Annotated in this window: 61 protein-coding genes and 2 pseudogenes (1 of these 63 running past the window's edge); 37 read left to right on the forward strand and 26 right to left on the reverse strand. The window is 70.5% G+C overall.

The window, feature by feature from the left end:
* The 4 genes from HHL10_RS24600 to HHL10_RS24615 all read left to right on the forward strand — a co-directional run.
* Window positions 1–1,513: glycine cleavage T C-terminal barrel domain-containing protein (locus tag HHL10_RS24600; protein WP_310734670.1), on the forward strand; the 1,513-nt coding region annotated here is incomplete at its 5' end.
* On the forward strand, window positions 1,506–2,189 hold the full coding sequence (locus HHL10_RS24605; protein ID WP_169163054.1) for a sarcosine oxidase subunit gamma: 684 nt from the start codon (window positions 1,506–1,508) through the stop codon (window positions 2,187–2,189). The genes HHL10_RS24600 and HHL10_RS24605, both read left to right, overlap by 8 nt.
* 194 nt (window positions 2,190–2,383) lie before the next feature.
* Window positions 2,384–2,800 (forward strand): dihydroneopterin aldolase, encoded by a 417-nt coding sequence (gene folB / locus HHL10_RS24610; RefSeq protein WP_169163055.1) that lies wholly within the window; start codon window positions 2,384–2,386, stop codon window positions 2,798–2,800.
* Window positions 2,801–3,052: 252 nt separating this feature from the next.
* Window positions 3,053–3,523: a hypothetical protein gene (locus HHL10_RS24615; RefSeq protein ID WP_169163056.1), complete on the forward strand. Its 471-nt coding sequence runs from the start codon at window positions 3,053–3,055 to the stop codon at window positions 3,521–3,523.
* 31 nt (window positions 3,524–3,554) lie between these two features.
* On the opposite strand, the gene HHL10_RS24620 is transcribed toward HHL10_RS24615, so the two are convergent.
* Complete coding sequence (locus tag HHL10_RS24620) at window positions 3,555–4,610, reverse strand: GlxA family transcriptional regulator (protein ID WP_169163057.1); 1,056 nt, start codon at window positions 4,608–4,610, stop codon at window positions 3,555–3,557.
* A 371-nt stretch (window positions 4,611–4,981) separates the two neighbouring features.
* On the reverse strand, window positions 4,982–6,421 hold the full coding sequence (locus HHL10_RS24625) for an NAD-dependent succinate-semialdehyde dehydrogenase (RefSeq protein WP_169163058.1): 1,440 nt from the start codon (window positions 6,419–6,421) through the stop codon (window positions 4,982–4,984).
* A gap of 197 nt (window positions 6,422–6,618) precedes the next feature.
* Between HHL10_RS24625 and HHL10_RS24630 the strand changes: the two genes are divergently transcribed.
* From HHL10_RS24630 to HHL10_RS24640, 3 genes are all read left to right on the forward strand, one after another.
* The gene (locus HHL10_RS24630; protein ID WP_310734671.1) at window positions 6,619–7,257 is read left to right on the forward strand and encodes a MarR family winged helix-turn-helix transcriptional regulator; all 639 of its coding nucleotides are present in this window, start codon (window positions 6,619–6,621) and stop codon (window positions 7,255–7,257) included.
* Between the two features lie 78 nt (window positions 7,258–7,335).
* Window positions 7,336–8,520, forward strand: a complete 1,185-nt coding sequence (locus HHL10_RS24635) for a multidrug effflux MFS transporter (protein WP_169163059.1) — start codon at window positions 7,336–7,338, stop codon at window positions 8,518–8,520.
* 41 nt (window positions 8,521–8,561) lie between these two features.
* Window positions 8,562–9,617: an MBL fold metallo-hydrolase gene (locus HHL10_RS24640; RefSeq protein ID WP_169163060.1), complete on the forward strand. Its 1,056-nt coding sequence runs from the start codon at window positions 8,562–8,564 to the stop codon at window positions 9,615–9,617.
* A 203-nt stretch (window positions 9,618–9,820) separates the two neighbouring features.
* Here HHL10_RS24640 and HHL10_RS31415 read toward each other — a convergent pair whose 3' ends face one another.
* On the reverse strand, window positions 9,821–9,991 hold the full coding sequence (locus HHL10_RS31415) for an ISAzo13-like element transposase-related protein (protein WP_169163061.1): 171 nt from the start codon (window positions 9,989–9,991) through the stop codon (window positions 9,821–9,823).
* Window positions 9,988–10,497, reverse strand: coding sequence for a MarR family winged helix-turn-helix transcriptional regulator (locus HHL10_RS30295; protein ID WP_205833199.1), 510 nt, complete (start codon window positions 10,495–10,497; stop codon window positions 9,988–9,990). The genes HHL10_RS31415 and HHL10_RS30295 overlap by 4 nt, the downstream gene beginning before the upstream one ends.
* Window positions 10,498–10,683: 186 nt before the next feature.
* Here HHL10_RS30295 and HHL10_RS30300 point away from each other — a divergent pair.
* A pseudogene (locus tag HHL10_RS30300) lies at window positions 10,684–10,899 on the forward strand (hypothetical protein); the annotation flags it as partial.
* 197 nt (window positions 10,900–11,096) lie between these two features.
* Here the strand turns inward: HHL10_RS30300 and HHL10_RS24655 are convergent.
* The 5 genes from HHL10_RS24655 to HHL10_RS24675 form a co-directional block, all read right to left on the reverse strand.
* A complete protein-coding gene (locus tag HHL10_RS24655; protein WP_169163062.1) occupies window positions 11,097–11,429 on the reverse strand; it encodes a four-helix bundle copper-binding protein in 333 nt (110 codons plus the stop codon).
* A 92-nt stretch (window positions 11,430–11,521) separates the two neighbouring features.
* Window positions 11,522–11,902, reverse strand: a complete 381-nt coding sequence (locus HHL10_RS24660; RefSeq protein ID WP_169163063.1) for a hypothetical protein — start codon at window positions 11,900–11,902, stop codon at window positions 11,522–11,524.
* Between the two features lie 501 nt (window positions 11,903–12,403).
* The gene (locus tag HHL10_RS30735) at window positions 12,404–13,261 is read right to left on the reverse strand and encodes a DUF1840 domain-containing protein (protein ID WP_235971781.1); all 858 of its coding nucleotides are present in this window, start codon (window positions 13,259–13,261) and stop codon (window positions 12,404–12,406) included.
* Window positions 13,258–14,613: a DUF2254 domain-containing protein gene (locus HHL10_RS24670; RefSeq protein ID WP_169163064.1), complete on the reverse strand. Its 1,356-nt coding sequence runs from the start codon at window positions 14,611–14,613 to the stop codon at window positions 13,258–13,260. The genes HHL10_RS30735 and HHL10_RS24670 overlap by 4 nt, the downstream gene beginning before the upstream one ends.
* 140 nt (window positions 14,614–14,753) lie before the next feature.
* Window positions 14,754–15,023: a hypothetical protein gene (locus tag HHL10_RS24675; protein WP_169163065.1), complete on the reverse strand. Its 270-nt coding sequence runs from the start codon at window positions 15,021–15,023 to the stop codon at window positions 14,754–14,756.
* A 147-nt stretch (window positions 15,024–15,170) separates the two neighbouring features.
* On the opposite strand from HHL10_RS24675, the gene HHL10_RS24680 reads away from it, so the two are divergent.
* On the forward strand, window positions 15,171–15,368 hold the full coding sequence (locus HHL10_RS24680) for a hypothetical protein (protein WP_169163066.1): 198 nt from the start codon (window positions 15,171–15,173) through the stop codon (window positions 15,366–15,368).
* Window positions 15,369–15,419: 51 nt separating this feature from the next.
* Here HHL10_RS24680 and HHL10_RS24685 read toward each other — a convergent pair whose 3' ends face one another.
* From HHL10_RS24685 to HHL10_RS24695, 3 genes are read right to left on the reverse strand one after another with little or no spacing between them, the layout of a single operon-like run.
* A complete protein-coding gene (locus HHL10_RS24685; RefSeq protein WP_169163067.1) occupies window positions 15,420–16,535 on the reverse strand; it encodes a YbdK family carboxylate-amine ligase in 1,116 nt (371 codons plus the stop codon).
* A 1-nt stretch (window position 16,536) separates the two neighbouring features.
* On the reverse strand, window positions 16,537–17,730 hold the full coding sequence (locus HHL10_RS24690; protein ID WP_169163068.1) for a cation:proton antiporter: 1,194 nt from the start codon (window positions 17,728–17,730) through the stop codon (window positions 16,537–16,539).
* A 6-nt stretch (window positions 17,731–17,736) separates the two neighbouring features.
* Window positions 17,737–18,585 (reverse strand): DUF3014 domain-containing protein, encoded by an 849-nt coding sequence (locus tag HHL10_RS24695; RefSeq protein WP_169163069.1) that lies wholly within the window; start codon window positions 18,583–18,585, stop codon window positions 17,737–17,739.
* A 411-nt stretch (window positions 18,586–18,996) separates the two neighbouring features.
* On the opposite strand from HHL10_RS24695, the gene HHL10_RS24700 reads away from it, so the two are divergent.
* The 3 genes from HHL10_RS24700 to HHL10_RS24710 are packed head-to-tail and all read left to right on the forward strand — an operon-like array spanning window position 18,997 to window position 20,785.
* Window positions 18,997–20,259, forward strand: coding sequence for a putative Na+/H+ antiporter (locus tag HHL10_RS24700; RefSeq protein WP_169163070.1), 1,263 nt, complete (start codon window positions 18,997–18,999; stop codon window positions 20,257–20,259).
* Window positions 20,260–20,267: 8 nt separating this feature from the next.
* Window positions 20,268–20,558: a hypothetical protein gene (locus tag HHL10_RS24705; protein ID WP_169163071.1), complete on the forward strand. Its 291-nt coding sequence runs from the start codon at window positions 20,268–20,270 to the stop codon at window positions 20,556–20,558.
* The gene (locus HHL10_RS24710; protein WP_169163072.1) at window positions 20,522–20,785 is read left to right on the forward strand and encodes a cation:proton antiporter domain-containing protein; all 264 of its coding nucleotides are present in this window, start codon (window positions 20,522–20,524) and stop codon (window positions 20,783–20,785) included. Before HHL10_RS24705 ends, HHL10_RS24710 begins: the two co-directional genes overlap by 37 nt.
* Before the next feature lie 69 nt (window positions 20,786–20,854).
* On the opposite strand, the gene HHL10_RS24715 is transcribed toward HHL10_RS24710, so the two are convergent.
* The gene (locus HHL10_RS24715; protein WP_169163073.1) at window positions 20,855–21,604 is read right to left on the reverse strand and encodes a hypothetical protein; all 750 of its coding nucleotides are present in this window, start codon (window positions 21,602–21,604) and stop codon (window positions 20,855–20,857) included.
* 404 nt (window positions 21,605–22,008) lie between these two features.
* On the opposite strand from HHL10_RS24715, the gene HHL10_RS24720 reads away from it, so the two are divergent.
* Window positions 22,009–22,332: a hypothetical protein gene (locus tag HHL10_RS24720; RefSeq protein WP_169163074.1), complete on the forward strand. Its 324-nt coding sequence runs from the start codon at window positions 22,009–22,011 to the stop codon at window positions 22,330–22,332.
* Between the two features lie 95 nt (window positions 22,333–22,427).
* On the opposite strand, the gene HHL10_RS24725 is transcribed toward HHL10_RS24720, so the two are convergent.
* From HHL10_RS24725 to HHL10_RS24750, 6 genes are all read right to left on the reverse strand, one after another.
* A complete protein-coding gene (locus HHL10_RS24725; protein ID WP_169163075.1) occupies window positions 22,428–23,060 on the reverse strand; it encodes a class I SAM-dependent methyltransferase in 633 nt (210 codons plus the stop codon).
* A gap of 41 nt (window positions 23,061–23,101) precedes the next feature.
* Window positions 23,102–23,851, reverse strand: coding sequence for an MBL fold metallo-hydrolase (locus tag HHL10_RS24730; RefSeq protein WP_169163076.1), 750 nt, complete (start codon window positions 23,849–23,851; stop codon window positions 23,102–23,104).
* Between the two features lie 99 nt (window positions 23,852–23,950).
* Entirely contained in the window at window positions 23,951–24,619 is a 669-nt protein-coding gene (locus tag HHL10_RS24735) for a DUF599 domain-containing protein (protein ID WP_169163077.1), read from the reverse strand.
* A gap of 7 nt (window positions 24,620–24,626) precedes the next feature.
* Window positions 24,627–25,064 carry a YeeE/YedE family protein gene (locus tag HHL10_RS24740; RefSeq protein WP_205833200.1) on the reverse strand — a complete coding sequence of 146 codons (438 nt, stop codon included), beginning with the start codon at window positions 25,062–25,064 and terminating at the stop codon, window positions 24,627–24,629.
* Between the two features lie 10 nt (window positions 25,065–25,074).
* Window positions 25,075–25,509, reverse strand: coding sequence for a YeeE/YedE family protein (locus tag HHL10_RS24745; RefSeq protein ID WP_169163079.1), 435 nt, complete (start codon window positions 25,507–25,509; stop codon window positions 25,075–25,077).
* A gap of 3 nt (window positions 25,510–25,512) precedes the next feature.
* The gene (locus HHL10_RS24750; protein WP_169163080.1) at window positions 25,513–25,833 is read right to left on the reverse strand and encodes an ArsR/SmtB family transcription factor; all 321 of its coding nucleotides are present in this window, start codon (window positions 25,831–25,833) and stop codon (window positions 25,513–25,515) included.
* A gap of 78 nt (window positions 25,834–25,911) precedes the next feature.
* Between HHL10_RS24750 and HHL10_RS24755 the strand changes: the two genes are divergently transcribed.
* The 4 genes from HHL10_RS24755 to HHL10_RS24770 all read left to right on the forward strand — a co-directional run bounded on the left by HHL10_RS24755 (window position 25,912) and on the right by HHL10_RS24770 (window position 29,247).
* The gene (locus tag HHL10_RS24755) at window positions 25,912–26,778 is read left to right on the forward strand and encodes an MBL fold metallo-hydrolase (protein ID WP_169163081.1); all 867 of its coding nucleotides are present in this window, start codon (window positions 25,912–25,914) and stop codon (window positions 26,776–26,778) included.
* 58 nt (window positions 26,779–26,836) lie between these two features.
* Window positions 26,837–28,504 (forward strand): bifunctional protein tyrosine phosphatase family protein/NAD(P)/FAD-dependent oxidoreductase, encoded by a 1,668-nt coding sequence (locus HHL10_RS24760; RefSeq protein WP_169163082.1) that lies wholly within the window; start codon window positions 26,837–26,839, stop codon window positions 28,502–28,504.
* A 77-nt stretch (window positions 28,505–28,581) separates the two neighbouring features.
* On the forward strand, window positions 28,582–28,776 hold the full coding sequence (locus tag HHL10_RS24765; protein WP_169163083.1) for a YgaP family membrane protein: 195 nt from the start codon (window positions 28,582–28,584) through the stop codon (window positions 28,774–28,776).
* 12 nt (window positions 28,777–28,788) lie between these two features.
* The gene (locus HHL10_RS24770) at window positions 28,789–29,247 is read left to right on the forward strand and encodes an OsmC family protein (protein ID WP_169163084.1); all 459 of its coding nucleotides are present in this window, start codon (window positions 28,789–28,791) and stop codon (window positions 29,245–29,247) included.
* On the opposite strand, the gene HHL10_RS24775 is transcribed toward HHL10_RS24770, so the two are convergent.
* A complete protein-coding gene (locus tag HHL10_RS24775; protein WP_169163085.1) occupies window positions 29,244–30,599 on the reverse strand; it encodes an ATP-binding protein in 1,356 nt (451 codons plus the stop codon). The two genes, HHL10_RS24770 and HHL10_RS24775, sit on opposite strands and share 4 nt — an antisense overlap.
* Window positions 30,596–31,267, reverse strand: coding sequence for a response regulator (locus HHL10_RS24780; RefSeq protein ID WP_169163086.1), 672 nt, complete (start codon window positions 31,265–31,267; stop codon window positions 30,596–30,598). Before HHL10_RS24780 ends, HHL10_RS24775 begins: the two co-directional genes overlap by 4 nt.
* A 138-nt stretch (window positions 31,268–31,405) precedes the next feature.
* Here HHL10_RS24780 and dsbD point away from each other — a divergent pair, with 138 nt between their 5' ends.
* The 8 genes from dsbD to HHL10_RS24820 all read left to right on the forward strand — a co-directional run bounded on the left by dsbD (window position 31,406) and on the right by HHL10_RS24820 (window position 38,604).
* Window positions 31,406–33,232 (forward strand): protein-disulfide reductase DsbD, encoded by a 1,827-nt coding sequence (dsbD, locus tag HHL10_RS24785; RefSeq protein ID WP_205833201.1) that lies wholly within the window; start codon window positions 31,406–31,408, stop codon window positions 33,230–33,232.
* A gap of 257 nt (window positions 33,233–33,489) precedes the next feature.
* Window positions 33,490–34,059 carry a thiol:disulfide interchange protein DsbG gene (dsbG, locus tag HHL10_RS24790; RefSeq protein WP_235971782.1) on the forward strand — a complete coding sequence of 190 codons (570 nt, stop codon included), beginning with the start codon at window positions 33,490–33,492 and terminating at the stop codon, window positions 34,057–34,059.
* A 57-nt stretch (window positions 34,060–34,116) separates the two neighbouring features.
* A complete protein-coding gene (locus tag HHL10_RS24795) occupies window positions 34,117–34,440 on the forward strand; it encodes a hypothetical protein (RefSeq protein WP_169163088.1) in 324 nt (107 codons plus the stop codon).
* A 106-nt stretch (window positions 34,441–34,546) separates the two neighbouring features.
* Window positions 34,547–35,509, forward strand: a complete 963-nt coding sequence (locus HHL10_RS24800; RefSeq protein ID WP_169163089.1) for a c-type cytochrome — start codon at window positions 34,547–34,549, stop codon at window positions 35,507–35,509.
* A 195-nt stretch (window positions 35,510–35,704) separates the two neighbouring features.
* Entirely contained in the window at window positions 35,705–36,160 is a 456-nt protein-coding gene (locus tag HHL10_RS24805; RefSeq protein ID WP_169163090.1) for a hypothetical protein, read from the forward strand.
* A 179-nt stretch (window positions 36,161–36,339) separates the two neighbouring features.
* A complete protein-coding gene (locus HHL10_RS24810) occupies window positions 36,340–36,483 on the forward strand; it encodes a hypothetical protein (protein WP_169163091.1) in 144 nt (47 codons plus the stop codon).
* Window positions 36,484–36,569: 86 nt separating this feature from the next.
* The gene (locus HHL10_RS24815; protein ID WP_205833202.1) at window positions 36,570–37,544 is read left to right on the forward strand and encodes a hypothetical protein; all 975 of its coding nucleotides are present in this window, start codon (window positions 36,570–36,572) and stop codon (window positions 37,542–37,544) included.
* 103 nt (window positions 37,545–37,647) lie between these two features.
* A complete protein-coding gene (locus HHL10_RS24820) occupies window positions 37,648–38,604 on the forward strand; it encodes a ribose-phosphate diphosphokinase (protein ID WP_169163093.1) in 957 nt (318 codons plus the stop codon).
* On the opposite strand, the gene HHL10_RS24825 is transcribed toward HHL10_RS24820, so the two are convergent.
* A complete protein-coding gene (locus HHL10_RS24825) occupies window positions 38,583–39,623 on the reverse strand; it encodes a hypothetical protein (RefSeq protein WP_169163094.1) in 1,041 nt (346 codons plus the stop codon). The two genes, HHL10_RS24820 and HHL10_RS24825, sit on opposite strands and share 22 nt — an antisense overlap.
* A 101-nt stretch (window positions 39,624–39,724) precedes the next feature.
* Between HHL10_RS24825 and HHL10_RS24830 the strand changes: the two genes are divergently transcribed.
* Both HHL10_RS24830 and HHL10_RS24835 read left to right on the forward strand, forming a co-directional pair.
* On the forward strand, window positions 39,725–40,726 hold the full coding sequence (locus HHL10_RS24830; protein ID WP_169163095.1) for a chemotaxis protein CheB: 1,002 nt from the start codon (window positions 39,725–39,727) through the stop codon (window positions 40,724–40,726).
* A gap of 103 nt (window positions 40,727–40,829) precedes the next feature.
* Entirely contained in the window at window positions 40,830–41,378 is a 549-nt protein-coding gene (locus HHL10_RS24835; RefSeq protein WP_169163096.1) for a CBS domain-containing protein, read from the forward strand.
* A 340-nt stretch (window positions 41,379–41,718) separates the two neighbouring features.
* Here the strand turns inward: HHL10_RS24835 and HHL10_RS24840 are convergent, their stop codons facing one another.
* On the reverse strand, window positions 41,719–44,547 hold the full coding sequence (locus HHL10_RS24840; RefSeq protein ID WP_169163097.1) for an AMP-binding protein: 2,829 nt from the start codon (window positions 44,545–44,547) through the stop codon (window positions 41,719–41,721).
* Window positions 44,548–44,730: 183 nt separating this feature from the next.
* Here HHL10_RS24840 and HHL10_RS24845 point away from each other — a divergent pair, with 183 nt between their 5' ends.
* The 8 genes from HHL10_RS24845 to HHL10_RS24880 are packed head-to-tail and all read left to right on the forward strand — an operon-like array spanning window position 44,731 to window position 50,913.
* Window positions 44,731–44,922 carry a universal stress protein gene (locus tag HHL10_RS24845; RefSeq protein ID WP_169163098.1) on the forward strand — a complete coding sequence of 64 codons (192 nt, stop codon included), beginning with the start codon at window positions 44,731–44,733 and terminating at the stop codon, window positions 44,920–44,922.
* Between the two features lie 43 nt (window positions 44,923–44,965).
* Complete coding sequence (gene acsA, locus HHL10_RS24850) at window positions 44,966–46,720, forward strand: acetate--CoA ligase (RefSeq protein ID WP_310734672.1); 1,755 nt, start codon at window positions 44,966–44,968, stop codon at window positions 46,718–46,720.
* The gene (pdhA, locus tag HHL10_RS24855; RefSeq protein WP_169163100.1) at window positions 46,717–47,706 is read left to right on the forward strand and encodes a pyruvate dehydrogenase (acetyl-transferring) E1 component subunit alpha; all 990 of its coding nucleotides are present in this window, start codon (window positions 46,717–46,719) and stop codon (window positions 47,704–47,706) included. The genes acsA and pdhA overlap by 4 nt, the downstream gene beginning before the upstream one ends.
* A complete protein-coding gene (locus HHL10_RS24860) occupies window positions 47,703–48,209 on the forward strand; it encodes a flavodoxin family protein (RefSeq protein ID WP_169163101.1) in 507 nt (168 codons plus the stop codon). Before pdhA ends, HHL10_RS24860 begins: the two co-directional genes overlap by 4 nt.
* On the forward strand, window positions 48,206–49,186 hold the full coding sequence (locus HHL10_RS24865; RefSeq protein WP_169163102.1) for an alpha-ketoacid dehydrogenase subunit beta: 981 nt from the start codon (window positions 48,206–48,208) through the stop codon (window positions 49,184–49,186). Before HHL10_RS24860 ends, HHL10_RS24865 begins: the two co-directional genes overlap by 4 nt.
* A 7-nt stretch (window positions 49,187–49,193) precedes the next feature.
* Window positions 49,194–50,357 carry a 2-oxo acid dehydrogenase subunit E2 gene (locus HHL10_RS24870; protein WP_205833203.1) on the forward strand — a complete coding sequence of 388 codons (1,164 nt, stop codon included), beginning with the start codon at window positions 49,194–49,196 and terminating at the stop codon, window positions 50,355–50,357.
* Complete coding sequence (locus tag HHL10_RS24875; RefSeq protein ID WP_169163104.1) at window positions 50,354–50,620, forward strand: acyl carrier protein; 267 nt, start codon at window positions 50,354–50,356, stop codon at window positions 50,618–50,620. The genes HHL10_RS24870 and HHL10_RS24875 overlap by 4 nt, the downstream gene beginning before the upstream one ends.
* A gap of 56 nt (window positions 50,621–50,676) precedes the next feature.
* On the forward strand, window positions 50,677–50,913 hold the full coding sequence (locus HHL10_RS24880) for a hypothetical protein (protein WP_169163105.1): 237 nt from the start codon (window positions 50,677–50,679) through the stop codon (window positions 50,911–50,913).
* 48 nt (window positions 50,914–50,961) lie between these two features.
* Here the strand turns inward: HHL10_RS24880 and HHL10_RS24885 are convergent, their stop codons facing one another.
* From HHL10_RS24885 to HHL10_RS24895, 3 genes and pseudogenes are all read right to left on the reverse strand, one after another.
* Window positions 50,962–51,408, reverse strand: coding sequence for a host attachment protein (locus HHL10_RS24885; protein ID WP_169163106.1), 447 nt, complete (start codon window positions 51,406–51,408; stop codon window positions 50,962–50,964).
* 38 nt (window positions 51,409–51,446) lie between these two features.
* A pseudogene (locus tag HHL10_RS24890) lies at window positions 51,447–51,632 on the reverse strand (nitroreductase family protein); the annotation flags it as partial.
* 218 nt (window positions 51,633–51,850) lie between these two features.
* A complete protein-coding gene (locus HHL10_RS24895; RefSeq protein ID WP_169163107.1) occupies window positions 51,851–52,276 on the reverse strand; it encodes an Hsp20/alpha crystallin family protein in 426 nt (141 codons plus the stop codon).
* A 306-nt stretch (window positions 52,277–52,582) separates the two neighbouring features.
* Here HHL10_RS24895 and HHL10_RS24900 point away from each other — a divergent pair, with 306 nt between their 5' ends.
* Together HHL10_RS24900 and HHL10_RS24905 are read left to right on the forward strand one after the other, a co-directional pair.
* Entirely contained in the window at window positions 52,583–53,038 is a 456-nt protein-coding gene (locus HHL10_RS24900) for a universal stress protein (protein WP_169163127.1), read from the forward strand.
* Window positions 53,039–53,134: 96 nt separating this feature from the next.
* Window positions 53,135–53,813, forward strand: partial view of a sugar phosphate nucleotidyltransferase gene (locus tag HHL10_RS24905; RefSeq protein WP_169163108.1) — the 5' portion only. The gene runs 263 nt beyond the window's last position; the window shows 679 of its 942 coding nt (coding positions 1–679); its start codon is at window positions 53,135–53,137; its stop codon lies beyond the right edge, outside the window.

The following is a 53,813-nucleotide window of genomic DNA, read 5'->3' on the forward strand; positions in this document are numbered from 1 at the left end:
GCCGCGCCACATGTTCCGCGTGCCCGACGGCCAGCCCGAGGGCGTGGGCGCCAAGGCCTTCGTGGACTACCAGAACGACGTCACGGCCGCCGACATCGAGCTCTCCATCCGCGAGAACTGGCAGCACATCGAGCACGTCAAGCGCTTCACGGCGCTGGGCTTCGGCACCGACCAGGGCAAGCTCTCCAACGTCAACGGCTTCGTCATCACCGCGCGGGCCCTCAAGCGCCCGGTCTCCGAGGTCAGCACCACCACGTACCGCCCGGCCTACACGCCGGTGTCGCTGGGGGCGCTGGCCGGCACCATGGAGGGCGCCACCTTCGACCCGGTGCGCACCACGGCGATCCACGCCAGCCACGCCGCGCGCGGCGCCGCGCTGGAGCCCGTGGGCCAGTGGATGCGGCCGTGGTACTTCGCCAGGAAGGGCGAGGACCTGCACGCGGCCGTGGCGCGCGAGTGCCGCGCCGCGCGCACCGGCGTGGCGGTGATGGACGCCTCCACGCTGGGCAAGATCCAGATCGACGGGCCCGATGCGCGCGAGTTCCTCAACCGCGTCTACTCCAACGCCTGGAGCCAGCTCGCGCCGGGCAAGTGCCGCTACGGCCTGATGCTGGATGAAAACGGCATGGTCATGGACGACGGCGTGACGGCGTGCATCTCCGACACGCGCTTCTACATGACCACCACCACCGGCGGCGCGGCCAAGGTGCTCAACTGGCTCGAGCGCTGGCACCAGACGGAGTGGCCCGAGCTGCGGGTGTGGATGAGCTCCGTCACCGACCACTGGTCCACCGTGGCGCTGGTGGGCCCGAAGTCGCGCGAGGTGCTCTCGCGCCTGTGCAGCGACATCGACCTCTCGAGCGAAGCCTTCAAGTTCATGGACTGGCGCGAGGGCACGGTGGCCGGGCTCAAGTGCCGGGTGTTTCGCATCAGCTTCTCGGGCGAGCTCAGCTACGAGCTCAACGTCGAGTCGGGCTACGGCCAGGCGCTGTGGGAGGCGGTGATGGCCGCGGGCGCGGACCTCGACATCACGCCCTACGGCACCGAGACCATGCACGTGCTGCGCGCGGAGAAGGGCTTCATCATCGTCGGCCAGGACACCGACGGCTCCATGACGCCCAACGACCTCGGCATGGGCTGGGCGCTGTCCATGAAGAAGCCCTTCAGCTTCCTGGGCAAGCGCTCGCTCTCGCGCAGCGACACCGCGCGCAGCGACCGCAAGCAGCTCGTGGGCCTGCTGCCCGAGGACCCGCAGCAGGTGCTGGCCGAGGGCGCGCAGATCGTCGAGGACCCCAACATCGCCAGCGCCAAGCTGCCCGCGCCGATGCTGGGCCACGTCACCAGCAGCTACCACAGCCCCGAGCTCGGCCGCGCCATCGCCATGGCCGTGGTGCGCGGCGGCGCCCAGCGCGAGGGCCAGCGCCTGTACGCCATGGCGCGCGGGCGGGTCACGCCGGTCAAGGTTGTCTCCACCGTCTTCATCGATCCCAAGGGGGAACGTCAACATGCCTAAGCCTGCCTACACCGTCGCGGCCGACGCGCTGCGCTCGCCGCTGTGCCAGCTGCAACCCACCGCCGGCCGCGGCGACGCGGGGCTGCTGGCCGCGGAGCTGCCCCACCTGGGCTACCTCGTGCTGCGCGGGCGCGCCGACGACGTGGCCTTCATGAGCGCGGTGGCCGGCGTCATCGGCGCGCCGCTGCCGACAAAACCGCGCACGGCGCTGCGCTGCGCCGCCGGCGTGGTGCTGTGGCAGTCGCCCGACGAGTGGTGGCTGCTGTGCGCACGCTCGCAGCGCGACCGCCTGGTGGCGGCGCTCGAAGCAGCGCTGCGGGGCTGCTTCGCGCAGGTGGCCGACAACAGCGGCGGCTTCACGGCGCTGCGCATCAGCGGCAAGCAGCACCTGCGGCTGATGCACCACCTGAGCCCCTACGACTTCGAGAGCCTGGCCGTGGGCCAGTGCGTCTCCACCGTCATGAGCAAGGCCGGCTTCACGCTGCTGCGCAGCGACGCGCAGGGCGTCACCCTGGTGTTCCGACGCAGCTTTGCCGACTACATCTGGCGCCTCGTCGAGCGCACCGCGCGGCCCTACGGGCTGCAGCTCACCGACACCCGCGCCTGCACCGATGCGCTGCTCACGCCGCTGCTGGGCGGCGCGGAAGCGCAGCGCCGGCAGCTGCAGCCGGCTTGACCCGGCTCTCGACAGTTGCTGAAGCAACGCACGTCATGCCCGCGAAGGCGGGCATCCACCAATGCCAAGACCCACCTTGGTTTGCATTGAAGTCGGTTGTTGTTTCAAGTCCGACATGCCAGCGCGTGTCGGCACGGCCGCAAGCGCTGATCTTGCTTCGAAACAGCAGCCGCCCTCCCTCAGTTGGTATTGCCATGAGCGTCCCGTTTCGTAACCGCATCGTCCTGCGCCGCGTGGCCATGGATGCCCGCATTGGCGTGTACGCCTGGGAGAAGGCAGCGCCGCAGCCCATCGTGCTTGACCTGGAGTTCGATCTGCCCCATGACGACGCCTGCTTCAGCGACGACCTGGAGGACACCATCGACTACGCCGCCGTGATCGAGCGCCTGCGCACGATTGCGCTGACGCGGCCGCATCGACTGGTGGAAGCCATGGCGCAGACCATGGCCGACGTGCTGCTGCACGAGTTCCGGCTGCCGCGCGTGCGTTTGGAACTGATGAAGTTGGCGCCCTACCCCGGCGCCGAGGTCGGCATCGTGGTGGAACGCGAGCGGCTGCCGGAGCACGCCGAGCACCGCCGTCGGACAGCAAACCTTCCGGTGCCTGCTTGAGTGTCGGCGTTCGGGACTTTTCAAAATCGGGATCGACCGACGAACTTGCACACCGCGGGGCGTACCGGCCAAGTATTTATTGGCTTCTCACCAAAAGGTCTGCTCTACCGCACCCTCAGTATGTATCCAAGAAATTGAAAGCCGAAATTATGTGCATCTCCGCGCAAGCAGACAGTAATGCACCGGCGACCCTGAAACGCAATGCCAGGAAACGCATCCTTTCATGCCGTTTCCAGCAAACATAGGCTTTTCATGCTTACCAATTGGACTGTCCGTATCGAGCGGCTTGCACTGGATTTGATGCTTGATCAGGGGAAACGCCAGCCCGTGCTGCTCAGCGTGGTGCTCAAAGGTCGTGCAGCGGCAAATCCCATGGCACCTGCAGCTTGCTTCAACCGGGATCAACTCGTGGCATGGTTGCAAGATGACTGGTCAGGACGGCCCCGTGGTCCTTTGCTGGAGAACCATGTCAATGACGTCCTGGCTCGCTGCTTTGAAATGGACGCCTACATCGATTCGGCATGGGTGGGCCTCTACGAAGCAGGTCCGCCTCCTCGGCAGGGACTGATTGGTATCGAGCGTGGCATTGCCCGGCGGGAATACTTGGCTCAATGCCGTCTAAAAAAGGGTTCTGCCCAGGCCCTGCCTGAACGCGCTCGCACAGCTCAAAGCCTGTCGCAAATCATCAACGCGGATTCTGAAATGCTCCTGAAGAAGGTATAGAAACTTCCCTGTTTGGAGCGGGCCACGTCCGTCAATGGGGCCGCTCCTGCGGGCGGTGTTCCGGCACCAACCTGTGCGGTGCGATGTTTTCTCCCGCCAGATGCACGGCGCCCTGCCCTCCGCCTTGCCGCCGATGATCGCTGGGCGAATGGCCAAAAAGGGCACGATAAGCCTTGCAGAAATGCGAAGCCGTCTGGAATCCACAGGCCACTGTCACATGCATGATGGGCGCACTGGTGTGGGCCAGCAGCTCGCGGGCGCGTCGCAAACGCAGGGCCAAATAGTGTTGAGCAGGCGTGACGTTGTAATAACGGTGAAACAGCCGCTCCAATTGGCGCAGTGAAATCCCCGCGGCCGCAGCAATCTCGCAAAGAGAAAGCGGCTCCTCGATATTCGCCGCCATCAGCTCAGCGGCTTCGACCAGATGCTCGTAACCTGGGCCCACGAACTCCGGCTGCGGCAGCTTTTGCTGGTCGGTCTGGTCCCGAACCCGGTCAACGATAAATTGTTCTGAAATCTCCATGGCCAGTTTATTGCCGTGATGACTCCTCACCAGGTTGATCATGAGGTGCAATGGAGCAATACCGCCCGAGGCCGTGATTCGATCTCGATCCACCACATAAACTTCGAGCGCGAAATGCACTCGCGGGTGAGACTCGCGCAGAGCCAGCAGGTTTTCCCAATGCACTGCGCAACGATAGCCATCCAGCACCCCCGCTGCCGCCAACGCATGCGTACCCGTACAAAGTGCGCCCAGCGGTTGCCCCCGGACGACACGGCGGCGCAGGTCCTGCACCAACTCGGCAGTGATGGCCTTTTGCACCTCCACGCCACCACAGACAAATACCACGTCGCACAAATCCAGTTCCGCCAAACCACCGTGTTCGTTGACAGTCAAACCGTTGCTCGCGGCGCTTGTGCTGCCGTCCATCGTCGCTACGGTCCATGAGTACAGAGGCTGATGGCTCAGAAGATTTGCCATTCGCAACACTTCCAGTGCATTAGCGAAGGCAATCATTGAATACTTCTCCAGCAGCAAAAATCCGAAGCGCCGGGTTGGAGAAGGAACAGCCGGGGATTTGGTCATGGTACTGGCACCAAAGTTCAGGGCGACTGCTTGCGCGGCTCCATGCCCTTCAAAAACACATTCCGCATTTGACAACAGTCAAATTAAATCCAAAACAGGGGATTTCTCTTAGCTTCGTCAGCGCAGCCGTCACCACGGGAGGGCCGCGCTGCGTTCAACGGTTCACTGTTCGCTGTGCATGCCCAGCGCTTGAGAGCGTTTTTGTTCAGTGACCCGGGTCGACCGCTTTCCTATCGAACGCCGTGTTTGTTGGCGTGTCTTCGTCGGTGAGCGGGGGTACATGGGGAGCCGCAGCCGGGCCGTACTGATGCAAGGAGGGCCGCCGCTGCGCTACCTGCCCAGCGCAGCGGCGTTGTTTCAGATGCGGGCGCTCAGACGTTCATGACGGCCACCGCGCGCGTGTTCAGGTAGGCATCGAGCGCCTCGGGCCCGCCCTCGGAGCCGTAGCCGGAGTCCTTGATGCCTCCGAAGGGCATTTCCGCGCTGGGCATCGCCGGCATGTTCACCCACAGCATGCCGACTTCCACGCGGCGCGTGAGCAGGTCGGCGCTCTTGAGCGACTTCGTGAAGGCGTAGCCCGCCAGGCCGAAGGACAGGCGGTTGGCTTCCGTGATCGCGTCCTCCAGCCGCTCGAAGGAGCGGATTGCCGCGACGGGGCCGAAGGGCTCGTCGTTGAAGACCTTCGCCTGCAGCGGCACGTCGGCCAGCACGGTCGGCTCCCAGAAGTTGCCGGCCTCGCCGATGCGCTTGCCGCCGGCCAGCACCTGGGCGCCGGCCTGGACCGCGTCCTCGTGGAACTGCGCCATCGCGGCCAGGCGGCGCGGGTTGGCCAGCGGGCCCATCTGCGTGCCTTCGGCCAGGCCGTCGCCCACCTTGAGCCCCTGCGCGTACTTCACCATCTGCTGCGCGAACTCGTCCTTGATGCTCTCGTGCACCAGGAAGCGCGTGGGCGAGATGCAGACCTGGCCGGCATTGCGGAACTTGGCGGCGCCGGCGGACTTGACGGCCAGGGCGATGTCGGCGTCCTCGCAGACGATCACGGGGGCGTGGCCGCCGAGCTCCATCGTCACGCGCTTCATGTGCTGGCCGGCCAGCGCGGCGAGCTGCTTGCCCACCGGCGTGGAGCCGGTGAAGGTGACCTTGCGGATCACCGGGTGCGGGATCAGGTAGCCGGAGATCTCGGCCGGGTCGCCGTAGACCAGCCCCAGCACGCCCGGCGGGATGCCGGCATCAGCGAAGGCGCGGATCAGCGCGGCGGGGCCGGCGGGGGTCTCTTCCGGCGCCTTGACCAGCATGGAGCAGCCCGCGGCCAGCGCGGCGCTGACCTTGCGCACCACCTGGTTGATCGGGAAGTTCCAGGGCGTGAAGGCGGCCACGGGGCCCACCGGGTCCTTGAGCACCATCTGGCGGATCGCCAGGTTGCCGCGCGGCGGCACGATGCGGCCATAGATGCGAAAGCCTTCCTCGGCGAACCACTCGATGATGTCCGCCGCGGCCAGGGTTTCGCCCCTGGCCTCCGCCAGCGGCTTGCCCTGCTCCTGCGTCAGCAGCGGGGCGATCTCGGCGGCACGCTCGCGCATCAGGGCAGCGGCCCTGCGCATGATCTTGCTGCGCTCGGCGGCCGTCATGTCGCGCCAGGTCTCGAAGCCCTTCTGCGCGGCATCGAGCGCCTTGTCCAGGTCGCCCTTGGCCGCATGGGCGACGCGGCCGATCTCCTGCCCGGTGGCCGGGTTGAACACGGCCAGGGTCTTGCCGTCCGCGGCGTCGAGCCACTGGCCGTTGATGAAGAGTTGGGTGTTGGGATAAGTCAAGGGTGTCCCCGTACGGTTTGCTGCACCAGGAAATGCTGGCGGATGCCTGCATGCCGCACTCTAAGCCGCGCGGGCTATGTGCAGCGGCTGCGAATTGGCATGCGCGTGTCCCACGAGCATCTGATGGGCAACCGGGGTCCCAGGACTGGAGCGATTCTCCGCTGCCGGCGTCACCGGCCAAGGCCTGGGCCACGGCGGTGGACCAGGTGGGCACCGGCAAGGTCTTCACCGCCGGAGACCATCGCGACATCCTGACCCTATCGCGCATGCCCGACGCCCTGCCCGGCGGTGGAGCCGCACACCCGCAGCAGGTCGGACGCGCCTGGACAAGCCACCGGCCTGACGCCCTGGAACTTGGCAGGCTATTATTTAGCATGCGAAATAATGACATGATGCTGCGCCAGCTGACGCGGGCCATGCTGCGCCTGTCGCGCGCCTACCGTGCTGCGGCAGACCAGGCAGCGTCCGCCTTTGGGTTGTCGCATGCGACGGCGTGGCCGGTGGTGGTGATCGGGCGCACCCCGGACGGCGCGCGCCCCGGATCGGTGGCCGAGGCGCTGGAGATCGAGCCGTCATCGCTGGTGCGCGTGATCGACCAGCTCGTGGAAGCAGGGCTCGTGCTGCGCGAGGAAGACCCGCAGGACCGCCGCGCCCGCATCCTGCGATTGACGCCGGCGGGGCGCGAATGCGCCCAGGGGCTGGAGGAAGCGCTGGTCCTGCTGCGCCGCCAGCTGTTCAAGACGGCCGCCAAGGACGACATCGAGGCCACGCTGCGCGTCTTCTCCGCTCTGGAGGCAGCCCTGGCCGTCCCGGCAACGCAGCCCAGGATGGCCTGAGGCCTCTTCGCGCCGCCCCCGGGACCGTGCCGTCTTGTCCTGCCGCGGCGGCGTCGAGGCGACGCCGCACATTGTCCGATGACCTCGCTGCGTAACCCTTCCCCGCCGCTGTGGCTGCTCGTGCTCGCGACCTTCAGCGGCACGCTGGCGATGCACATGTTCGTGCCGGCGCTGCCGCTGGTGGCGCGGGAGCTGCGTGCCACGCCGGCGGCGGCACAGTCCACCATCAGCCTCTACATCCTGGGGCTCGCTTTCGGGCAGCTGCTCTACGGTCCGCTGTCGGACCGCTTCGGCCGCCGCCCCACGCTGCTGGCCGGGCTGGCGCTCTACACCGCGGCCGGGTTGGTGTGCCTGTGGGCGCCAACGGTGCAGGTCCTGCTCGGTGCGCGGCTGCTGCAGGCGCTGGGCGGCTGCGCCGGGTTGCTGCTGGCGCGCGCCATCGTGCGCGACACGTGTGGCCCCACCGAGACGCTGCAGCGGCTGGCGGCCCTGGGGCTGATCACCCTGGTCGGCCCCGGCATCGCGCCGCTGCTGGGCGCGGCGGTGGCGGACACGCTGGGCTGGCGCTGGGTCTGCGCCTGCTTCGTGCTGTTGGGCGTACTGGCGCTGGCGGCCGTGTGGGTGCGCCTGCCCGAGACCCGGCCGGCGTTGCTGGAGCCTGCGCACCGGTCCTCGCTGCTCGCGGATGCCCGCACGCTGCTGCGCTCGCGCCTGTTCGTGGCCTGTACCCTGGGTGGCGGCTGCTCCACCACGGCTTTCTACGCCTTCGTGGCCGCGGCGCCCTTCATCTTCGGCGAGCGGCTGCACCGCCCGCTGCACGAGGTGGGCTACTACCTGATGGCGCCAGTCATCGGCATGTCGATCGGCAACCTGCTGGCCGCGCGGCTGGCGGGCCGGGTGCAGCAAGCACGGCTCATGCGCCGGGCCAGCGCGTTGAGCCTGGCCAGCGCGACCTTGCTGCTGCTGGCCATGTCGTGGATGGCGCAGCCGTCGGCGTGGGGCGTGGCCGTGCTCATGGGCTTCCATGCCATGGGCGCCGGGCTGTGCAGCCCGGCCGTGTCCACCAAGGCCCTCAGCGTCGATCCACGCCTCACCGGCTCCGCAGCGGGCCTCTACGGCTTCACGCAGATGGCCATCGGCGCGCTGTGCAGCGCGCTGGCGGGCTGGGGCAGCGACCCCGGCATTTCCGCCGCGCTGGTGCTGGTCGGTGCCGGCGTCGTGGCGCAGGCGGTGTTCCGCTGGGGCGTGCCCGTCGAAAGCTGACCCGAGCCAATCTCCTACCCAACCCTGCGACCTGCCATCACATGCTTCATTCATCGCTCTCCTACCCGTTGCCCACCCCCGAGCCCGGAAACCTCCTGGAGGTTGCGCCCGGGGTGCGCTGGCTGCGGCTGCCCCTGCCGTACCGTCTCAACCACATCAACGTCTGGGCTCTCGATGACGGAGAGGGCTGGGCGCTGGTGGACACAGGCGCTCGCACCGAGGAAACGGTGGCCGTCTGGGAACGCTTCCTGGGCACGGGGCCACTGCAGCGACCGCTCACGCGCGTCTTCATCACGCACATGCATCCCGACCACATCGGCATGGCGGGCTGGCTCACGCGCAGGTACGACGCGCGGATGTGGATCTCTCGCCTGGAATACCTGAGCTGCCGTGCGCTGGTATCGGACACGTGCCGGGAAGCCCCGGCGGAAGCGCTGCAGTTCTACCGGGAGGCCGGTTGGGACGAGGCCGCCCTCGAGCACTACCGCGTCCGTTTCGGCAACTTCGGCAAGCATGTCCATGCCCTGCCGGACAGTTTCCGGCACCTCGTCGATGGCCAAGTGATTCGCATCGGTCGGCACGACTGGGAAGTGGTGATCGGCCGCGGCCACTCGCCGGAGCACGCCTGCCTGTACTGCCCAGACCTGCGGCTGCTCATCTCGGGTGACCAAGTGCTGCCCAGGATTTCTTCAAACGTCTCCGTGTATCCGACAGAGCCGGACGCCGACCCGATGAGCGACTGGATGGCCTCGTTGGATACCCTGCAGTCGCGCATCCCCGACGACGTCCTGGTGCTGCCTTCTCACAACGACTGCTTCCATGGCCTGCATGCCCGCATCGCGCAGTTGCGCCAAGACCAGAACGCCGCCCTGAGCCGGCTGCGAGACGCGCTGGAGCAACCTCGGCGTGTGCCCGATACGTTCGCCGCCTTGTTCAACAAGCCCGTTGACGGCTCGGACGCAATGCGCCTCCAACTGGCTACGGGGGAAGCCATCGCGTGCCTCAATCACCTGACGTACCGGGGCGAGATCAGGAAAGAGATCCGCGACGGCGTCGCCTGGTACCAGCGCACGCCGTCGCAGAGGCTGCAGTGGTGAGGCGTTCCAGAGCGGACTTGATTGCACTGCTGGTTCGCCAGCAAGGCCCCACCTGGCGCAGCGGACGAGGCCCCGGCGTGCAGTTGCATTGCGGACACAACGAGTGGTATTGCAGGCGTAGCTGCTTCATCTCTTCGTTGGTGACGCGTTCGCCGAGTTCATTTCCACCACGCACGAGATCGGCCCCGACGGTAAGCCCTGTGCTAGCCGTCGTGCCCTCGATGTAGGCGCGGCATCAACTCGAAGCTGCGCAGCGGCTCGCCCGCCCGGTTCATGCTGATGTGGCTGAAGAGCCGGTGCTCGGTGGGATTCCACTTAGAGCATGTGGCGGAACTGCTCGTCTCGCTGCTGCCTGGGCTGTGCGAAGGGATCACATCTCGGCCAGGGGCACCTGGGCCGCCTCCTCATCGGCGTGGAGCACGGCGAGCAAAGCCCTCAGGTCCGCATGAAGCCGCTTGAGCGTCGCGGCATCCATGGCATGGAGCGCGTTGGGCAGCACCCCCTCGAAGGGGCCCGGCACGGCCTTGAGCGCGTTGGCGCCGGCGGGTTTGAGCTTGAGCCGGACCACCCGCCTGTCCGGGCCGTCCTTGACCGACTCGACCAAGTCCCGCTCGATGAGGCCCTTGACGAGGTTGCTGGCGGTGGACTGGTGGATGTCCATCGCCTGGGCCAGCTCGGTGACCCGGATGCCGGCATGGTCGCGAATCACGCTGAGCGCCCATACCTGCGCGCCTCCCAGGCCGACCGTCCTCTCGACCTGCTGGAAGTGGGTCTTGACGGCGTTGAACACCTGTCGGAACTGGCGCAGGACCTCTCCGGCAAGCTCGTCGTGCCTGGACTGCTGCACCGGGGCGGATTTCGGACTACGTGCTGTGGGCATGCGACGAGACGTGGTGTAAGAGTGGCTGGTAGCGGCAGCGGAACCGTCGGCGTCATTGTCCCGGTAAACCGGTGCCTGCGCGCCGCGACCCGGGGCAGCCGGTGGCCGTGCGGCCGCTGGATGTACTCGCGGCTTGAGATACGGGGGTTGCCCCTTCGTGCGTCGCCGCATGAAGGGGCTTCGCCCATGGACGCCTTGCTGCTGTCACGCCTGCAGTTCGCCTGGGTCGTGGCACGGCCATTTTGGCCTCCACCGGCTTGGTCATCCTGGGCGTGGCGGCGCACTACCAGCACAGGCTGGCGTCATGTTCCGGAGAGCCGCGTGATGCTGAAGATGGCGCTGGACTTCCTCAGCGTGGCCGTGCCGCTGCAAACCGTGCCGGGCGACCTGCACGGCCTCAACACCCCGGAGCACCAGCCCACCGACGTTGCCACCATGGAGGGGCTGTGGGAGGCGAGCAGGATTGACAGCTCGCAGACCCGGACGCTGGCCGCGGCCGCGTACCGTTCAATGACGGTACGCGGCCGCGGAAGCTGCTGCGGCAAGATTTGCACAAATGCTCATGCGCCTTTGGCGCTTACAAAACAGCCGTCGGCGTGTCACGCCGCGGCCATGCGGCGGCACTCCTCGGCGCAACGCCGGCACGCCTGCGCGCAGGCCTGGCAGTGGTCGTGCTGGTGCTTCGCGCACTCGTCGCCGCAGGCCTGGCACACGTCGGCGCATTGCCGGCAGAGCTGGGCCGCAAACTGGCTGTCGCGTGACATGTAGCCTGCGGCCAGCCGGCAGATGGCTGCGCAGTCCATGTCCAGCGCGATGCAGCGCGCCATCATCTGCACGTCCTGCTCCTGCAGACAGGCGGTGGCGCAGTGGTCGCAGGCGTCGGCGCAGTCGTTGCAGGCCTGGACGCAGGCTTGGTACTTCTCGTGGGCCATGATGAATCTCCTGAAGGGGCCGGCATGCGCCGGCCGTTGACACGGGGAGTGGGCCGCGCGGGAGGCCCCGGCGCGGCAGCTTCAGAGACACATCACGCGGCGCGCGGCCGGTGCTTGGGCGGCGGCCAGATGCGCGAGCTGAAGCCCGGGGCCGGTGCCGCCGGCCAGGATGTGGGCAGCGCGGCATTCCCGAGCTGGCTCTCGCCAGTGGGCAGCGCCACGGCAATCAGGAGATGACAAGGGCCGCCATGCCGCAGCAAGTCGGCCGGCTGGTGCGCCGCGGCGCCAATGGCGACGTCGTGAGCGTGCGCTGTCTCAGGCACCGCATGCAGGCTCGCCGCCGCGACGCCTGCCAGGGACAGCAGCTGCACGGTCTTGCAAGCGTGCGCCGCACCGGCGACCGACAGCAACGCCCCCACCAGCAGCGCGGCCAGCGCGCGCTGCAGGGAGCGATGGCGTAATCGGGCCAGCATGGTCAGGTGCGGCAAATGGTTGTGGGTACATCCAGACTGCGGCCCTCGGTGCGACGGCCCATGCATGGTGGCCCATACAACACGGACGCGAGCAAAACATGTTCCGCCGCGCCCGGATACCCGGGAGCATCCCGTGCGGCTGTGAGGTGCCGCGCGGGACGCGGCCCAGCGGTTTGCAGGCGGCGGTGCAACGGGGCAAGACCAGCCTGAGCGTGCACGCGGTCTGTGCCCTGGACACGCAGGACGGCTTCGCGCTGATGCGGTGCGTGCGCGATGTGCCCGCCCAGCGCTGGGGCATCCACCACGCCACCGTGCAGGTCGAGCGCGTGCCCTGCGAACAAGCCGATGAGCCGCATGCCTGGAGCGCGACCAGCAAAGCCCACGCGGGCCACGCCCACTGCCATGGGACAGCAAGGAGCGCGCGGGGCGAACGCACCGTTCAGTCTTGGGTCCGTCCCCCGAGGTCACCCCGCGCGGTAACGCCGCCGTTCGCCCTGACGGCTACACGCCCCAGACGATCGGTTCATTGGCAGCTTGGGCGTACTTCATCATTTCCAGCAGCGGCCACACCCGCTGGCGCAGGCCGACGCTCTCCTGCGCCGGGAGCTGCCGACCTTCGGCTGCAGCGCCGGCTTGGGCCTGAGCACGTTCGGCTTCTTCCGCATCCACCGCCTGCTGCAGCGCAGCGCGCAGCGCGGGCATGTCGGCGACTTCGAAAATCCCTTGGGGCGCCGGCTCTCGACCCAGCAGCCGCAGGATCTGGTCGCCACTCTGGCCCAGCATCACCACGTCGCCTGCTGCCTTGGACTTGAACTTGTAGAGCATCGCTTGGCTTGTCCTCGTGCTGAAAGGGTCGTCGGGCACCGGCACCTCATGACCGTAACTGCTGGAGTGCCACGCATGGTCCGGCGCAGGATGCCGATCCAGCCGACGGCAAGGACGGTGCCTGCAATCGCACCGCAGTCGCTGTTCCCGCGATGTCGGTCCGGTCCCCGGGCAGGCCGTCCAGGTCCCGGGCCTGTTCGAGCAACGCACGCCCCCATTCGTAGCGCTCGATGCGCTGCGTGGCCGGGCGACGGCCCGCAGCAGCTCCCGCCTCAGCTCGTCGATCTGGCCGGCGACATCCGGGGCCAGCAGCGCCGCACCCGCCCCCGCCAGCAGCAGCCCCAGCGTGACGGCCGCCAGCACCCAGCCCTGCCCCAGCCCGGTGTGGCGATGCAGGCCCTGCCCGTGCAGGAACATCGCCAGCAGCAGCACGTCGATGGCCGGCCACAACAGCAGCACGAGCACGGCGACGAAGGCCGTGACGCCGGCGGCCACCAGTGCGCGCACCGCCCACTGGCGCAACGGATCGTTCATGTCTCCCGCTCCGGAATCGGGCCATGCGCCTTCGCATCCGCTTCGCGCTCCTGCAGCCGCAGCCCCAGCATCCGGGCGCGCTCGAGCAGCGGCTCGCGCCGCGCCGGGGTGTCCACGCCGTGCGCGATCGCCTCGCACAGCAGCGCCAGACGCCGGCGCAGCGCGTGCAGTTGCCGCGGATCGCGCAGTCCGGCACCGAGCATCGACAGCGTGTGCAGCAGCTTGCCCAGCACCGCGGTTTCCCCGCGGGCGTGCTCCGCGATGGGGTCCAGCGCCAGGGCCGCCAGGTCCTCGAAGCCCGGCCCCCGGGCCACCACGCGCAGGCCTCCGCCGTCGCTGCGGCAGGGCGAAGGAATGCGGCGACCGCCCAGGCGCAGCAGCAGCGCGCCCAGGTGGTCGATGCACATCAGCGCCGTGGCCGGGTCGTTGATGCCCGGCGACAGCGCCTTGAGCGCCACGTCCACGATCTGCTGCAGGCCGTAGGCCGCGTCCTGGTGCACCGTGCGCTGCGGCTGCACGGCAAACAGCCCGCACAGCGCCCGTGCCTCGGGCCCGTCCAGGGGATACCCGCCGCTCACGCGCACCAGGGGCTGGCCCTCGATCACGAAGTCGCCGATGCAGTGCGCCAGTTGCACCACGCGGCCGAGCCGTGAGGCCAGGGTTAGCAGGCCGTCGTCATCCACGCCGACGAGGTAGCCGGTGGCCGGCGCAGGCACGTCGTGCCAGCGCGTCGGCAACTCGTCCAGGCAGGATTCGTCAGCCGGCAGCCCCCGCCCCAGCGCTTCGGGGAACAGCCGGTCGATGGCTTCGCCGGTGTCGCGGGCGATGCGCTGCAGGATCGAGGACACCTGGATCGACGTGGCCACGTGGTGGATGAAGTAGATCAGCATCGCCACGCCGAACAGCGCCAGCACCACGCCGCCCATCACCGCCAGCGAGGGCAGAAAGCCCGGCCCATCGTCGTCGCTGCGCACCGTGCGCAGCACCACCAGGCAGTAGGCGAAGATGCCCACGAACATGCCCAGCACCAGCTGCGTCGGGCGGTCGCTCATGAAGTTGCGCAGCACCCGCGGCGAGTACTGGCTCGACGCCAGCGACAGCGCCACGATCGTCACCGAGAACACCACGCCGGCCACCGTGATCATCGAGGTGGCGATGGCCGAGAGCATGCTGCGCGCGCCGTCGGTGCCGGCGCCGAACAGGCGCGGCCAGCGCGCCGCCAGGTCGGCCTCCACCCAGCCGTGCGACTCCACCAGCAGCACCGCCAGCGCCATGCAGCCGGCCACGACCAGCGTCGGCACGAACCACAGGCTCGCCTGCAGGCGCAACCACAGTCCGCGGATGGGGCTCATGGCCCCGCGCGCGGGCAAGCCTTGCGCCCGCGGTATGCGCGTTGCTGGTCACGGCCCGCAAGCCCACTGCGTGAAGGCCACGACAAGTTCCTCGACGGCTGGATGCCGCTGGCGCGCATCCTCATCCTCGGCACGCTGGCCTACCTGGCGCTGGTGCTGCTGCTGCGCGTCACGGGCAAGCGCACCCTGTCCAGGCTCAATGCCTTCGGCCCGATCGTCACGGTGGCGCTGGGCTCGACGCTGGCGCACGTACGGGGCGCGCAGGCCGAGGCGAAACGCCACCCGGTGCCCCGCACGGGCGCCAGCGCCAAGCCCAACAGCGCCAGCACGGCAATCAGTATCAGCGTGAGCAGCAGCTTGTGGCCCGTGACCTCGTTGATGCCGACCAGACGGAAACCGAACAGTTGCATCGTGAGCCTCGCGGTGGACGCCCTGGAAAGCGAGCATGGTTCCCGGGCCCGGGGCGGATGCCCTGCGCCAGGGGCTTCGGTGGCCCGGCTTGGGCGGTATGTCCATTGCTGCGCCCTGGTCCCTGCAACCTCATTGAGGAGCCGAACATGGGCAGCAACCAGCAGCAGCAACGGGATCAATCCAGCAGCGGCACGAAGAGCGGCCAGCAGAGCCAGTCCACCGGCCAGGGGCAACACCCGCCCGGCATGACCCGCACGGGGCCCGCCGGCGACCCGACGGGCGCCCTGACCGAGGAGCGCCAGGGCAACGACCAGGGCAGCCAGCGCAGCGACCAACGTGGCTGAGCACGGCGGCCGGACCGCGATGCGGGGCCGGCACGCCAGGCCGCCACGGCCTCAGGGCCTGAAGCCCTCGATGGCGGCCTCCACCATCCCTTCGGCACTGCCGCGCTCCCGGTACTGGCCGCGCAGGTACGAGGCGTCGTTGCCCACGGCGGTCAGCTCACGGATGTGCTCGAGCGCGGCACGCGAGCCCAGCGTGTCGGCATGCGCCTCCAGCCGCTGCAGCGTGGCCTGGATGTCCTCGCGCAGCGAGCGCGACGCGTAGCTCTTGGGATCGACCAGCGTGCCGTCCAGGCCGAAGCGGCAGGCCTGGAAGCGGTTGTAGTTGTAGACGAGGTAGTCCTGCTCCTCGGGCGGCGCGTCCGTGCGCTCCAGCAGGCCGTGGCAGAGTGTCTGCAGGTAGCCGGCCAGCGCCGCCGCGCGCTCCACCGTCAGCGGCGTGTCGCACACGCGCAGCTCGATGGTGCCGAACTCCGGCTTGGGCCGGATGTCCCAGTAGAAATCCTTCATGCTCTTGACGATGCCCGTGCGCTCCATGTGCGCGAAGTAGCCGCTCTCGAACTCGTCCCAGTGCAGCACGAAGGGTGCGCGCCCGCTCAAGGGGAAGGCATACACCGAGTTCAGCCGCGCCGAGTGGAAGAGCGTGTCGTTGCGCTGCACGAAGGGCGAGGAGGCCGACAGCGCGATGAAGTGCGGGATGTAGCGGCCCAGCGAGTGCAGCAGGAACAGCGCCTCGTCGCCGCTGCGGCAGCCCACGTGCACGTGCTGGCCGAAGATCGTGAACTGCTTGGCCAGGTAGCCGTACAGCGCCGACACCTCCTTGAAGCGCGGTTTCGAGTAGATGCGGCGCTCGTTCCACTGCTGGAACGGGTGCGTGCCGCCGCCGCACACGCCGACGTTGAGCATGTCGCCGGCCGCCAGCAGCGCGTCCCGGATGTCGCGCAGCTGGCGCAGCAGGCCGCCATGGTCCACCTGCACGTCCGTGGACACCTCGATCATGCTCTCGGTGATCTCGGGCACGACATGGCCGGGGAAGCGCCGGCGCTGCATCAGTTCCAGCATGTCGGGGCTGGCCTCGACCAGGTCGAAGTCGCTGAGCGACACCAGTTGCAACTCCAGCTCCACGCCCAGCGTCAGTGGCGCGGAAGCCTTGAAAGGTTCCAGGGGCATGTCAGGCCTCCTCCATGTCGCGGCATTCGCCGGCGCGGCGCAGCGCACGCTGCGTCACCGCCGGGCCCACGAATTCGAGCAGCAAGGTCGCCGCGGCCAGCGGCGCGAGCTGATCGAGCAGGTCGATGCCCAGGTAACGGGTCTGGTCCAGCAGCAGGATCACGAACACGGAGATGGGCGTGAGCGCCAGCCCGGTCAGCGCGCCCTTGCGCCAGGAGCTGCCGCTGGCGCGCGCCAGCGCCGTGACGCACACCACCTTGACCAGCGAACGCAGCACGACCAGGGCCAGCGCCAGTCCCAGGCCGGCCACGACCCGGCGCCACTCCAGCGTCATGGCCGTGTAGGTGAAGAGCGCCACCGCCAGCAGCTCGCCCAGCGCGCCGAAGTTGCGCTGCGTCTGCGTCAGCACGATGCGCCGGTGGCGCGCCACCAGGCCGAAAGCCAGCGCCGCCAGCAGCGGCGAGAGCTTGAAGGCATGCGTGATGCCGACCAGCAGGATCACGGCCACGGCAAAGGCCACGGTCGAGTCCCGACTTGCCGGGCCCAGGTGACGCAGCAGCGCCGGCATGCCCAGGCCGAACACGCTGCCCAGCAGCGCCGAGGCGACGAGCACCAGCGCGCTGCTGGACACCGCGTGCCAGACATTGCCGGAGCTCTCGAAGGCCCAGAAGCCCACGACGACCTTGAAAACAAACACCGACAGCACGCAGTTGAGTGCGGCCAGGTGCAGCAGCCGCTCCGTCACCTGCCCGGAGCAACGTTGTTCGTTGACCACGCGCATCACGGCTGCGGGCGAGGTGGACATCGACAGCGCGGCCAGCAGCAGCGCCGTCAGCGTGGGCGCGCCCCAGGCGCGCGCCAGGGCATAGACCACCAGGAACGTCGCCGTCGCCTCCAGCAGTCCCGTCGCGCCCAGCCAGGGATTGGTGCGCAGCCAGCGCAGGTTGATGCGATAGCCGAACTCGAACAGGATCAGCCCGAACGAGATGTTGGCCAGCAGCATGCCGGTGTTGTCGCCCACCGTGGGCAGCAGCGTGCCGCGCAGTTGCGCGCACACGAAGCCCACCAGCGCATACAGGCTGATGCGCGGCAGCGTCGTCCAGCGGTGCCCGATCTCGCCCACCACCCAGGCCAATGCCAGCAGCAGCGGCCAGCCCAGCTCCGTGGTGACGAAGAGTTGTTCGAAGCTTTCCACCGCGCGTCACCGTGGGCTCATGCGCCGCAGCAGTTCCTTGCGGAACTCCGCCAGCTTGGCCTTGAGGCGCCGGGCATTGACCTCGCCCGTGCGCAGCAGCAGCTTCTGGCCGGCCGACAGTGCCTCCAGCTCGGGGTCGGCAAACTCGTAGCGGGTCCAGGGCTGCTCGGCCGGTATCGGGCCCTTGACCTCGGTGAGCTGCACGCGGATCGGCTGCTGGGCATCCGGTGTGGCCAGGAACTGGTCGATCACCTGCAGCAGGCGGTCGTTGAAGTAGCCGTGCGGATAGCCCAGCGCCTCGTAGCTCTTCTGCAGCTCAGGGTACAGGCGCACGTACAAGTCCACCGCGCGCGCCACGTCCACCGTCTCCACCAGCAGCACGAAGGGCGTGTAGCGCAGGCTGTTGTCGGCGGCGATGGCGGTGTCGCCCTCATGCGCCTCCACCATGAAGCGGCCCGGCGTCGGATTGACCGGCCACAGCCGCGACGGCGCATGGGTGCGGCCCAGGTTGTCCACGGTGGCCACCAGGCGGCGCGCGAAGTCGTCCACCTGCAGGAAGGTCAGGACGGCCTTGCGGCCGATCAGATCGGTCAGCGCCGTGCCGATGTCCGCCGCCGCCAGCGGCGTGGCGGCGGCAGGCACCTCGGCGCCCTGCCCCACGTCGGGCAGCGAGGCCGCCGCGGCAGCGGACGATGCGGCACTGGCGGCCACGGACGGCGGCTCGGACGCCGCCTCGGAAGCGGGCTGGGCGGGCTCGGGCGGCGCGGCCTCCTCATGGCTGCGCCACAGCAGCGCTGCCGCCGCGGCCGCGGCGACGATGGCGCCCGCGGACAGGACACGACCCATGGGCTTCATGACAGCCCTCCATCGCCATTGAAGGCCGGCAAGCAAGTGTTCATTTGTACGAATGTACAACCGGTTGCCAGCGGGTCGGACGGCGCGCCTGTGCGCGGCCGCACTGCATGTCGCCCTGCGCAAGCCCGACCGCGTTCCGCGGCACCTTGCAGGGTGCTCCACTCATCTACGAGACCGTGCGCCGGGTGGGCGAGCAGCAGATGGCGCGTTCCGCGATGTCGCTGTCCTGGCCGGGCTTGGCGGCCGGGCTGTCGTTTGACCGCTCGTACCGGCTGCCGCCTTGGCATCCCCGGTGGCACCGTCGGTTAAAGTACGCGCGGGTGTCGACGCCAGCAGCCACAGCGGTTGCATGGGCTACGGCAGGTCTTCAGCGCAGGTCGGGCCGCCGCGCGGCTTTCTCACGACCTTGCCATGCCGACCAACACCATCGAGTGGATCGCCGCCGTCCTGTTTGCATTGGCGCTCGTCCATACCTTCTCGACCAAGGTCTTCGAGCACCTGGCCCACACCCAGCCTCGTCATGCCGGGCTGTGGCACCTGCTTGGCGAGGTGGAGGTGGTGTTTGGTTTCTGGGCCATGGTGCTCATGGCCTTCATGCTCATGCTCGCCGGCAGGCACGAGGCCACGACCTATCTGGACTCGCGCAACTTCACCGAGCCGATGTTCGTGTTCGCCATCATGGTGATCGCGGGCACCCGGCCGATCCTGCAGTTCGCCGCCGGCGTGGTGCGCCTGGTGACGCGGCTCATCCCGCTCGCGCCCGGTGTGTCGGCTTACTTCGTGGTGCTGGCCTTCGTGCCGTTGCTGGGCTCCTTCATCACCGAGCCTGCCGCCATGACGCTGGCCGCGCTGATGCTGCGTGGCGGCGTGTTCGCCGCGCCGGTGAGCACGCGGCTCAAGTACGCCACCGTGGGCGTGCTGTTCGTCAACGTTTCCATCGGCGGCACGCTTACGCCCTTTGCCGCCCCGCCGGTGCTGATGGTGGCGGGCAAGTGGAACTGGGACATGGCTTTCATGGTCACGACCTTCGGCTGGAAGGCGGCACTGGCCGTGGTCGTGAATGCTGCGGCGGCGGCGCTGCTGTTCCGGCGCGAGTTCAGCCGCATGGGCGCCAGCGCCGGCACGAATGGCAATGTGCAACCGGTGCCCTGGAGCGTCATCCTCGTGCACCTGGCCTTCCTGTTCGGAGTGGTGGTGTTCGCGCACCATCCGGCCGCGTTCATGGGGCTGTTCCTGTTCTTCATGGGCTTCGCCACGGCCTACCAGCGCCACCAGGATCGCCTGATCCTGCGCGAGGCACTGCTGGTGGCTTTCTTCCTGGCCGGACTCGTGGTCCTGGGTGGCTTGCAGCAGTGGTGGCTGCAGCCGATCCTCATGAGCATGGACGCCACCGCCGTGTTCTTCGGCGCCACGGCCCTCACGGCCATCACCGACAACGCCGCGCTGACCTATCTGGGCTCCCTGGTGGAGGGCCTGAGCGACGAGTTCAAGGTGGCCCTGGTGGCCGGCGCCGTCACGGGCGGCGGGCTGACCGTCATCGCCAACGCGCCCAACCCGGCCGGCGTGGCCATCCTGCGTCACAGCTTCGAGGACCAGACCATCAATCCACTGGGACTGCTGGCCGCCGCGCTGCCGCCCACGCTCGTGGCAATGCTGGCGTTCCGGATACTGTAGCGTCAGGCTTGGCCCCCGCTGACTTGGTCGTGGGCAACCACGGCCGGACGCTGGGCATGTCGCAGACCACGCAACGGTACGTGGATGTGTTCTGGGAGCTGATCCACGAAATCCTGAACGCGGTGCTGTTCGTGCTCATCGGCATGGAGGTGATCCTGATCCCCTTCGGCCCGGGCATGTGGTCCGCGGTGGTGGTGGCCCTGGCCGTCACGCTGCTGGCCCGGGCCCAGACGGTGGGCCTGCCCGTCGGGCTCGCGCCCGGGTGGTTCAAGCTGCCGCGCGGCACGGGCCGGGGCTGACCTGGGGTGGCCTGCGCGGGGGCATCTCGTTGGCGCTGGCGCTGTCGATACCCTCGGGTACCGGGCGTGACCTGCTAGTCCCGCTGACCTGCGCGGTGGTCGTGATCTCCGTGCTGGTGCAGGGCCTGTCCATTGGCAAGGTCGTCAAAGCCTCCATGTGCCAGTCCGCTCCGGGCGTACCCACGGCGCACGAGGCTGCACCGTGGACCAACGCCGGCGGGTCGTGACAGCCTGCCGAAGGCCATCCCGGCCTCAACTCATGCCGCCTTCGGGTTCGCGCTGCTGTCCGGCGGCCGTCAGGACGAGCCTGGCGTTGCAGACGCAACGGGCTCGGGCTTGCAAGCCGGCTGGAGGTACAGGCCGCCGCCTTGATCCGGGGCCAGCAAGGGCGCATACAGCGTGAGGGACGGCTGTCCCTCCCTGCCAGGCTGCCAGCGTGCCGCGGGCTTGTCCTCGGTCGGATGACTGGGATAGTGCTCGAACCGTTCACGCAACTCCTGGCGCAAGCGGCTTGCCTGCACGGCATCGGCGTCCTTGGCGAACTGGACCGTGATCGTGGCCACCTGGAAAACCTGCCGCGGTCCGGCGGAGGGCACGGGCTCGAAGGCCACCACCAGCCTGGAGCCTGCGGGCCCCTTGAGCATCGAGCGCGGACGCCAGGAGTAGCCCATGTCTTCGCACACGGCGCTCAGCGAAGCCAGGGCCTGCAGCGCCGGTGCATTGAACCAGCGCCAGGGCCAGTAAGTCAGCACCATGTTGACGGCCCCTGCGTCGCCCCTGAGGGCGCGAGCAATGCGGCGCTGGCCACGCATGCGCGCCGTGGAAGGCCCGGGCAGGTTCACCTGCAGCCAGGGCAGGGTCAGCAGCGATCCCAGGCCGGCCCCCACGCAGACGCGCTCGATGCACGGGGCGGGCAAAGGCTCTTCGGCCGCGGCATGGGCCGGACACGCCAGAAGGTTGCCCATCAGCAGCAATGGCAAGACAACGGATTTCACGAGTGGAATTGCGACAAGGAGCCGCTGGATCGAGCGGCGAAGCGAGAGCACGGAGACGGCGGGCCGCGCCGCGCACGCGCTGCAGCGTGAGCAAAAGCAGCTTACGGAATTCTCAGCGCGGGACCAGAGATGTTGCAGCGCAGCCGCTCTGGGCTGCCGCAATGCAGTCTCTTCGCTCCGTTCCTGCGGCCGAGCGCGCTCCCGACGATGCCTCTCAGTATGCCCCGCGCGCTCTTGTCCTGCTGCCGCTGCTCCATAGTGCCCGGCTCCCGCGCCTGCAATTGGACTCACGTGCGCAGCAGCACGCGTGCTCGTGGACCGCCGCCAGCAGTTCCTTGCCGGCAATGCCCGGGCGGCCAAGCCCGGCAGGGTGAATTCTTGATGCAGCGCAAGCCGGGCATTCGTAGCCGAACCACCATGCGTTGCATGGAGTGGAGGCAAGCAAGGAGGCTGCCATGCGACACCTGAGCACCGCCATCGTTGCGACTGCGCTTGTCAGCGCTGCGCTTTCGTCCTGGAGCCAGCCGGGCCCGGCTGCCAGTGCGCCCATGCACGGCCCCAGGACCCACTGGGGACGTGACTACACCCCGGGCTGGGCCATGATGAGCGAGGCCGAGCGCAAGGAGCACCGCGAGCACATGCAGGGCTTCAAGACCTACGAGGAGTGCAAGGCCTACATGGACAAGCACCACGAGGAGATGGCCGCGCGCGTGAAGGAGCGCGGTGGCAAGCCGCTGGCGCAGCCGCGGCGCGACGCCTGCGCCGGGCTCAGGAAGTAGGGCCTGGACACGCCGTCTCTGCCCAGTGGTCGATTTCGCAACGGACCTGGCACATTCGTACATCCCGGCAGCGCCGGTCAAGCCAAGTTTGCCTTCTACAGAGGCGGCTTTTTCCCGACCATGCCGATCAGCGCCGACATGCCGCGGTGCCCTTCACCCTCCTCGATCACCGCGTCGTAGGCGCGCAGCTCGACGATGTCGAGTGCCTTGAACGAGGCTGCGAGCAGCTCTTCGGTATACAGGTGCTCCGCGAACGGCGGGCCGCCCGTCTTGTAGTCGAGCTGCCTCGGGGTGTAGCCCTGCAGCACGAGATGCCCCTCGGGCTTGAGCGTCGTGACGATGTTCTCGAAGAGGCGCGCGCGCATGGCCGGGTTGGCGAACTGCACGAACATCGCGACGACGTAGTCGTAGGCGCCGGGCTGCCAGGTGCGGGCGTCGCAGTCCGCCTGCTGGAAGTTGACGTGCACGCCCTTGAGGCGGGCGAGCTCCCTGGCCTTGGCGATGCCGACGTCGGAAAGGTCGAAGGCATCGACCTGCAGGCCGCGCCCGGCCAGCCACACGCTGTTGCGCCCCTCTCCATCGGCCACGCACAGCACCTTTCGCCCCGGGACGAAAAGGTTGCGGTGGCTGGCCAGGTAGGCGTTGGGCGCGGTGCCGAACAGGTACTCGGCGCGATCGAAGCGCTGGTTCCAGGTCTGCTGGGCATCGGGGAAGCCGGTGTTGTCCATGGGTGTCGGGGGATGGGTCAATGCAGGCCAGCCGGGTGCCTTCAGCCCTGCGGGCTCTGGGCCATCTGGGGGCAGAATTGCTGCAGCTGCTCGGGCAGGTGGCCGGGGCACACGCCGCACTGCCGGTTGCCCGGCACCGCGTAGTCGATGAACTTGGGATAAGCCAGGTTCAGGCCGGCCATGATCCGCTTGAACTCCTCCATGGTCTTGCCGCCTCCGAGGCGCGGATTGCGGACCTTCTCCTGCGCCACCGAGGAGACATGGCGCCCGCTGTAGTCGTGCGCCGGGTAGACCAGGGTTTCGTCGGCCAGCGTGAAGAGCTTTTGCGTGACGCTGCGGTACAGCGCCTCGGCGTCGCCGTTCTGGAAGTCGGTGCGCCCGCAGCCGTCGATGAGCAGCGCGTCGCCGGTGAAGACGCGGTCCGCCATGCGGTAGGCGAAGTGGCCGTCGGTGTGGCCGGGCGTGTGCAGGGCGTCGAGCGCGATCGATCCGAGCTGCACCGGCTTGCCTTCCTCGACGGGCAGATCCACGCAGGGCAGGCGGTCGATGGCGGGAGCGGCGATCCGGCTGCCCGTGCGCTTCTTGAGCTCCAGGGCGGCCGTGATGTGGTCGGCATGGATGTGCGTGTCGAGGGTGCAGGCCAGCCGCAGGCCCAGCGCCTGGAGCACTTGGAGGTCGCGGTCCATGGCGTTGATCACCGGGTCGATCAGCACGGCCTGGCCGGTGTGCTCGCAGCCCAGCAAGTAGGTGTAGGTGCTGGAAACCAGTTCGAAGAGCTGCCTGAAGATCACGGTGGGCCTCCTGCCGAAAACGGCGGTTGATGGATATCGGCCATGGCGGGCCACGGGGTGGACATCGCGGTGCCGGGCAAGCGGCTTGCGAGGGCCGTGCTAATCGAGCCCGGCGGCGGCCTCGTCGGTGGCCTGGAACCGGTCCATGCGCAGCAGCACCGCCACCACCAGCATGGCGGCCACCGGGCCCGCCGCCGGGTAGAGGATGGACGCCACCACGGGTGCCACCAGCACCAGCTGCCGCAGGCCCACGCTGTAGAGCACGCCGGCCTTGCGCACGTAGGCCATGCCGGCCGTGTGCCACTGCTTCCTGGCCGGCGAGTTCACCGGCATGCCGCCGACGAAGCCGACATGGTTGTAGTAGCGCACGGCCACCACCGAGGACACCAGCGAGGCAAACAGCAGCGCCAGCAGCACCAGCTCCAGCGCCAGGCGCGGCGTGAAGGGCGCCGCGCCCCGTCCCATGCCGGCGAAGGCCTCGTGCAGGGACGGCGCCGCCAGCGTCACCGTGCCCATGAGACCGAGCGCGGCGGTGGACGCGGTCATCGTCGCGGACATGAGCGAGTTGCGCAGGGTCTGCACCGCCAGGATCTCGCTGCCCGGCTGGGCGGACACCGCGGCGAACCACGCCTCGCGCAGCGTGGCGTGGGCACTGCGCGCCCAGCGCTCGGGCCGCAGCCGCTGCGCCACGAACAGCCAGACCTCGTAGGCCAGCAGCACGCCCACCGTCACGAAGACCGGCACCCAGGCCCACGCACCGTGATCCATGGCGGCTTCAGGCGGCTTGGCGCTGATGGATGTGCCTGCGGCGCTCCAGCAGCTCGTACAGGCCCATGCCCGCCAGCATGGCGACGACGAACACCACGGCCTTGGCCTCGCCCAGGCCCAGCGCCGTCAGCGCCGGCCCCGGGCAGAAGCCGGCGATGCCCCAGCCGATGCCAAACAGCGTGCTGCCCGCCACCAGCCGGCGGTCGATGTCGCGCGCGGTGGGCAGCTTCATCTCGGCGCCCAGCAGCGAGACGGTGCGCCGGCGCGCGAGCGTGAAGGCCACGAGGCCGACAGCGATGGCGCCCGCCATCACGAAAGCCAGCGAGGGGTCCCAGGCGCCCGCAAGGTCCAGGAAGCCCAGCACCTTGGCCGGGTTGGCCATGCCGGAAACGATCAGGCCCAGCCCGAAGACCAGGCCAGCGAGCAATGCGGTCAGTGCGAACATCAAAGCCTCCTCAGAAGCCGAGCACGTGGCGCGCCACGAACACCGTGGCGAAGCCCGCGGCCATGAAGGTGACGGTGGCCACGAGCGAGCGCGGCGACAGGCGCGAGATCCCGCACACGCCGTGGCCGCTGGTGCAGCCGGAGCCGTAGCGCGTGCCCACGCCCACCAGCAGGCCGGCCACGACCAGGGCGCCATAGCCGGCGTCGATGCGCACCTCGGGCGCGTCGGCAAAAAGCATGTAGACCAGCGGTGCGCCGATCAGGCCGGCCAGGAAGGCCACGCGCCAGGCGATGTCGCCGCGCAGCGGCTTGAGCAGCCCGCCCAGGATGCCGCTGATGCCGGCGATGCGGCCGTTGAGCAGCACGAACAGGGCCGCGGCGATGCCGATGAGCACGCCGCCGGCCAGGGCGGGCCAGGGCGTGAACGCGTTCCAGTCCAGGGTCATGACTTACTCCTTGGGGCAGTACAGGCGATAGAGCAGCGCCAGGATCTCCAGCAGCGCGGGATCGGCGACGCTGTAGAAGACGTTCTTCCCCTCGCGGCGCGTGCTGACCACGCCCTCGTTGCGCAGCACGCCCAGCTGCTGCGACAGCGTGGGCTGGCGGATGCCCAGCCGCTGCTCCAGATCGCTCACGCACATCTCGCCCTGCGAGAGCTGGCACAGCAGCAGCAGCCGGTCCTCGTTGGCCAGCACCTTGAGCGCGCCGACGGCGCGCCCGGCGGCGCTGCGCAGCACGTCCGGGTCGATGGCAATGGGGGTGACGGGCATGTTGTCTTCCTCGTTTTACTTGACTACATTATATTCATTTACATAGTATCAATCAATAGATCAACAACGAGGAGCCCCATGAGCACCCGCACCACCATCGAGTCCTTCTTCGACCCGGCCACCTGGACGGTGTCCTACGTGGTCTCGGACAACGCCACCGGCTGCGCGGCCGTGATCGATCCCGTGCTGGACTTCGACTTCAAGTCCGGACGCACCGGCACCCGGTCGGCCGACGCCATCGCGGCCTATGTGCAGGCGCAGGGCCTGAGCGTGCAGTGGATTCTTGAAACCCACGCGCATGCCGACCACCTCTCGGGCGCGCGCCACCTGCAGCAGCGCCTGGGCGGGAAGGTTGCCATCGGCGAGCGCATCCGCGAGGTGCAGGCGACCTTCAAGAAGCTCTACAACCTGGAGCGCGAGTTCCTGCCCGACGGCAGCCAGTTCGACCACCTCTTCAAGGACGGCGAGACCTTTCGCATCGGCGAGGTCGAGGCCACGGCGCTGCTGGTGCCCGGGCACACGCCGGCCGACATGGCCTATCGGGTGGACGACGCGGTGTTCGTGGGCGACACCCTGTTCATGCCCGACGTGGGCACGGCGCGCGCGGACTTTCCCGGCGGCGATGCCCACACGCTCTACCGCTCGATCCGCCGCCTGTTGGCGCTGCCTGCGGCCACGCGGATGTTCGTCTGCCACGACTACCCGCCCAAGGGCCGAGAGGCGGCCTGGGAAACGACGGTGGCCGAGCAGCGGGCGAAGAACCTCCACGTGCACGATGGCGTGAGCGAGGACGAGTTCGTGGCCCTGCGCCAGGCGCGCGACGCCACGCTGGAGGTGCCCACGCTGATCCTGCCCTCCATCCAGGTCAACGTGCGCGCGGGCCGGCTGCCGCCGCCCGACGACAACGGCGTGGCCTACCTGCGCATCCCGCTCAACGCCCTCTGAAGCTGCGGCGCAGTTCTGCCGGCAACGGCCGCGCCGCGCCACTGTTGGAAAGCAATTCATGGACATCCGCACGCTGACCGGCGAGCTTTCGGTCTCGCCGCAGCTCACCCTGGACGACATCCACGCCGCGGCCGAGGCCGGCTACCGCACCCTCGTCTGCAACCGCCCCGACGGCGAGGCGCCCGACCAGCCCGGCTTTGCCGAGATCGAGCGCCGCGCCGCGGAACTGGGCCTGCAGGCCCGCTACCTGCCCGCCGAGCCGGGCAAGGTCAGCATGAAGCAGGCCGCGGCCTTCGCCCGGTTGATGGATGAGTGCCCGAAGCCGGTGCTGGCCTACTGCCGCAGCGGCCTGCGCTCGGCCACGATGTGGGCGCTGTCACAGGCACAGCACATGCCGCTGCCACGGATCGTTGAACGGGGTGCTGAAGCCGGCTTCGATCTCAAGGGCGTGGTGCGCCGTATCGCCAACGGTGGACGTACTCCCGTGGAGGCGGCGGACGCCACGCACGAGGTCGTCATCGTCGGCGGCGGCGCCGCGGGCATCGCGGTGGCATCGAGCCTGCTCGCGCGCGCCCCGGGGCTGGACATCGCCATCATCGACCCGGCCGACGTGCACTACTACCAGCCGGGCTGGACGCTGGTAGGTGGCGGCGTGTTCGGCGTGGCCGACACCGCGCGCACCATAGGAGCGGTGCTGCCGCGCGGCGTGCGCTGGATCAAGTCGGCCGTGGCCGCCTTCGAGCCCGAGCGCGATGCCGTGGTCCTGGACGGCTGCCGCGTCGTGAAGTACCGCCAGCTCGTGGTCTGCCCCGGCCTCAAGCTCGACTGGGATGCCGTCGAGGGACTGGCCGAAAGCCTGGGCCGCCACGGCGTGACCTCCAACTACCGCTACGACCTGGCACCCTACACGTGGGAGCTGGTGCGGGGCCTGCGCGGCGGGCGCGCCGTCTTCACGCAGCCGCCGATGCCCATCAAGTGCGCCGGCGCACCGCAAAAGGCCATGTACCTCTCGGCCGACCACTGGCGGCGCAGCGGTGTGCTCCAGGACATCGAGATCGACTTCCGCAGCGCGGGTGCGGCGCTCTTCGGCGTGGCGGCCTACGTGCCGGCGCTGATGGAGTACGTCGAGCGCTACGGCATCCATCTGCACTTCGGCCAGACGCTGGTGGCCGTGGACGGCCCGGCGCGCGAGGCCACGTTCCGCCGCACGGCGGCGGAGGGCACCCAGGAAACCGTCCGCGTGGGCTTCGACCTGCTGCATGCCGTGCCGCCGCAGAAGGCGCCCGACTTCGTGCGCGCAAGCCCGCTGGCCGACGCCGCGGGCTGGGTGGACGTGGATGCGGCCACGCTGCGCCACAAGCGCCTCGCCAACGTCTTCGCCCTGGGCGACGTGACCAACGCCCCCAATGCCAAGACCGCGGCGGCCGCGCGCAAGCAAGCGCCGGTGCTGGCGCACAACCTGCTGGCACTGCGCGGCCTGGCCCAGGGCGAGGCCCGCTACGACGGCTATGGCTCGTGCCCGCTGACGGTGGAGCGCGGCAAGGTCGTGCTGGCCGAGTTCGGCTACGGCGGGCAGCTCGCGCCCAGCTTCCCGAAGTGGCTCCTCGACGGCACCCGGCCGTCGCGGCTGGCCTGGTACCTCAAGGAGCGCATCCTGCCGCCGCTGTACTGGCAGGGCATGCTCAAGGGCCGCGAGTGGCTGGCCAAGCCGGAGCTGGTGGGCTGAGGGGCCGTCCACCGATGAAGTGTGTCTATCCGATGCCTTCGCAACCGGCGGGGCGCGGCACGAAGGAGGTTGAAACCATGAAACCCAATGTTGGCGGCATCGACCGCATCCTGCGCATCCTCGTGGGCCTGGCGCTCATCGCCCTGGCCGCCACGGGCACCATCGGCGCCTGGGGCTACATCGGCGTCGTGCCGTTGCTCACGGGCGTGCTGCGCACCTGTCCCGCCTACAAGCTGCTGGGCCTCGACACTTGCCCGCTGCACAGGCGTTGAGCCCCGGCCGCCATGGACGACGACTTCAGCATCGATCTGGTACAGCAAGCCGACTACCGCTTCGAGGTGCGCTTCGACAACCCGGCGCTGCCCGTGCTGGTGACGGACGAGAACGCCCCGCTGGGCGGCGACGCCGGCCCCAGCCCGTCGCGGCTGCTGGCCGCGGCGGTCGCCAACTGCCTGAGCGCGAGCCTGCTGTTCGCCCTGCGCAAGTTCCACAACGATCCCGGCACGCTGCGCGCCCACGCGCGCATGACCCTGGGGCGCAACGAGGCCCAGCGGCTGCGCGTGCAGCGCATCGACGTGGCGCTGCACCTGGGAGTGCCGGCGGCGCAGCTCAGGCAGCTCGAACGCCTCCTGGGCCAGTTCGAGGACTTCTGCGTCGTGACGCAGAGCGTGCGCGCCGCGTTCCCGGTGGGCGTGGAGGTCTTCGACGCCACGGGCGAGCGGCTGCACCCGCTGCCGCGTTAGGCGGCTTGCACGGCAGGCAGCAGCAGCCGGGCCTCCAGGCCCTTGGCCGCCCTGGGCATGAGCTGGAGCTCGCCGCCATGGCGCCGGGCGATCGACTCGACGATGGACAGCCCCAGGCCGCTGCCGGTGCTGCCGCCGTTGCGCCGCCAGAAGCGCCGCGGGGCCTGCTCGCACTCCTGCGCCGTCATCCCCGGCCCCTCGTCGAGCACGCTGAACGCCACGCCGGTGTCCATGCCGGCCAGGCGCAGCACCACCGCGGAACCTGGCGGCGCATGCCGCAAGGCGTTGTCCAGCAGGTTGCGCAGCGCGCACACCAGCAGCGGCAGCGGCACGGGCACCGAGGCCTGCAGCGGTGCGCCCTCCAGCGTGACGCGGCCGGGAGCGGCGGCCGAGGCGTCGGCGATGGCCAGCCGTGCCGCTTCCTGCGCGTCCGCCTGGGCGGCCTCCGGCGTGGCGGCCTGGCCGTCCAGCCGTGCCAGCAGCAGCAGCTGGTCCAGCGTGTGCTGCAGCCGCGCCACGCCGCTCTCGGCATTGGCCAGGGCCTGGGCCGTGGTCTCGTCGAGGTCGCGGCCCCGGCACGCCAGGCGCAGCACCTGCAGGTGGGTCTTGATGGCGGTCAGCGGCGTGCGCAGCTCGTGGGCGGCATCGTCGGTGAAGCGCCGCTCGCGCGCGATGGTGTCCTGCACGCGCTGCAGCAGGTGGTCCACGGTGCCGATGAGCGGGCGCAGCTCGGCCGGTGCGTCGATGGGCGGCAGCGGCGTGTGCGCGTCGGCCGGCCGATCGGCCAGCACCCGGCGCATGCGCTCCAGCGGGCGCAGCCCGCGGCCCACCCCGATCCACAGCAGCAGCAGGCTGCCGCCCAGCGCGATCGCGAAGGGCACGGCCGCGGACAAGGCCACCTCGCGCAGCAGCCGCGTGCGCACATCGAGCCGGTCGGCGGTGGCGATGCGCAAGCCCCCGACCTCCAGCACGTAGGTGCGCCAGAGCTTGCCGCCGAACACCTGCGTGCTGTAGCCCGCCGCCGCAGCCTGCAGGCCCGGGCTGGAGCCGGTGCGGGCGATGGTCTGCGGCAGCTGCCACACCTCGCCGCGCACCAGGCTCACCTCGCAGGCCAGCCCATCGCGGCCGATCACGTCCAGGGCCGCGGCATCGGCGCCGCCGCCGCGCAGCCGCTCGGGCGGCAGCTGCGCCACGAGCCCGGCCACCATGCGCGCCGAGGCGGCCAGCCGCTCGTCCAGCGCCGTGCGCAGCTCCTGGCGCACGTCCAGGAACATCCACACCGCCACCGCGCTCCACAGCGCCGCCAGCGACAGCGCCAGGATCGCCACCAGGCGCGCGCGCAGCGTCTTCACCGCACGTCCTCCGCCCGGCCCAGCCGGTAGCCCAGCCCGCGCACCGTCTCCACGATGCCGGCGCCGAGCTTGCGCCGCAGGTGGTGGATGTGCACGTTCACGGCGTTGCTCTCGATCTCGGTCCCGAAGCCGTAGAGGCTGTCGTGCAGCTGGTCGGCGCTGAGGATGCGGCCCGGGTTGTGCAGCAGGGTGCTCAGCAGGGCCAGCTCGCGCCGCGACAGCTCCACGCTCCGGCCGTTGAGCCAGGCCTCGCCGCTGGAGGCCTGCAGCCGCAGCGCCCCGTGCTCGATGGCGTCGCTGGCGCGCCCGCTGGAGCGGCGCAGCAGCGCATGCAGCCGCGCATGCAGCTCCTCGAGGTCGAAGGGCTTGACCAGGTAGTCGTCGGCGCCCGCGTGCAGCCCGGCGACGCGATGCTGCACCGCATCGCGCGCCGTGAGCACCAGCACCGGCGTGAGCACGCCCTGCGCACGCCAGCGCGCCAGCACGCCCATGCCGTCCTCGTCGGGCAGGCCCAAGTCCAGCACGCAGGCGTCGAACTGCGAGGCGGCCAGCGCCGCGCGTGCTTTGGAGGCCGTGTCCACGTGATCGACCGTGAGGCCCAGCAGCCGCAGCCCGGCCACGATGCCGCTGGCCACCAGGGGGTCGTCCTCGATCAGCAAGACACGCAAGCGCAACTCCAGGAAACAGCGAAGGGACAGGCGAGCGACTGTTGCCGCGGTCGATGAAGGCAGCGTTAACGACGCGTTAATCGGTGCTGTCAAGCATGCGCGGCATTGCAACGACGCCCCTGGGCGCATGTGAGCTTCATGCCCGCTGTCCGACATTTTCCCGCGCGCCTGGCCGCCGCCTGCGGCGTGGGGCTGCTCATGGCGCTGTCCTGGCCCGCGCAGGGCGCGCAGGAGTTCCTGGCGGCCGAGCAGGCCTTCGAGCTGCAAGCCGTCGGGCTCGACGCCGGCCAGGCCCGGCTGCAATGGCGCATCGCGCCGGGCTACTACCTCTACCGCGAGCGCTTCGCGGTCAGCGCCTTGCCTTCCGGGCAGCCGCTGCAGCCCACGCTGCCGCCGGGCGAGCGCAAGGACGATCCGAACTTCGGCGTCATGGAGGTCTACCACGGCAGCGTGGCGATGCAGCTCGATGCCGCAGGCGCTGAAGGCTTGCGCGTGACGTGGCAAGGCTGTGCCGAGGCCGGCCTGTGCTATCCGCCCCAGACCCGCACCGTGCAGCTCGCCGCCACCGCTGCGGCGTTCGTGCCGCCCGGCACCGCGGCACCCGAGTTGGAGCCCGCGCAAGCCTCCAGCACCTGGAGCCTGGACAGCGACGGCGACATCGCCCGGCTGCTGCGCGAGCGCAGCCTGGCCTGGACGCTGCCGCTGTTCTTCGCGCTCGGGCTCGCCCTGGCCTTCACGCCCTGCGTGCTGCCGATGTTGCCCCTGGTGTCCAGCCTGGTCGTGGGCCGGCAGGCCGCGCCGCGTCGCGCTCTTGGCCTGTCCCTGGCCTTCGTGCTGCCCATGGCGGCCACCTACGCCGCGATGGGCGTGGCCGCCGCGCTGGCCGGCGCCAACCTGCAGGCGCTGCTGCAAAACCGCTGGACGGCGCTGGCGCTGGGTGCTCTCTACGGGGTGCTGGCGCTGGGCATGTTCGGCGCGTTCACGCTGCAGCTGCCCGCCGCGCTGCGCGAGCGGCTGGGTGCGGCCAGCCGCCGCCAGCACGGCGGTGCGCCCGCCAGCGCCGCGGCGCTGGGCGTGCTGTCCGCGCTGCTGGTGGGGCCGTGCATGACCGCGCCGCTGGCCGGAGCGCTGCTCTACATCGCGCAGGACGGCCGCGTCGCCCAGGGGGCGCTGGTGCTGTTCTCGCTCGGGCTGGGCATGGGCTTGCCGCTGGTGCTGGCCTCCACGCTGGGGGCGCGCGTCCTGCCGCGGCCGGGTCCGTGGATGGAATGGGTCAAGGGCGCCCTGGGCTTCGCGCTGCTGGGCAGCGCCGTGTGGATGCTCGAGCGCGCCGTGTCCGCGCCGCTGGCGCTGCTGCTGTGGGGCGCGCTGCTGTTGGGGGTGGCGGCGGCGCTGCTGCACCGCTCGCCCGCGCAGCCCGCCGCGCCCGCGCCCCGGGCCGTGCTGGCGCGCACCGCGGCGCTGGTGGCCGGACTCTGGGGTGGCGCGATGGTGCTGGGAGCGGCCGCTGGCGCCTCGGACCCGTGGCGTCCGCTGCCGCTGGGCGTGGCGTCGGCGCACCCGGCGGCTGAGCTTCGTTTCGAGCCGGTGGCCAGCGTCGAGGAGCTCCACGCCCGGGTGGCGGCTGCCCGCGCCGAGGGGCGCGCGACGATGGTGGACTTCTATGCCGACTGGTGTGTCTCGTGCAAGGCCATCGAGCGCGAGGTCTTCGCCGACGCGCGTGTGCAGCAGGCGCTGGCCGGCATGGTGCTGCTGCGCGCGGACGTCACGGCCAACGACGCGCGCCACCAGGCGCTCATGCACACGCTCCAGGTCGCCGGCCCGCCCACGGTGCTGTTCTTCGACGCCCAGGGCCGCGAGCGGCGCTCGGCGCGGCTGGTGGGCGAGTTCGACACGGCGCAGTTGCTGCAGCGTCAGGCCACCGTCGGCCAGAGGTCGCCTGTTGTCCAGGAGCAGCCCGCATGACGCCGGTGCTGCAGCAGGCGCAGCACGCCCACCCGGACGTGAACTTCGTGTTCGTGAATCAGGGTCGACGCGCAGGGCCGCCTGGCCGCCACCCGCGTCGGCGAGCTCTCGGCCGCCACGCTGGCACAGCCGCTCCAGCGCCTGCGCCAAGCCCCTTCCACCACTCACCCCGACACACCACGCCAATGACGACCCTCCTGTTTTGCAACGTCCGTTCTTTCGTGCTCCGGCTCCTGGGCGCATGCCTGCTGGCAACGATGAACCTGGGCCTGGCCACGACCGCAGCGGCACAGGGCGCCGATGCCGACACCAGCCGCGAGGTGTGGGCGCAACTGGGCGAGAGCCGCTGGATCGCCGACGGGCGAGACGACGCGCCGCGCAAGGTCTACGTCTTCACCGATCCCAACTGCCCCTTCTGCGCCAAGTTCTGGGCCGACGCCCGGCCCTGGGTCGATGCCGGCAAGGTCCAGCTGCGCCACGTCATCGTGGGCATCCTCACGCCCACCAGCGCCGGCCGGGCTGCGGCGCTGCTGGCCGCCTCTGACCCGGTGGCCGCGCTGGCGGCGCACGAGCGCGCCCACGCCGGCCCCACCCAGCAGGCCCTGGCCGCCGGCGGCCGCCCCAGGCCCCTGGGCGAGGCAGGCGTGAAACCACTGTTCACCGTGCCGGCCGCGCTGAAGTTGCAGCTCGACCGCAACGCGATGCTGATGACGGCCTACGGGCTGCAGGCCACGCCGGCCGTGGTCTGGCTCGACGACAAGGGCCAGGCCCAGGCGCGCCAAGGCATTCCGGACGGCGCGCTGTCCACGGTCCTCGGACCCCAGTGACGCAGGCTTGAAGCGCCGCTGCGTCCGGCGGCATGACCCACCCGACAAGGAGCACCCATGACCACGTCCCCAGACCAGCCGGCACTGCGCATCGTGCTGCATGCCCCCACGGTGGCCGCCCTGGCGCGGGCGCGCAGCAACGCCACGAACCTGCAGCGCGGCGCACCGTACGCCTTGGTGCGCATCGTCGTCAATGCCGAGGCGGTGGCCGCGGCGCTCGACCAGCCCCATGCCGAGGTGGACGGCCTCACGCAGGTCTGCGGCAACACCCTGCAGCGGCTGGGCCGGCAGGCCCACGCACCGCTGGCCGTGCTGGCGCAAGGCGCCGTGCTGGCCCTGGCCGAGATGCAGCGCGATGGCTGGAACTACATCCGGGCCTGAACCCGAAACCGGCCCGCATTTCTGCCGTGAACCTCTGATGCCATGCATCGCATCGGCGGTTGCGGTCACAGCGCAAGAGATCCATTCACTGACGAGGCGACAAACCATGAAGCGCTTTTCCTGCCTGACCGCTCTGGCACTGGCCAGCACCTGCGCCCTGGCGGCCGCGCCCGGCATCAAGGACGCCGCGGCCTACGACGTGTCGAAGCTGCCCGACGACCCCTACGGCCGCCTGGTGCGCTACGGCAAGGAGCTCACCGAGAAGACGCCGGCGCACCTCGGCCCCGAGGCGAAGAACGCGAAGCTGCGCTACGCCGCCAACAACCTCGCCTGCGCCTCGTGCCACCAGGCGGCCGGCACCAAGAGCTTCGCCATTCCCTGGGTCGGCGCGCATGCCACCTTCCCGCAGTACCGGGCCCGCGAGGATGCGGTCAGCACGCTGCAGGAGCGCGTCAACGGCTGCATGGAGCGCAGCATGAACGGCAAGCCGCTGCCGCTGGACAGCCAGGAGATGAAGGCCTTCATGGCCTACATGCACTTCCTCTCCAGGGACGTCCCGGTCGGGGCCCGCGTCGAGGGCCAGGGCCTGCCTGCCTTCGCCCCGCCGGCACGGCGCGCCGATGTGCAAGCCGGTGCCCAGGTGTACGCGGGCAAGTGCGCGAGCTGCCACGGCGCCGACGGTGCCGGCGTGCGCGCGGGCAAGGCCGGTGACGGCCAGGGCTACCTGTTTCCGGCGCTGTGGGGGCCGGACAGCTTCAACAACGGCGCGGGCATGAACCGGCTGCTCACGGCCGCCGCGTTCATCAGGAGCAACATGCCGCTGGGGACCACGCACGCCAGTCCGCAGCTCAGTGACGAGGAGGCCTACGACGTGGCCGCCTACGTGCTGAGCCAGCCGCGGCCCGTCAAGGCCGGCCTGGACAAGGACTTCCCGGCCCGCTGGAACAAGCCCGTGGACGCCGCCTTCGGCCCGTATGTGGACGGCGCACCGGCCGAGCAGCACAAGTACGGCCCGTTCCAGCCGCTCACGGAGAACATGAAGAAGCTGCGCCCCACCGCCGCCAAGTAGGTCGCCGCAGGGCCCTGCGCGAGAGCCCGGGTCGCAGGCGCGGGACATGCGTCAGCCACGGGGCGCTCGTGAAATCCCCGGGCTGCTCGGGAACCATGCTTGCTGCGCCGCCCCCGAGAGAGCGAGGCCCGGCCTTGACCGGCATGTCGCTCCAGTAACGCCTCCCAAGCTCTCACCGCAAACCAGAGGACGCCCATGGCAACGTTTGAGCCTGACACCTGGACCGCTGCGTTCAAGCGGATGCTCGGTCGCTGGGGATTGTTTCCCTCACCGACCACAGCGCAGCACGTCACCGAGATGGAGCAGCTCGCCGACTTGCTGCACCAGACCGAACGGCAGCTGAACCGGGCCCGCATCCAGCACCTGTGCGAGGCCATCAGCCTGCGGCAGCTGCAGGCGCTGTGGCGGCAGAAGATCCCTGAGGTCCAGCAACTTCTGCGCAGGGCCCCCCTGGAGCCCGGCCTGCTGGACACGTGGTCACGCCGCAAGATCGCCCAGGCCATCGAGAGTTGGGAGAGCGTCGTCCAGGCCGCCTCCCAACGCTCGCTGCAGGTCCTGGACTTCTGCAATCTGCAAGGGGCCCTGGAGGAGGTTTCCAACGCCTTGTTCATCTGTGCCCGCGTCGAACGCGGCCTGGTTGGCCGGACGTAGGTACCCGATCAATGCGGCTTGCATGGCCAGGAGGTGGCATGCGGCAGTCTCGGATGCTGGCCTGATCCTTCAACCCAGCTCGCTTCCGGTGGCGGCCACCTCCAGAGGCCATGCCCGGAGGCCGCAAACTTGACCTGACGCAAGTCCGCAACCACGTAGCGGATGAGCATGTCAGGGCCATGGCACACGCCTCGTTTGTCGCGCGTGCGGCCGGCTTCATCAGCGGGCGCCTCGTCGCGCGGCTGCTCGCCCGCGGCCAGGACAAGCCCGAGCGCACGCAAGCCCAGCCCGCACGGCCGGCGGCTGTGCGTGCATTGCGCTGACCTCACCGCCTCCTGAGCGCGGCGCGACGACACCAGCGGTCGATGAATCCGCTTCCACGAGCCCGCTCACTCCCGAGGAGGTCACGATGAGAGTCCATCAGATGTCCACAGGCGCCCTGGCGGCCGCTCATGCCGCCGCGCTGCTGGCCCTGGCGCCGGCGCAGGCCCCGGGTGCCGCAGCGGCTCTGCCCCCGCCGACCGAATGGAACGAGTCGCCCGATCCGGACGGGCTGTACGGCTATTGCGAGCCGGGCGGTTCGGCGCTGGGCGCCAAGTCCGGTCAGGTCTATGGGGTCGGCGAGACCCTGGCCCAGGTCATCGCCATCAAGGTGCTGAGTTGCCGGCCGTACACGGGCGGCGGCCCGACCTTCAAGGTGCCCTGCCCGCGGGGAACGCCCTATGCCTACTGCGTGGCCAACGACAACGACGGCATCGGCAACGACATCTATTTCGGCATCCTCAAGGCCGACGCCACCACCGACCCCAACGCGCCTTATGCCGGTTGCCCCGCAGGCGCACGGCTCAAGCCCAAGCTGGACATCGTCCGGCTGGCCGGCCGGGACCCCACGCGGATCAACGGCATCGTGACCCTGTCATGCCGGGCGGCGGTGGCGCCGGGGTCGGCATCGGTGGCCGTGGCGGATTGTCCGGCGGGACCCCATCCGTATGCCTATTGCCTGCGCGCCTCGAACGATGGCGCGGGCAACGACGTCACCGTGGGCGTGGTGGGCGCCAACGGCCCGGGCGACCCCCATGCCCTGTACGGCGAGTGCAACACCCAGTTCGCCGCCTACGGCATACAGCCCGGGTTCAGGCCCAAGACCAGTCTGGTGACGGCCGTGGGGCGCTCCATCCGGTCCCTGCGCAGCATCGACCTGATGGGCTGCAACGCCCGCTCGGGCTGGGGCCCGGCCATGCCGGCAAAGCTCGAAGCGAGGTCCTGCGTCTATCTGTCCAGCATCGGCTGGATGAACCCGCTGCTGGCGCGGCGCTACGACTACTGCATCTGGGGCGTGGACGCCCGCGGCAACGCGGTCCTGGCGGGCGTCAACAAGCGCTGACGCCACCGCAACGCGCGGCCGCTGGCGCGTTGCACGGTTCTTTGGCGGCGTCGCGGGCCGGGTTCCCACACGCGGCGGGACGGCACGCGCGGAGGAGACGGTGATGTTGATGTTCAGCCTGGATACCGAGGGCACGCTGGCCGCCGAACTGGCGGCCGGCCTGGACCTGGAGCTCGCGCCGCACGAGGAGCGGCGCTTCGAGGACGGCGAGCGCAAGCTGCGGCCGCTGTGCGACCCGCGCGGGGACGACGTGTACGTGGTCCACGGCCTGCATGGCGACGCCACGGACAGCCCGCATGACAAGCTGTGTGCGCTGCTGATGTTCATCGCCACGCTGCGCGACCACGGCGCGGCCCGCGTCAGCGCGGTGCTGCCCTACCTGGCCTATGCCCGCAAGGACCGCCGCACCAAGCCTTTCGACCCGGTCAACCAGCGCTACGTGGCCCAGCTGCTGGAGGCAGTGGGCACGGCCCAGGTGTTCGTGCTGGAGGCGCACAACGTCGCGGCGCTGCAGAACGCGTTTCGCATTCCCGTCATCCACCTGGAGGCGCACCACGCGTTCGCCTCCGCGGCGCAGCCGCACCACGCCGAGCCGCTGGCGGTGGCTTCGCCGGACCCGGGCGGCGTCAAGCGGGCCCAGCTGTGGCGGGAGGACCTGGAGGCGCGCCTGGAGCGGCCCGTGGGCTTCGCCATGATCGACAAGCGGCGCAGCGCCGGCATCGTGAGCAGCCTGGACCTGGTGGCCGGCGACGTGCAAGGCGCCACGGTGCTGCTGCTGGACGATCTCATCGCCTCCGGCGGCACGCTGGTGCGCGCGGTCCGGGCCCTGCGCGGCGCGGGCGCGCGCCGGGTGCTGGCCTTCGCGGCCCACGGCCTGTTCATCGGCGACGCGCCCCAGGCGCTGGCCGAGCCCGCCATCGAGCGCGTGGTCGTGACCGACAGCGTGCCGACGCTGCGGGTGCCGCCGGACGGCGCGCTGCGCCACAAGCTGGAGATCGCCTCGTGCGTGCCGCTGCTGTCGCAGGCGATCCGCGACAGTCACGCCTCCTGGAGCCGCTGAAGCGCCCTGCGGGCCCGCGCCAGGTAGCCCTGGCCGCGCGGCAGCCAGACCTCGGGCGTGCGCGGCTGCGCGTCCAGCAGGTGCGCCACCGACAGCCGGGCCCGCAGCACGGCGCGCCGCGCCGTGTACAGGCCGTGCAGCACGGGCGGCGGTGCCCCGCCCAGCGCCTGCGCGAGGCGGGTCCACAACCGCTCGCCGATCCACGGCGCGCCGGCCACCGCGCACTCCAGGCCCAGGAACGCGATCTCGTCGTAGGGATCGACCTCACGCATGCGCGCCTGGAACTCCAGCGCATCGATGATCACGGGCCGCTCCAGCAGGCACACATGCTCGGGCCGCAGGTCGCCGTGGCCATCGACGATGTGCCCGCCGTCGGCACGCCGCGCCAGGGCCGGGGCCTGCCGTGCCAGCGCGGCCTCGTAGAGGTCCAGCACCCCTGCCGGGTCGATGTCGCCGAACCGCGCCATGGTCAGCACCGCGCGGTTGTTGCGCTGCTCCTCGTGGATGCGCTCGAGGTAGTCGCCGCCGCTGAGGGGCACGGGGACGGCATCGCGGTAGAAGGCCGCCAGCACGTCGGCGAGGCGGTCGATATCGGGCTGCTGCACCAGGGCCTGCTTCACCAGGTGGTCCAGCATGCGCTGCGCCGGCAACCGCCGCATCAGCACCAGCCAGTCCAGCGTGACGGCGTCGGGATGCGGATGCTCGCCCGGGGCCAGCAGCAACTCGCCGCCGCGCCACTGCAGCGCCAGTACGCCCTCGTAGACCTGCGGTGCGAGCCGGCGGTTCAGGCGCAGCTCTTCCCAGGCATTGCGGCTCCGGGCTTCGGGCGTGGAGAAGTCCAGGAAGGCATAGCGCACCGGCTTCTTGAGCTTGAGCACCCGGTCGCCGCACAGGACGACCCAGGACATGTGGGTCTCGATCAGCTCCACCGGGTCGGAGCGACCGCCGTGCGCCGCCGCGGACTGCAGGAATCGCAGCTTCCGGGCAAGGTCGGGGAGGTCTTCGCAAGCGCCAGCCATGGCCGCCATCCTGCGCGCCGGCCATGGTTCGGAATTGACATCGCGCAAGCGCGCGCGCCGAGCGCGCTGCCAGACTGCAACGGCGATTCCAGGAGAGCGCCATGCAAGGCCGAGTGATTGCCATCGGATCGTCCGCGCACGGCATCGAGACGCTGCAGCGGCTCGTGAGCCGCCTGCCCAAGGACCTGCCCGCGCCAGTCCTGATCGCGCAGCACAGCTCGCCGCAGAGCCCGGGCTTCCTGCCCGAGATCCTGTCCCGGGCGGGCCCCCTGCCGGCGGCCCACGCCCGCGAGGGCGAAATCATGGCGCCCGGGCATATCTACGTGGCCCCGCCCGACCGGCACCTGCTGTTGCGCAAGGAGGGCCGCCTGCACCTGTCGCAGGGCCCCAGGGAGAACAATGCCCGCCCTGCCGTGGACGCCACGTTCCGCTCGGTGGCCCTGGCCTGCGGACCGGCGGCGGTGGGCGTGGTGCTGACCGGCTTCCTCGACGATGGCACGGCCGGGCTGCTCACCATCAAGGACTGCGGCGGCGTCGCCGTGGTGCAGGACCCGGACGAAGCGCTCGCGCCCTCCATGCCGCGCAGCGCCCTGCGCCATGTCAGCGTGGACCACTGCTGCACCATCGAGGTCATGGCGTCCAGGCTGGCCGAGCTGGCCAGGGACGCGCCTGCGCAACGGCACGACGGTTGCGATCTGGTCCAGGCGCGGTTCGAGAACGCGCTGGCCGAGGGCCGGCTGGGGCCGCCGGAGCGCGAGCTGTTCGATCGCCTGGCCCAGGCCGCGGGCCTGAACTGCCCGGACTGCCGCAGCGCCTTGTATGAGCTGCAGGACTGCCGGCTCACGCGCTTTCGCTGCCGTTGCGGACATGCGTTCTCCGCCCACACGCTGCTGAGCCGGCAGGCGCAGGTCCGCGCCGACCTGCTGGCCTCGCTGCTGGGCGCCTTGATCGAGGAGTCCGGGCTGGCGCGCCGCCTGGCCCTGGAGGACTGCAGCAGCAACGCCGACGCCAGGCCCGTGCAGGCCTTGTTCGAGCGCGCCGACCGGCTGGACGGGTACGCGGCCCGGCTGGCCGAATGGATCGACACGCCGGTCGGCGAGTGAGCCGGCCGCAACCCGGCCTCCCGCTTGACGCAACGCAAGCCGCCAACCGGCAGCCGCTTGATCATCCCCAGGCGGCTGCAGCGGTGTGGCCCGGGAGCCCAGCATGAAGATCGGCGATGTTTGCAGGCATGAGGTGGTCAGCATCGACGCGCACGCGCCGTTGCGTGAGGCGGCGGCCCTCATGCGCAGCCAGCATGTGGGCGCCCTGGTGGTGACCGAAACCGGGCCGCAGGGCATGCACCAGGTGATCGGCGTGCTCAGCGACCGGGACCTGGCCATCGAAGTACTCGCCCGCGGCGCAGACGCTGCGGAACTCAAGGTCGGGCAGCTGGCCCAGCGCAGGCTGGCCGCGATTCCCGCCGACGCCGACGTGGCCGCAGCCGCGACGTCGATGCGCAAGGCCGGCGTGCGGCGGCTGCTGGTCCACGCGGCCGACGGGCGCCTGGCCGGATTCGTGTCCAGCGACGACCTGCTGGAGGCCATGGCAGCGCAGCTGGGCGAGCTCGCCCAGGCGCTGCGCGCGGGCATCGAGCGCGAACGCAGCGAACGCGCGGTGCTGGCCCGTCCCGCGTCGCACCCGCTGTTCCTCAACGCCGGCACACCGGGCATGCCTTGGCCCGGACCGGTCGGTCCCGGCCCGGTGGACCGCTGAACACGGGGGCAGCCGACACCGCGCCGGTGCCGGGCCGGTTTGGTCACCCGCGTGCAGGGCGATGGGCTGCGGGGCCGCAAGAGCGTCCAGTCCGCGGCCAGGAGTCATGTGGCGGTGGACTTGTGCGTGGCTCCTGCTGAGAGTGGCCAGCGAAACGCCGGTCTCGCCCAAGTTCCATGACCGGTTCTTCGATGTGGCGGCCCGCTACCTGGAGACGGCGCAAGGCCAGCCGGTCGGCCGGGTCGATGCCGTCCAGGACCCGCCCCGGCCGCGAGCTGTCCAGGCGCAACGGCCGCTTGGCGGACCCGCTGCCGCGCGACGGACCTGGCTGCGGCAGCCATCACGCCGAGAGAAGCGGCTCCCTGCAGCCTTGCGCCACCCGCTCGCGCGCGGCATCGCGCAGGCGCAGCAGGCTCTCCCAGGTCTGGCCGTCCGCCAGCAGCGGCTCGTGGAGCGTCACCTCGACCGCGCCGGCCCGGGGCCACCAGGAGCCGTCACGCAGCACCGAGCGCGTGCCTGTGAGGCTGGTCGGGACGACGCCCAGGCCGGACTGCGCCGCAACGGCGAAGGCGCCCAGGTGGAAGGGCTGGAGCCCCGGCGCCCGGCCGAGCGTGCCCTCGGGGAAGAACACCAGCGACTCGCCGTCCCGGGCGGCCCGGGCCAGCTGCCTGGTGTCCTCGACGCCGGCGCGACTGTCATCGCGGGTGACGAAGCGCACCCCCATGCGTGCGAGCACCCAGCCGAGCGCAAGGTGCCGGCGCAGCTCCCGCTTCGCCACGAGGCAGGCCTGGGCCGGCAGCACCGCCGTCAGCACCAGCCAGTCCAGGTAGCTGGCATGGTTGCTCACGAAGATCCACGGCCCGCTGCCTTCGGGTACGGCGCCGCGAACCCGCAAGGGCAGCCCCCCGGCGCGCAGCACCGCGCGCGCGAGGGCCCGGGCCAGGTGCTTGCGCCGCCTTCGGCCGGGCAGCAGCGCTGCGAGTGCGCCCAAGCCGGCGCCAATGCCGAAGGCCGCCCAGGCCCGGGCGCCGAACAGCGCGGCCGCGGCCCGCCGGCCCCGCTCGCGCAGCCGCCGCAACAGCGCCTCGCCCCAGAGCCTTGCCAACTGCCCAGCCACGGCAGACTGCGGCTGGTCGAGCAGGCCGCGCTCATACAGGTCGCGGCAGGCCGCGCGCCGGATCTTGCCGCTGGAGGTCTTGAGCACGGCATGCGGGCCCGCCAGCACGATCTCATCGGCCGGCAGGCCCAGGCAGTCGAGCGACAGCCGGGCGATGCGCTGGCGCAGCGCCGCGCGGGCTTCGGGCTCGCCGGCGCGGGTTTCGGCCACCACCACGATCCGCTCCGTACCGGTGGCGGGATCGGGGGCGCCGAAGACGGCCACGCAACCGCGCCGGATGCCGGGCAGCGCGCTCACCGCCGCTTCCAGGTCGTAGGGATGCAGGTTGTGTCCGCCGCGGATGATCAGGTCCTTGACACGGCTGGTGAGGAAGAGCTCGCCATCGGCCACATAGCCGAGGTCGCCTGAATCCAGCCAGCCGTCATGGAACAGCGCGCCGGTGGCGGCCGGGTTGCCGAAGTAGCCGGCGGTCGCCGACGGCCCCCGGAACTCGATGCGCCCTTCCCGCCGGTCGGCCACCTCGGCGCCCTGCCCGTCCACCACGCGCAGCTCATGGCCGGGCAAGGGCATGCCGCAGCCGACCACGCGCAGCGCCCCCGGCTGCCCGGCGGCGACCGGCGCGGCACGGCCCTGGCACTGCAGCGTGAGCCGGTCGATGCCGTCGATCCGCGCGCCCCGCCCCGGCGGCGGGAAGGCCAGCCCGACGCCGCACTCGGCCAGGCCGTACACCGGCAGCATCGCCCTGGCGTCGAAACCAAAGGGACGCAGGCGCTGCGCGAAGCGCTCCAGCGTGGCCGCCTGCACCGGCTCGGCCCCGTTGAGTGCCGCCCGCCAGCAGCGCAGGTCCAGGCCCTGCAGCTCCGCGTCAGGCACCTTGGTGGCCAGGACCTCGTAGGCGAAATTGGGCGCCGCCGACAGCGTCGCCCGGTGGTCGCTGATCGCCTTGAGCCAGCGCGAAGGGCGGCCGAGGAAGGCTTGCGGCGGCATCAGGATCAGCGGCACGCCATGGTAGAGACAGCCCAGCCAGGCGCCGATCAGCCCCATGTCGTGGTAGAGCGGCAACCAGCTCACGAGCAGGTCGCCCGCGCCGACCTGGAGCGCCTGCCCCATGGCGCGGATGTTGGCCAGCAGGTTCGCATGCGTGAGCACGACGCCCTTGGGCTGCCCGGTGCTGCCGGACGTGTACTGGATCAGCGCACAGTCCGCGCCCGACAGCGCCACCGGTTCGTGCCGGCCGCCCATGGCGCGCAGCCGCTCGGGCGTGAGCACCGCGCGCAACCGCGGCACGCCGGCGCGCAGCAGCCGCGCCGCGGCCAGCGCCTGGCGGTCGCTGATCAGCAGCACGGCGCCGGCATTGGACAGGATGTGAAGCTGACGGCGCAGGTGGTCCTCGATCCGCGCACTGCCCAGCGGCGGGTAGATCGGCACCGGGATGCCGCCCGCGAGCAGGATGCCCATGAACGCCTGCAGGAACTCCAGGCTGGTGGGCAGCATCAGCGCCACCGCTTCGCCCCGCACCGGACCGAGCCGTTGCAGCGCCCCGGCCATGTCCCGGGCACCGGCCAGCAGCTCGGCATGGGTGAGCGTTTCGGCCGCCCGGCTGCCGTAGAGCAGCAGCACATGGCGGCGCGCTCCCGCCTTGTCGGCGTGCCACTGGAGCACTTCGGCGAGCGTCCGCGCGTGCCGTGGAAGCGCCCGGACCTCCGGTTCGGCCACCGGCATGTCCGCCACCGATGGCGCCCGCTCCACGACGTCTGCGGGCGGCGCGGCAGCCAGGATGTGCAGCAGCTCGCGCGGCGTGCGGGCCGCCTGCACCTGGGCTTCGGGCAGGCGCACGCCGAAGCTCTGCTCCAGGCGCAGCATGAGCTCCATGCGCGCCAGGCTGTCGATGCCCAGCGCCTGCTGCAGGTCGTCGTCCAGTGCGGGTGCGGGCGCATGGCCGCCGTGCAGCTCGCGCATCAGCGAGCCGATCACCGCCATCAACCGGGCCGGCGTGACGCCGGGCCGCTGCAGCGCGGGCGCACCGATGCCGGGCTCCAGGGATGGCTCCATGCTGACCCCCATACGTGGCTCGCGCACCGTAATGCGCTGCCGGCGCGGTCACTTGCGCTGGCGCAAGCCAGGGCGCGCCGCTGCGGCCGGCGCCTCGCGGCTTGCGTTTCGTCAAGCACCTCGGCATGGCGGGGTCGAACATGCCTCCTGTGCGGCCCTGGAGGGCCGCTGTGGAGGTACGGCATGTACTCGCGAATCCTGGTTCCCACCGACGGCAGCGCCACCGCCACGCAAGGCCTGAGCGAGGCCATCACGCTGGCCCGGGACCTGAAGTCGACGCTGGTCCTGCTCTACGTGGTCAACGAATACCCACTGATGATGGAGATGGCTGCGGCCATCAACTACGCCGACCACGGTGACACGTTCGCGAGTTGACGCAACGCAAGCCGGGCTCTTTAGCGCTTCCTAGTCTTTGGATGTGGACATCATTCGCAAGCAACCGGCCGGGCAGCGCGTGCAGCCGCATCTGCTCGATTACGAGGCGGCCTGTGCGCACTTCTCGTGGGACGAGGCCCGCCGTGCGCTCGACGGGCTGCCCGGCGACCTGGGCCTGAACATCGCGCACGAGGCCGTGGACCGCCACGCCGACGGCGCGCGCGCCGAGCGCCATGCCCTGCGCTGGCGCGGCCGGCAGGGCGAAGCGCTGGACCTGAGCTATGCGCAGCTGCGCGAGCTGACCAGCCGCTTCGCCAACGCCCTGGCCGGGCTGGGCGTGGCCGCAGGGGACCCGGTGTTCGTGCTGAGCGGCCGCATCCCGGCGCTGTACGTCGCCGTGCTGGGCGCGCTCAAGCACCGCTGCGTGGTGACGCCGCTGTTTGCCGCCTTCGGCCCGCAGCCGATCGCCACGCGCATGCAGCTGGGCCAGGCGCGCGTGCTGGTCACCACCGCCTCGCTGTACCGGCGCAAGGTGCAGGCCCTGCGCGGCCAGCTGCCCGCGCTGCGGCACGTGCTGCTGGTGCCCGACGAGCCCGGCGAATTGCCGCCCGATACCCTGGACTGGAACGCGCTGCTCGCCAGCGCGCCCACGCGCTACGCCATCGGCGCCACCGACGCGCAGAGCCCGGCGCTGCTGCACTTCACCAGCGGCACCACCGGCACGCCCAAGGGCGCGCTGCACGTGCACCAGGCCGTGGTCGCGCACCAGGCCACCGCCCGCTACGCGCTGGATCTGCACGACGGCGATGTGTTCTGGTGCACCGCCGATCCGGGCTGGGTCACCGGCACCTCCTACGGCATCGTCGCGCCGCTGGTGCTGGGCCTGACGCTGCTGGTGGACGAGGCCGATTTCGAGGCCCAGCGCTGGTACGAGCTGCTGGAGCGCGAGCGGGTGAGCGTCTGGTACACCGCGCCCACGGCGGTGCGCATGATGATGAAGGGCGGCATCCAGGCCGCGCGCGCGCGCCGCTTCGAGAGCCTGCGCTTCATCGCCAGCGTGGGCGAGCCGCTGAATCCGCAGGCCGTGCGCTGGGGCCTGGAAGCCTTCGGGCTGCCTATCCACGACAACTGGTGGCAGACCGAGACCGGCGGGATCATGATCGCCAACTTCGCCGCCCTGGACATCCGTCCCGGCTCGATGGGGCGGCCGCTGCCCGGCATCACCGCCGCCATCGTGCGCCGCCATGAGGACGGCAGCGTGGCCGTGCTCGACGCCCCCGACGCCGAGGGCGAGCTGGCGCTGCGGCGCGGCTGGCCGTCGATGTTCCGGGCCTACCTGCACGAGGAAGCCCGTTACGCCAGGTGCTTCGCCGGCGACTGGTACCTCAGCGGCGATCTCGCGCGCCGCGATGCCGACGGCTATTTCTGGTTCGTCGGCCGCGCCGACGACATGATCAAGTCCTCCGGCCACCTCATCGGCCCGTTCGAGGTCGAGTCCGCGCTGATGGAGCACCCGGCCGTGCACGAGGCCGGCGTGATCGGCAAGCCCGAGCCGACCATCGGCGAGCTGGTCAAGGCCTTCGTGGCGCTCAAGCCCGGCTTCGAAGCCAGCGAGGCGCTGCGGCGCGAGCTGCTCGGTTTCGCGCGCACCCGGCTGGGCGCGGCGGTGGCGCCCAAGGAGATCGAGTTCAGCCCCGGCCTGCCGCGCACGCGCAGCGGCAAGATCCTGCGCCGCCTGCTCAAGGCGCGCGAGCTCGGCCTGCCCGAGGGCGACCTCTCCACGCTGGAGCCGCCATGAACGTCACGCATGACGAGGCCCGCCGGCTGCTGTGGCAGATGGTGCGCATCCGCCGCTTCGAGGAGAGCTGCGCCGAGCTGTACGGCGCGGGCAAGATCCGCGGCTTCCTGCACCTGTACATCGGCGAGGAGGCCATCGCCGCCGCCGCGCTGCCGCAGCTGCGCGACGACGACAGCGTGCTGGCCACGTACCGCGAGCATGGCCACGCCCTGGCCCGCGGCGTGCCCATGCGCGCCGTGATGGCCGAGATGTACGGCCGCCGCGAGGGCTGCAGCCATGGCCGCGGCGGCTCCATGCACCTGTTCGACGCGGGCCGGCGCTTCTTCGGCGGCAATGCCATCGTCGGCGGTGCGCTGCCGATGCTGGTGGGCTTCGCGCTGGCCGAGTCGCTGCGCGGCAGCGACCGCATCGCCGCCGCCTTCTTCGGCGAGGGCGCGGTGGCCGAGGGCGAGTTCCACGAGTCGGCCAACCTGGCGGCGCTGTGGAAGCTGCCGGCGCTGTTCGTGTGCGAGAACAACTACTACGCCATGGGCACCGCGCTGGAACGCTCCGAGGCGGACACCGACCTGTGCGAGAAGGCGCGCAGCTACCGCCTGCACGCGGTGTCGGCCGACGGCATGGACGTGCTGGCCGTGCGCGACACGATGCGCGAGGCGGTGCGGCGGGTGCGCGCCGGCGAGGGCCCGGCGTTCGTGGAGCTGCGCACCTACCGCTTCCGCGCGCACTCCATGTTCGATCCCGAGCTCTACCGCGGCAAGGACGAGGTGGCACGCTGGCGCGAGCGCTGTCCCATCGAGACGTTCACGCGCGCCGCCCGCGCGGCCCGGCTGCTCGACGACGCCGACGTACAGGCCATCGAGCGCGAGGTGGCGGTCGAACTCGCCGACGCCGTGGCCTTCGCCGAGGCGGGCAGCTGGGAGCCGGTGTCGTCGCTGACCCGCGACGTCTATGCCCGCGACGTCGCGCCATCCCTGGAGGCGCCATGAGCCGCATCCTCGTTGCCTATTACACGCGCACCGGCTGCACCGGGCGCGTCGCCACGCGGCTGGCCGAAGCGCTCGATGCGCAGCTGCTGCAGATCGAGGAGACGCGCTCGCGCCTGGGGCCGCTGGGCTACATGCGCTGCTGCTACGAGGCCGTGCGCCGCCGCGTGCCGAGCATCGAGCCCGTCGGCATCGACCCGGGCCGTTTCGAGCTGCTCGTCATCGGCACGCCGATCTGGTGCTGGCACCTGTCCTCACCGGTGCGGGCCTTTGCACGGCGCGAGGGCCGCGCCGCCAGGCGCGTGGCCTTCTTCTGCACCATGGGCGGCGCCGGCTACACGGGGGCCTTCGACGAGCTCCGGACGCTGCTGGGGCAGGAGCCGGTGGCCACGCTGGCGCTGACCGACGCCGAGATCGACAACGCCGCCGGCACGGCCAGGATCGAGCGCTTCGTGCAGGCCCTGCGCCACGAGGCGCTGCCCGAGCTCCACGGGAAGCTCGCATGACGCTGAGCACCTACCGCGAGGCGCTGCGCAGCGGCCTGCGCGAGGCCTTGCGGCGCGACGAGTGCGTGTTCCTGATGGGCGAGGACGTGGGCCGCTACGGCGGCACCTACGCGGTCAGCCAGGGGCTGCTGGCGGAGTTCGGCGAGCGCCGCGTCCGCGATGCGCCGCTGTCGGAGTCGGCCTTCGTGGGCGCGGGCATCGGTGCGGCGCTCAACGGGTTGCGCCCCATCGTCGAGGTGATGACGGTGAACTTCAGCCTGCTGGCGCTGGACCAGATCATCAACAACGCCGCCACGCTGCGCCACATGTCGGGCGGGCAGCTCAACGTGCCGGTGGTGATCCGCATGACCACCGGCGCGGGCCGCCAGCTCGCCGCCCAGCACTCGCACAGCCTGGAGGTGTTCTATGCCCATGTGCCGGGGTTGCGCGTGGTGGCGCCGGCCACGCTGGAGGACGCGCGCGGCATGCTGCTGGCCGCGCTGGACGATCCGGACCCGGTGATCATCTTCGAGCATGCGCTGCTGCTGCCGATGCAGGCGGAGCTGGCCGAGGACGCGGGTGCGGTGGACCTGGACCATGCCGCCATCCGGCGCCCCGGCACCGACCTCAGCCTGGTGACCTACGGCGGCTCGCTGCACAAGTGCCTGGCCGCGGCCGAGCAGCTGGCAGCCGAGGGTATCGACGCCGAGGTGCTGGACCTGCGCAGCCTGCGCCCGCTGGACGTGGCGGCCATCGCCGCGAGCGTGCGGCGCACGCGGCGCGTGCTGGTCGTGGACGAGGGCTGGAAGACCTGCAGCCTGGCCGCGGAGATCATGGCCACCGTCGTCGAGCAGGCCTTCTACGAGCTGGACGCGCCGCCGGCACGCGTGTGCAGCGCCGAGGTGCCGATGCCCTATCCCAAGCACCTGGAGGACGCCGCGCTGCCGCAGAGCGCCGGCATCGTGGCCGCGGCCCGGGGAGTGATAGGCCGTGTTTGAGCTGCGCATGCCCTCCTTCGGCGCCGACATGGACGACGGCGTGCTGGTGCAGTGGCGCATGGAGCCCGGCCAGGCGGTCAGGCGCGGCGAGGTCGTGGCGGTGGTGGAAACCCAGAAGGGCGCCATCGACGTGGAGGTGTGGCAGGACGGCACCGCGGCGCGGCTGGTGGCCCAGCCCGGTCAGCGCCTGCCCGTGGGCGACGTGCTGGCCGTCCTGGCCTCGCCCGATGAGGCGTGGCAGGGCGTGGCGGCCCGGGCCGCCGAGGCCGCGGCGGCGCCCGGGCCGCCGCGGCCGGCTGCTGCTCCGACGCCGGTTTCCGCTCCGGTCCCTGCTCCGGCGCCCGCTCTTGCCGCGGCGCCAGCGCGCGTGTCGCCCGCGGCCCGCAAGCGCGCGGCCGAGCTGGGCCTCGACCTTGGAAAGCTCGTGCCGGCGCAGCCGGGCGCGCCGATCTCGCTGGCCGACGTGGAGCGCGCGGCCGCGGCGGCGGCGCCGGTCGATGCGGCCGCCGCGATGCGCGCCGCCATCGCCGCCGCGATGACGCGCTCCAAGCGCGAGATCCCCCACTACTACCTGGGCTGCGAGCTGAGCGTGGAGGCCGCGCACCGGTGGCTGGAGGACTTCAACGCGCAACGGCCGATCACGGAGCGCGTGCTGTTCGCGGCGCTGGCGCTGCGGGCCGTGGCCCTGGCGCTGCGCGAGGCGCCGGCCCTGAACGGCCGCTTCCAGGCCGGTCGCTTCGAGCCCGCGCCGGCCATCCATCTGGGCGTGGTCACCGCCTTGCGCGGTGGCGGCCTGGTGGTGCCCACCGTGCACGACGCGGACCGGCTGGCGCTGCCGCAGCTCATGGCCGCGCTGCGCGAGGTGCTGTCCCGCGCGCGCGGGGGACGGCTGCGCAGCTCGGACCTGGCGGACTCCACCATCACCGTGAGCAACCTCGGCGACCTGGGCGTGGACACGGTGTACGGCGTGATCTATCCGCCCCAGGTGGCGCTGGTGGGCCTGGGCCGTGTGCAGCGCCGCCCGGTGGTGCGCGAGGACGGCATCATCGCCGCCGAGCGCACCCTGAACGTGACGCTGTCGGCCGACCACCGCGCCAGCGACGCCCTGGCGGGTGCCGGCTTCCTGGCGGCGCTGCGCGAGCGGCTGGCGCATCCGGAGACGACACCATGACGGCAGACCCATCCGCCTTGCAGGAGCGCATACGCGACGCGATCGTCGCCACCGTGCGCACGGTGGCGCCCGAGGCCGATTTCGGCGCGCTCAACCCCGAGCGTGCGCTGCGCGAGGAGCTGGACCTGGACTCCTTCGACTTCCTCAACGTGCTGATCGAGCTGCATGCGCGGCTCGGCGTCGAGGTGCCGGAGGCCGACTACGCACGCATCACCACGCTCAACGCCCTGAGTGCCTACCTGCGGCAGCGCCTGCAGGGCTGAGTGCCGGGCCGGCCACGCGTTGCCGCCGCGACGGCGCCTTCGCCTCGGAGAACGCCATGTCCTCAACCATGCCCTTCGTGCCTGCCGCCGCCCACTGGGGATGGCAGGCGGAGGCCCACGGCCGCGTCGACGACCCTGCGGAAACGGCGGCCTCCCGCGCGGGCGGGCGCGGCACCGCCCGGCCGGGTCAGGCCTTTCACTGGCGGCCGTTCCTGCGCCGGCATCTGGTGGCCCTCACCATGCTGGTCTCGATCCTGGCCGCGCTCGTGACCCTGACGGCCTGGGCCGGATGAGGCGTGCCGATGGGGCTGTTTCCGGGCTTCGCCCAATCCGGCCGAGGTTCAGCCGGCGGCGAGGCTGGCCAGGCGGCGTTCCAGTTCCGCCGCACCGCAGGCGCTCAGGTCCACATCGACGCTGGCGCGCAGCACCTGCCGGGTGGGCTCGTCGAGGGCCGCGCGCAGTTCGCCCAGGAAGGGACTGCTGGCGCAGATGGTCAACGCGGTGCATCGGCCCGTGCGCACGCCTTCGGAGAGGCGCAGGGCGATCTCCTGGGCGAAGCGCTGGTGTTCCTTGCGCCGCGGATCGGTGCGCGGCGCGAAGCTCACGCCGCCGCCGTGATGCTGGTCAGCGTTCTCGTGGCCGGCATGGTCGCTGCTCAGGTCACTGGTACGCAGCCGGCTTTCGGCATGCTCCAGGGTTTGCATTTCCTTCAGCGCTTCGTCCGGGGCATCACGCCCATACAGGCGGGCCCGCGAGGCGTTGGCGGTCAGTATCCATTCGTGCTTCATGAAGAGTCCTCCACGATGGTGTGGCGTCCACGCCGCGTTCACCGCGCCGGCAGGCCCACCGTCTGGGCCAGGGTGATGCGCTGGGTCGGCCCGAGACCCAGCCGGGCCGCCAGGGTGCGCCGGTCCACCAGGCCGCGCACCACGGTACCCAGGCCCGCCGCCGCGCAATACAGGTAGACGTTCTGCGCGATGAACCCGGCATCGGCGCCGGCCAGGAACGGCTGCTCATCGACACTGCCGCGTGCTGTGGCGCCGCATGAGTGCGCCTTCCAGCGTGGCCGGGGGCGGGGGCAAGACGACGTCGCCTTCGAGGGCCGGGGAAGTGCTTGTCATCACAGGCTCCCGCAGGTTCGAGCCCACTGGTCTTCCGGGATGGCCTTGCGCCGCCGGCGGCCGGCACGCAAGTGCGGCCGCGGGCCGTGTCGCCGCTGCCGCGCCGGGCTCACTGAACCGCGATGCGCCGCCGGCTGGTCTGCTCGCGCTTGGGCAGCGTGAGCTTGAGCACGCCGTCCTCGAGCCTGGCCGCGACGCCGGCCTCGTCGATGTCGTGCGCCAGCGTGAAGCTGCGAGAGGCGCTGCCGCGGTAGGTCTCGCGCATGAGCACGCGCGCCTTGTCCTTCGGGTCCTTCTCCTCGACGTCCTTGCGGATTTCGGCATAGATGGACACGCGGTTGCCGTCGACTTCCACGCGGATGTCCTCCTTCTTCACGCCCGGCAGGTCGGCGCGCACGGTGTAGCTCTTGTCGCTTTCGTCCAGGTCCAGCCGGATGTCGCCCATGGGCTCCACGCCTTGCGCCAGGGGCTGCAGCATGCGGCGGAACTCGGAGAACAGGTCATCGAAGCGCGACAGCGGGGTCAGGGCATTCATAGAGCACTCCTTCGGTCATGAGCCGTGTTGGCGTTACTGACGCAACGGCCAGGTCCAGGCGGTGCCGGCAGCCGTTGCCTCTGCCGGCGCCCAAAGGCAAGCGGAATTTAGACCCGGCGGGACACCGCTCCTTGCGCGATATCAACTCCGCAGATTCGCGTTCAACCGTGGCCGCCATGCAGGCGGCACCGGGACGGCCACTGCGCCAACGACAGCAGCAAAACTTGCGATTTCGCAAGCCTCGCGGGCCACCGGCGACCAACATGGCAGGCGTTGGCCGCTCATGCGGCCCGGTTGGGAGTGGTGATGTACGCCAGGATTCTCGTTCCCGTCGATGGCAGCGACACCGCCGCGCGCGGTCTGGTCGAAGCCATTGGCCTGGCCCAGGCACTGAAGTCGACGCTCGTGTTGCTGCACGTGGTCAATGACATCCCGATGATGGTGGAAATGGCCCCCGTCACGAGTTCCGCCGAGATGCACGCAAGCTTCGTGAAATACGGCCAGGACCTGCTCGCCCGCAGCAGCCGGCAAGCGCAGCAGGCCGGCGTGCGCGCGGAAGCCGTGTTGCAGGAGATCGTCTCCGGCCGGATCGGCACCTTCATCGCCGAGGAGGCCAAGGCCCGGGACTGCCAGCTCATCGTGATGGGCACGCATGGCCGGCGAGGCCTGAGCCGCCTGACCATGGGCAGCGACGCCGAGCTGGTCGTGCGCCATGCGCTGGTGCCCGTGCTGCTGGTGCGGCAGGAAGGATTCGAGCCCTGATGCGAGCTGGAGTGGGACGACCAGCTGAGCCGGGGTGAATGGCTCTCACGGGCGGGTGCGCTGCAGGACCTGCGACTTGGTATTGCAGGGGGTGACATGGTTGCACAGCGCATCGTCGCGTTCATCCTGGCGGGGGGCGAAGGTACCCGACTTCACCCGTTCACGCTGGCGCTGCCCAAGCCGGCACTGCCGCTGGCCGGCGGATGGCGGGTCATCGATGTTGTACTGAGCAACTTGTACAACTCGAAGATCCGTCAGATTTTCGTGCTGCTTCAGTACAAGCCTGACATCCTCGTTGCGCACCTGCAGCGGCGATGGAACATCGCCAGCCTGCACGCCGAGGACTTTGTCGAACCGGTGGTGCCGGGCAGCGGCACGACGGGTCGCGCGTTCAAGGGCACGGCACACGCTGTGTACGAATGCCTCGAACTGCTTGATGCGTCCGACCCGGATCTCATCGCCGTGTTCGCCGCCGACCACCTGTACCGGATGGATGTGCGGCAGATGGTGAGCTTCCACGCTGCCAAGCGGGCAGACGCGACCGTTGCCAGCCTGCCCCTCGCGCTGGAGCATGCAAGCGAGTTCGGCGTGGTTTGCACCGACTGCGATTCACGCATCCTCGAGTTTCAGGAGAAACCGGACAGGCCCGTGCCGATGCCTGGCCGTCCCCGGTGCGCGTTGGTCTCCATGGGCAACTACTTGTTCAAGCCCGAGATCCTGTACGCGGCCTTGCATGCCGCAGTGGCGCGCGGCGAATACGATTTCGGCCGGCATG

This window comes from Azohydromonas caseinilytica, assembly GCF_012927045.1.
GTDB classification, from domain to species: domain Bacteria; phylum Pseudomonadota; class Gammaproteobacteria; order Burkholderiales; family Burkholderiaceae_C; genus Azohydromonas; species Azohydromonas caseinilytica.

Coding starts and splice junctions, on each gene's coding strand:
- HHL10_RS24605 (WP_169163054.1), top strand. CDS start 1,506: ATGCCTAAGCCTGCCTACACCGTCGCGGCCGACGCGCTGCGCTCGCCG.
- folB (WP_169163055.1), top strand. CDS start 2,384: ATGAGCGTCCCGTTTCGTAACCGCATCGTCCTGCGCCGCGTGGCCATG.
- HHL10_RS24615 (WP_169163056.1), top strand. CDS start 3,053: ATGCTTACCAATTGGACTGTCCGTATCGAGCGGCTTGCACTGGATTTG.
- HHL10_RS24620 (WP_169163057.1), bottom strand. CDS start 4,610: ATGACCAAATCCCCGGCTGTTCCTTCTCCAACCCGGCGCTTCGGATTT.
- HHL10_RS24635 (WP_169163059.1), top strand. CDS start 7,336: ATGACCTCGCTGCGTAACCCTTCCCCGCCGCTGTGGCTGCTCGTGCTC.
- HHL10_RS24640 (WP_169163060.1), top strand. CDS start 8,562: ATGCTTCATTCATCGCTCTCCTACCCGTTGCCCACCCCCGAGCCCGGA.
- HHL10_RS30295 (WP_205833199.1), bottom strand. CDS start 10,497: ATGCCCACAGCACGTAGTCCGAAATCCGCCCCGGTGCAGCAGTCCAGG.
- HHL10_RS24655 (WP_169163062.1), bottom strand. CDS start 11,429: ATGGCCCACGAGAAGTACCAAGCCTGCGTCCAGGCCTGCAACGACTGC.
- HHL10_RS24660 (WP_169163063.1), bottom strand. CDS start 11,902: ATGCTGGCCCGATTACGCCATCGCTCCCTGCAGCGCGCGCTGGCCGCG.
- HHL10_RS30735 (WP_235971781.1), bottom strand. CDS start 13,261: ATGAACGATCCGTTGCGCCAGTGGGCGGTGCGCGCACTGGTGGCCGCC.
- HHL10_RS24670 (WP_169163064.1), bottom strand. CDS start 14,613: ATGAGCCCCATCCGCGGACTGTGGTTGCGCCTGCAGGCGAGCCTGTGG.
- HHL10_RS24675 (WP_169163065.1), bottom strand. CDS start 15,023: ATGCAACTGTTCGGTTTCCGTCTGGTCGGCATCAACGAGGTCACGGGC.
- HHL10_RS24680 (WP_169163066.1), top strand. CDS start 15,171: ATGGGCAGCAACCAGCAGCAGCAACGGGATCAATCCAGCAGCGGCACG.
- HHL10_RS24685 (WP_169163067.1), bottom strand. CDS start 16,535: ATGCCCCTGGAACCTTTCAAGGCTTCCGCGCCACTGACGCTGGGCGTG.
- HHL10_RS24695 (WP_169163069.1), bottom strand. CDS start 18,585: ATGAAGCCCATGGGTCGTGTCCTGTCCGCGGGCGCCATCGTCGCCGCG.
- HHL10_RS24700 (WP_169163070.1), top strand. CDS start 18,997: ATGCCGACCAACACCATCGAGTGGATCGCCGCCGTCCTGTTTGCATTG.
- HHL10_RS24720 (WP_169163074.1), top strand. CDS start 22,009: ATGCGACACCTGAGCACCGCCATCGTTGCGACTGCGCTTGTCAGCGCT.
- HHL10_RS24725 (WP_169163075.1), bottom strand. CDS start 23,060: ATGGACAACACCGGCTTCCCCGATGCCCAGCAGACCTGGAACCAGCGC.
- HHL10_RS24735 (WP_169163077.1), bottom strand. CDS start 24,619: ATGGATCACGGTGCGTGGGCCTGGGTGCCGGTCTTCGTGACGGTGGGC.
- HHL10_RS24740 (WP_205833200.1), bottom strand. CDS start 25,064: ATGTTCGCACTGACCGCATTGCTCGCTGGCCTGGTCTTCGGGCTGGGC.
- HHL10_RS24745 (WP_169163079.1), bottom strand. CDS start 25,509: ATGACCCTGGACTGGAACGCGTTCACGCCCTGGCCCGCCCTGGCCGGC.
- HHL10_RS24750 (WP_169163080.1), bottom strand. CDS start 25,833: ATGCCCGTCACCCCCATTGCCATCGACCCGGACGTGCTGCGCAGCGCC.
- HHL10_RS24755 (WP_169163081.1), top strand. CDS start 25,912: ATGAGCACCCGCACCACCATCGAGTCCTTCTTCGACCCGGCCACCTGG.
- HHL10_RS24760 (WP_169163082.1), top strand. CDS start 26,837: ATGGACATCCGCACGCTGACCGGCGAGCTTTCGGTCTCGCCGCAGCTC.
- HHL10_RS24765 (WP_169163083.1), top strand. CDS start 28,582: ATGAAACCCAATGTTGGCGGCATCGACCGCATCCTGCGCATCCTCGTG.
- HHL10_RS24770 (WP_169163084.1), top strand. CDS start 28,789: ATGGACGACGACTTCAGCATCGATCTGGTACAGCAAGCCGACTACCGC.
- dsbD (WP_205833201.1), top strand. CDS start 31,406: ATGCCCGCTGTCCGACATTTTCCCGCGCGCCTGGCCGCCGCCTGCGGC.
- dsbG (WP_235971782.1), top strand. CDS start 33,490: ATGAACCTGGGCCTGGCCACGACCGCAGCGGCACAGGGCGCCGATGCC.
- HHL10_RS24795 (WP_169163088.1), top strand. CDS start 34,117: ATGACCACGTCCCCAGACCAGCCGGCACTGCGCATCGTGCTGCATGCC.
- HHL10_RS24800 (WP_169163089.1), top strand. CDS start 34,547: ATGAAGCGCTTTTCCTGCCTGACCGCTCTGGCACTGGCCAGCACCTGC.
- HHL10_RS24805 (WP_169163090.1), top strand. CDS start 35,705: ATGGCAACGTTTGAGCCTGACACCTGGACCGCTGCGTTCAAGCGGATG.
- HHL10_RS24810 (WP_169163091.1), top strand. CDS start 36,340: ATGGCACACGCCTCGTTTGTCGCGCGTGCGGCCGGCTTCATCAGCGGG.
- HHL10_RS24815 (WP_205833202.1), top strand. CDS start 36,570: ATGAGAGTCCATCAGATGTCCACAGGCGCCCTGGCGGCCGCTCATGCC.
- HHL10_RS24820 (WP_169163093.1), top strand. CDS start 37,648: ATGTTGATGTTCAGCCTGGATACCGAGGGCACGCTGGCCGCCGAACTG.
- HHL10_RS24825 (WP_169163094.1), bottom strand. CDS start 39,623: ATGGCTGGCGCTTGCGAAGACCTCCCCGACCTTGCCCGGAAGCTGCGA.
- HHL10_RS24830 (WP_169163095.1), top strand. CDS start 39,725: ATGCAAGGCCGAGTGATTGCCATCGGATCGTCCGCGCACGGCATCGAG.
- HHL10_RS24835 (WP_169163096.1), top strand. CDS start 40,830: ATGAAGATCGGCGATGTTTGCAGGCATGAGGTGGTCAGCATCGACGCG.
- HHL10_RS24840 (WP_169163097.1), bottom strand. CDS start 44,547: ATGGAGCCATCCCTGGAGCCCGGCATCGGTGCGCCCGCGCTGCAGCGG.
- HHL10_RS24845 (WP_169163098.1), top strand. CDS start 44,731: ATGTACTCGCGAATCCTGGTTCCCACCGACGGCAGCGCCACCGCCACG.
- pdhA (WP_169163100.1), top strand. CDS start 46,717: ATGAACGTCACGCATGACGAGGCCCGCCGGCTGCTGTGGCAGATGGTG.
- HHL10_RS24860 (WP_169163101.1), top strand. CDS start 47,703: ATGAGCCGCATCCTCGTTGCCTATTACACGCGCACCGGCTGCACCGGG.
- HHL10_RS24865 (WP_169163102.1), top strand. CDS start 48,206: ATGACGCTGAGCACCTACCGCGAGGCGCTGCGCAGCGGCCTGCGCGAG.
- HHL10_RS24870 (WP_205833203.1), top strand. CDS start 49,194: ATGCCCTCCTTCGGCGCCGACATGGACGACGGCGTGCTGGTGCAGTGG.
- HHL10_RS24875 (WP_169163104.1), top strand. CDS start 50,354: ATGACGGCAGACCCATCCGCCTTGCAGGAGCGCATACGCGACGCGATC.
- HHL10_RS24880 (WP_169163105.1), top strand. CDS start 50,677: ATGTCCTCAACCATGCCCTTCGTGCCTGCCGCCGCCCACTGGGGATGG.
- HHL10_RS24885 (WP_169163106.1), bottom strand. CDS start 51,408: ATGAAGCACGAATGGATACTGACCGCCAACGCCTCGCGGGCCCGCCTG.
- HHL10_RS24895 (WP_169163107.1), bottom strand. CDS start 52,276: ATGAATGCCCTGACCCCGCTGTCGCGCTTCGATGACCTGTTCTCCGAG.
- HHL10_RS24900 (WP_169163127.1), top strand. CDS start 52,583: ATGTACGCCAGGATTCTCGTTCCCGTCGATGGCAGCGACACCGCCGCG.